This window comes from Nocardiopsis sp. NPDC055879 (genome assembly GCF_053615935.1).
The window spans coordinates 1-49869 of the sequence record NZ_JBSHCT010000033.1; the positions used below are offsets into that span (position 1 = coordinate 1).

A 49869-nucleotide genomic window follows, 5' to 3' on the forward strand; every position below is an offset into this window, starting at 1 on the left:
CAGCGAATCAACGTGCTTTGGGCGATGTTGCGGGACGGGCGCCCCTACGCCCGTCCCATCCCGTCGGTGGCTTGACTCAGACATTGAGATGCCCCCGCAACCGATGGGTTACGGGGGCGGGGCAGATCACAGCGCTACCGCCAGATCCTGTAGAAATCCTCCTCGACCCTCGAGGGCGTCGCGGCCGGACGCCCTACTTCTTCACCTCCGCCTCGTCCTCCGAGGCCGATGTGACGATCGTCGGTGACTCGTTCCGCTGCTCGGCGAAGATGCGCCGTGCGGTCTCGACGCGGATGCGCTCCTTCTGCGGCTCTGGCAGGTTGACAATGAATGGTTCAAGGGCTGTGAGGGTCAGCTGCACCTGACGTGCCGAGCGCTCCTCCTTGCGGTGCTGCCCCGACTCCCTGATGAGGACGTAGCCGACGGCGGCGGCGCCGACCGGTGCGCTGAGCTTCTGCAGGACAACCTCCCACCACTCCGAGTCCCCACCAACGCCGAACAGCGGGGCACCGGCCACAAGGAGGAACGCGGTGGCGGCGATCGACAGCGCGATGACCGCACCGATGCGCCACCGGTTGGCGGCCTCACTCTGCGCGTTCGCGTACGCGCCGTAGTCGGTGGCCGTTGCGTTGACGCCCACCGCCGACAGAACGTTCCGCGACTGTTCCTCGTGCCCGCGCATCGATGCGAGGTGTTCCTGCAGCTTTGTCTCGTTCGCTGCAAGGAGGTCAGACCACTTCTCGGTGCGTTCGTCCTGTGCAGATGAGAACTTCTCCTGGTGGGAGGAGAGCGCTGAGTCGAGCCGTGTCTTCTGCTGCTCGATGATCGAGGCCGCGTCTCTCGCGGCTTCTTGCAGACGCGTGAGCTCGTCCTGCAGCTCGGCGGTCTTCTCTTCGACGAGTGCCGTGAACTGCGTCCGCTGCTCCGTCAGAGCGGCCTTGTGCTCGTTGAGCGCTGCTGCGATCGTCTCCGACTGCTCGCTCGACTGCGTCTCGACTTCCGACAGGCGCTCGTCGAGCCGTTCATTCAGGGCCTTGAACGCCGCCTCGACCTCCTCGGCCCGCAAGCCCAGTCCGCTGAGCCGTGTTGTCCCGGTCGCCGGCCAGGTACGCATGTACTGCGCGAGCTGGACGAAGGGGCTCGGAGCAGCCCGGTTCGGCTGCAGGGAAAAGATTTTCGCGGGAGAGTCGGGGAGCGCGGCGTTGATGGTCGCGACGGTTTTCTTGACCTGCGTGAGATGCTCCGTCGCCAGTGCGGCGTGCGGCTGGTCCGCGTGACCACTGATCTCCGTGAGGAGCGCGCGAAGGTGGATCAGGTCGTCGGTGAGGTCGTCGGCAGGGACCTTGGACACTGCCTCCAGAGCGTCCGCCACAGAGCTCCACAGCTCATGGTCCCGATAGTTGTCTTCCCACGCCATCGGCGGCTCCTCCTGGTCATAGAGCCGTCCTACGGCGCTCGCTGCGACGCTTCCGCAGCGTATCGAGGGGGTTCAGGCTGAGCATATCGGCGACCTCGGACATCGAGCCTTTTTCATCCTGCTTCGCGGAGCTGAAGTACGAGTAGGGGCGCGAGGAACAACGGAACAGGATCGTGCGCTAAGCGTGGATTTTCGTTCCGATGTTCCTCAACCCCTTGCGCACCCTGCCCGTGGAGGACCTGGTGACCGCCGCCCAGGCCGATCCGGAGCTGGACCGGGTCGGGCGCCTGGCCGTGCTCGGATTGCTGGAACAGATGCGCCGGCTGTGGGAGCGCACTGAAGCGGCCGCGTTCGCTGCGGCCCGCGATCCTGAGGCTCCCGGAGGACAGGCGTCCTGGGCTCAGGTCGGCGCGGTACTCGGGATCACCCGTCAGGCCGCCCACGAACGCGGCCACCGCAGGGCCACAGGAGGGCCGTCAAGGCTGCTCTGACGCCAGATCCTGTAGTAATCCTCCTCGACCCCCGGGAGCATCATGAGGAGCTTGATCAAGCGGTTGGTGGGCGCGGAATCGGTGATGTCGACCATGACCATCTTTCGCTACGGAGGGTAGAGCAGCGTCACGCTACAGCCAGTCCTTCACCGGTGAGCAGGGAAAGCCACAACTGGCCAGTGGCGCGCGAGGACCCTGAACCCCATCTCTTGGACTTCGACCACCTGAGCGGCCGTGTAGGAGACGATCCGGCCACTCAGGTGCGGGTCGGTGGCGGCAGTGGCCACATGCCGTACCCGGATGACCAGTAAGTGCCCTTCGGTAACCTGTATGCCCTACACGACGAGCCTTCTGCGCAGAGGTCGTCCACCACGAGTCGTGCTCAGTCGAAGGCATCTATGGAAACTCTCCGGTTGGTCATTTCTGCGATGGCTCTCATCGCGCCTTTCGTGGCGGTCTGGATCTCGCACCGCAAGCTCAAGCCCGAGCTCGTCAAATTGTCGACTGAGTTGGACCACCTCACGCTTCAAGTGGATGAGGCCCGTGCTCTCGAAAAGAAACGGGTGCGGGAGCACGCCGACCAAGTCGAGATTTGCGCGCTCTACTTCAACCCCTTGGTTGACGACAGCACGGAGCAGTTCGAGCAGGTGGTTCTCAGCTACTTGCCCAAGCATCCCGATCCTCTGAACGCCCTGTTGGCTTGCGTGACCAACAAGGGCGCGTACCCCATTCGTGAGCTAGCGGTCACAGCGGCATGCTTCCGCCCGACCAGAGCATCCATGAACAATGAGGACCCCGACTTTGGAGTGCGTCTGGTGCCGGAGGACCTCGTGCCGCTTCGCCCTGGCGGTCGTGCAGTGTTCGCCTTCCCTGAAGAGGGGGCGCGTTCTGAGGTGGACAAGCTCGCAGTGCGCTTCACCGACGATGAGGACCGAAGGTGGAAGAAGGATGTCCACGCCGTCATCACTCCGGCAAATGAGTGATGCGACCGTGGGCCCCGTCCTCGTACTACTTTGCCCCTCGCCGTAGCTTCCGGAGAACCGGGCCTACAGCATCAGAACAAGGGCTCAGGGTGATCCTGAGTCTTCTCGTCCGCGAAGGCTTCGGTGGGGGCGCCAGCTATCAGCTGCTGGCGCCATCCTTTCGGTGGCGGCCACGGGACTCCCCACTGAGCCAAGGTCTCTCGGGTCCACCCACCGGCAGGTGTGCGGGCGGCGTCGATTTCTTCTGGGGTAGGCATGAGCCGCATGCTATTGGGCCTACATCTTCCGAAGCTACGGCGAGAGGCAAAGTTCTCGGAAGTCAGACCCTTTCCCGAGACGCGCCGCCTCGTGATGCGGGCATGAAAAAACCGGCCCGAGCAACCATGGTTGCTCGGGCCGGTTTCAGCTTCTCGACCTCGAATGAGGGCCGATCGGAGGGTGCCGCTCAGATCACTCGATCACTGGCTGCTCGTTGTGGCTCTCGGCGAGGGCCATCGTAGCGGCGGCCACGGCCAGGGTCGCGTGAACCTGCGCCGCGGCCAGGCGGGCGGAACTGATCTGGGGGTCGTCGTAGTCCGCTGCCTGTTCGATGAACCGTTCAGCCAAACGGCGGTTCAGGTCGTACTCGTTTGTGTGGCTCATGGGGCTCCTGTACGGGGTGATCAGCGCTGTGACCAGCGTAGAGATCAAGGTCCTCCCTGCCCGGAGAAAGCTCAAACCTCGGAGGAAAATCGGCTCTGCCAGATGCCCACAGGCGCACGAACAGGGCCTCTCCTGGGCCCTAGCATGGGCCGCTGATACCGGCCGGCACACTCAACCTGAGGGCATCGTTGCAGTTCAGGGGCGTTTCTTAGGCTGCCCGGGGCCAGATCTGTTCTAGCCGGGGCTCCCAGAAGTGGCGGTTTTTGCGCATCCGGTGCAGGGCAGTGATGGCTCCCAGCGCGGTGGACCAGGGCTCGTCCTGCTCGCCGTGCTCGGCCTCATCCAGGTCGAGGAACAGACGGTCGGCGTCCACGTCGGCCAGTCGCCCCGCGGCGCTGTCGTCGGTGGTGTCGACCTCGATCTCCTCGTACAGGTCCACGCGGCCGGCTTCTATGAGGGCCAGGATGTCGGAGTGGGTCACGCGCGCTCTCCCTGCTGCATGGTGCGGCCGACCGTGTGCATCTGCTCGGCCAGCTCTTGGAACCGGAGCACCTGAGGGTCGCCGGGGGCCAAAACGGCCGACGCCTGTAGCGAGGATCGCAGCCGGGCGGCCTCCTTCTGCACGTCTTCGCTGCGGGGCAGCAGGGTGCGGGCCAGCTCGGCCAGGCGCTCGGGGGTGTCCCAATCCGACCGGGCCCGACTGGCCAGTTCGTCGACCTTCTGCTCCAGGCGCTCGCGGACCTCGACCTCCTCCTCGATGGCGCCCGGGTGAATCTTGCCCAGCCGGCTGATCCGGGCCGCGCGCTCGTCTGGGGCCAGGTCGGGGTCGGCCAGCAGCCCGGCGCGCTCTCGTGCCCGGTCGGCCTTGCGGGTCAGCGTCCCGATCTGTCGACGCAGCTCCATGATCAGGTCCAGGCCGTACTGGGTTTCGTGGTCCAGGGCCAGGGTGGGGTCGATGCGCAAGGTGTGGGCGATCCGGTCCAGGGCGGTGCGCACCTGGGGGTCGGTGGCGCTCTCCAAGGCGCGGTGCAGGGTCTCGTGGGCACTGCGCACGGCCGGGTGGGTGCGCACAGCCTGGGTCGGGGTCATCGTGGTGGCGGTCAAGATCTCTCCTGCTTCTCGTGGGTAAGGAAGCGGCCGCCCCGGTGTGGGGCGGCCGCGAGGGGTGAACGTGTTCAGCGGACGGGGGAGGGGGCAGCCTGGGCGTAGTCCAGGACCGCGGCCAGGTCCGGGGCGGGCAGGCGAACGAGGTTGAGCATCTCGGCCATGTACACCCACACCGGCTCCATGCCGGGGCAGGCCTGCCAGTCCTGGTCGGCGAGGCGGCCGCGCACGTAGTCGACGGTGCGCTCGGCCAGGTGCTGGAGTTGGGCGGGGGTGCACCAGTGCAGGGCCTTCACTTCGTCGGGGGCGGCCGCCGTCTGCCCGGACCAGGTGCGGGCGCGGTAGACCATCCACTCGTGCCCGCCGCGGGGGAGTGCGGGGATGTCGGCTCCGCACCGGTTGGGCAGCCACCGGTGCAGCACCGGCTCCAGTTCGCCGGGGGCCACGGTGAGGCCGTACTCCTCTTGGGTCTCGCACACGGCCGCGTCCAGGTGGGTGGCGCCGGGATGGACGTCGTCGACGTGGCCGGCGGGCCCCAGCGCAATCCCAGCCGGGGCGGTGGCGCGGGTGTGCGCGAGCAGCCGACCCGCGTCGTCGTAGATCAGCACCGCGGTGCTCTTGCCGTCACAGATCCAGGTCATCGCATGTCTCCTTCGGTGTGCAGGGGTGGTCAGGAGTGCAGGGCGGGCGGGGTGGCGGCCAGGGACCGGATCGCGTCCAGGTCCTCACCGGGCAGGTCGACGTGTCCCAGTTCGCTCAGCCACTGGCACCAGACCGGTTCCAGGCCGGGCCGGGTGGAGAACTCGGCCGCGGTGAGCATCCCCGCGGCGTGATCAGCGGTGCGTTCGGCCAGGTGCTGGATCTCTCCCAGGTCCCACCAGCCCACGGCGGCGACCTCGCGCACCGAGGCGTCGATCTGTCCGGTGACGGTGGCCTCGAACAGGCGCCAGGTGTGGCCGGTGGATCCGGCGCGGCGGCACCGGCCGGGGTGGAAACCGCCGGCCCCCAGCTCGGTCAGGCCGGTGACCGTCAGGCCGATCTCCTCGGCCACCTCGGCGTAGGCCGCGGCCTTGTAGCTGGCGTGCTCATCGAGGGCGTGGCCGGCCACCGGAGCGATCCCGGCCGGCAACGTGTTGCGCTCGATCATGAGCAGCTCGCGACGGTCGGGCGAGAAGATGAGGACGCCGACGCTCGTCTTGCAGCAGGTCTTACTGGACACTGGTGGTGCTCCTTGTGGAGTAGGCGCGGCCCGCCCCGGTGTTCCTTGGGCAAGGAGGGGCGGGCCGTTGCTTTTCGTCACCCGGACCCGGGTGACGGTGGACCGGACGGTCCCCCCGCACGCCCCGCAACCAGTGGTTGCGGGGCGGTCAGAGCCAACGTCCGGGCTAGTTGTTGCGCAAGATCACGTAGACGCCGTCGCGCTTGTGGGGCAGGCCGCGCCCGACCCGGGCCAGTTGGGCCAGGCCGAACAGCGCCGCCACGCTGAGCCCGCTCAGCAGCAGGGCCGAACCTGCGGTGGGGGCGGTGATGATCAACGCGACCGGCAGCAACCAGCCCATGTGCCAGGCCTGGTCCAGGTGGGGGGCGCCGCCCCGGTCGTAGTAGGAGCCCTTACCCAGCACGGCGGCCAGGCCCTGGAGGGTGTGGCGGCGGTCTGCCCAGTAGTGGGTGGCGGCGTTGATCCCCAACCCCAGGGCGGCTTGGACGGCGGAGAATCCTTCGCCCACGGTGGCGGCGACCAGGGCCAGGGCGATCATCTGGCACAGGGTCAGGGTGGCCACATGGGCGGCGCACGCCGCTCGGCCCGACCACCCGTGCCCTCCTTTGCCGGTGGCCTGGTGGTCGGTCTGGGCCCAGTGGTCACCGATCCAATGGCCGGCGAGCAGGGCGACGAAAACGGTTCCAGTCACGGTGCTTTCCTCACGTTGGGTGATGCTGTTCCCGAGGTGGGGCGGGTTGTGTCGTTGTCTCGCTGGGGTGGCCGGCCCCGGGTTCAGGGGGTCGGAACAGGGTTTGTCTCGCGCGAAAATCGGTTGATTCTTCGCATGAAGGAACGAAGCGGGTGAGACATCCGTGGTGGTGTCTCACCCGCTTGTTCGGTGACTCAGCGTGGTTTCAGACGGCCAGTTGCCAGCCGCCGCGGTTGGCCAACGCCTCGATGGCCGACGCTTCGGCCAGGTCGTCCATGGCCCGGCCCACGGTGGCCCGGGAGCACTGCTCGGCTTCCATCACCTGCTTTTCGATCTCGCCGCGGCGAAGCTTGCCGTGCTCGATCAGCAGCTCCAGGACCCGCTTGGCCGCACCCGACCACCGCGCCAACAACGTCTCGTTGGGGTCGCGGCCCGCGGCCGCCAGGATCCCCAGACCGAGGTCGGTGTCGGTGAGCAGCGCCGGGTCGATGGAGGTGGGCATGTTCTCCAGGGACGGGTTGACGATGTTGGACAACGCCACCTGGGGGGCGGTGGCCTCCCGGGCGGTCGGGGTGTGCCCGGCCTCGTAGGCGGCCAGGCGCGCTTCGGCGTCGATGACCTGTTGGGCGGCGATCTCGTGCCGGCGGCTGTACAACCCGCCGCTCCCGGCGTCCAGGGCGCCGGCCGCCAGCGGGTCCAGCTCGGTGGGCGCCCCTTCGAGCGCGGCGTCCATCAACTCGGCGGTGGTGTCGTTGGGTGCCCACGCGGCCCGGAAGGCCACGTCGCGCCCTTCAGCGGTCAAGCCGACGCCGGTGATCTTGGGCAGCGCGGAGGGGTCCAAGGTGATGTCGGCGATCATGGACGCCTGGTTGCGGCTGACCCGCAACGCCACCGTGTTGCCGGCGGTGACGTTGGCCCGGACCGCGTCGGAGCCACCGAAGGAGTCCAGGCCATAGATCTGGGAGGCCAACACCATGGCGACCCCGGCCGCACGGCCCTCGCGGGCGATCCGGCCCACCCGGTAGGCGTTGTCGGAGGTGATGACGGCGTGGCACTCGTCCACGATCACCAGCACCCCGGGCCGGGCCGCGGTGGGCGTGAACCCCGACGTTTTCAGACGGGCACTGTTCTCCAGGCCGCGGGCTTCGACCAGTTCCACCAGGCCTGAGAGCAACCGGTCCCAGGTGTCGGGGTCGTTGGGGATGGCCCAGTGCGCCCGGTCGAAAATCCTGGGTGAGGAGCCTCCGTTCTTGGGGTCCAGGTAGATGACGATGGTGTTCTTCGTTTCCCACGCCCCCAGGGCGAGGTTGTCGATCAACCCGGACTTGCCCGAGCCGGTGGAGCCGGCCACGAACCCGCCCCACATGGAGTCGGCGGTGTAGAGCCGGTAGCGGGCCTGGCCGTCGCCGTCGGCGTAGGGGCCCAACCGGATCTGGACCTCCCCGTCGTCGTTGATGTCCAGACGTCCCGCTTCCAAGGGCACCTTCTTGTTCAGCAGGCCCACGGTCACGAGCTTGATGTCCAGGACCGAGGAGTCGGGTTTGGGTTCGTCCTCGGTGGGCTCCACGTGCTCCACCAGGATGTCGGCCTCATCCACCCCCAGGCCGGTGGCCACGTACCCCAGAGCGGCGCGGACCGAGTTGATGGTCTGCCGGCCCGGCACCAGGTGCAGGCGGCCGCGCAACCCGTAGGGCTGCTCGTCCAGGTCGGTGAGCTTGGTGCCCGGCAGCGGTCCCTGCCCGGAGGCCACCTGTGTGCGCCACTTACGCGCCATGGGGTGCTCCCCCGGCGGCGGGGGCGGCGGGGCGTGTTCCTCGACCCGCGCCAGGACGCGGGGCACCCGGTGGTGAGCCCAGAACCTCGACCCCAGCGCCAACAGCGCGAGCAGACCCACCAGGCCGGACCACCACCAGGCGGCCAGGGTGGCCGGCTGGATGAGGATCAGGGCGACCAGCCACAGTCCGGCCGCCCAGGAGCACACCCGGGCGTGGGCGGGGTCGATCTCGGCCCACTCCGATGCCAACTTCGTGGCGCGGTGTTTGCGGGCCTTGGTGGTGCCCAGGATGCGCAGCGCCGCCCAGGAGCCGGCGCCGGTGGCCAGCGCGAGCAGGATCGCGTGCGTGCCCGAGACCTCGGCGGCGCGGGCGGCGACCACCCCGGCCGCCAGTACGGTCGCCCCGACCTTGAAGGGATAGAACTGGGCCGCCATGTGGCGGCGGATGGAGTGTTCGCCGGGGCGGAACACCGCCTTCCATCCGGCCGCGATGATGGCGCCCACCCCCTCACTCTTGAGGGTGCGCGGCTCCTCCCGCGCGGGCTGTCCCAGGGCGGCCAACACCTCGGGCGGCAGGGAAGCACTCCCCGGCGCGGGGGTGGTCGAGGCGGTCTTCTTGGTCTTGCGGGCCACGACGGCCCTCCTTCCGATCGGTCACGGTGCGTGCTTGCGCCCCGGGGTGGGGCGGGATGTCTCGGTGTCTCACCCCCACCGCCCAGCCCCGGATCGGGGCCCATGGCGGGGGTTTGTCTCACCAGAAAATCGGGTGATTCTTCGTGTTCGGGGACAAGCGTGATGAGACAACGGCTGGTTTTGTCTCACCGTCGTCTCATCACGTTCAGTCACCGAAAACGGAGAAGAAGGGGGCCGCCCCGCAGGTGCGAGACGGCCCGGAGATGGAGCGTGGGGGCTACCGGCCGCCCATCTGGTAGGCCTTGTCGGCGGCCTGACCACGGGTGGCCTCATAGGCCTCCTGCACGGCGCGGTTGACCTCTTCGAGCTTGGCGCGGGCCTTGATGGCCTGGCTGATGTAGGCGGTGCCCAAATCGCGCAGCACCGCCAGCTCGGTGGTGACCTCCTCGCCCATGTCGGCGGCCCGCATCTGGGATTCGACGATCTCCAGCATCTGGTTGCCCTGCTGGACCAGGGACCCGATGCCGGTGATGGTCTGGGCGTGTGCGTCCAGCCCGGAGGCGTCGGAGTAGCGCAGCGTGGAGTTGGTGTTGGACGCGATCTGGTTACCCATGTTCGCCATGAGGTGTTCCTTCCAAGGGTTGGGTGAAGCTGGGGCCGGCCTCGGTGGCCGACCCCAGGTGGTGTGTGCTGGTCAGTGGTGTGTGGCTTCGCGGGTGGCCCGCTCGTGGGCGACCAGCGCGGCGATGGCCCCGTCGACCTCTTCGGAGGTCATGCGGGCGATGGCGTCGGTGTCGGGTGCGTAGCCGGCGGTGGCGAGCATGGTCATCAGCACCATGCGCCGGTGCGGCAGCGGCGCCTTGACCGCTTCCTCGTCGGGGTTGACCACCGCCACCTCCGACCCCGCGGGGCGAGTGGTGGTCTCTTCCTCGGTCACCGTGGTGGTGGTCGTGGTGGTACGCCGGGAGGACCGGCCCGACCGGGCACCCCCCGAACCCCCTGATGCCGGGGGCGGGGTGGTGCCCTCGTCCTCGTCGACGATCTCGGCGTCGATGACTTCGTCCGCGTCGTCGGGCATCGGGTCCTCACGCCGCCACCCCCACCGGGCGGTGAACTTCTCCCGGTCGGCACGTCGCTCGCGGGCCGCAGCACGCCGTTCGGGCCTGCTGGCGTGCCGGCCGGCCCTCCAGGCGTCCAACTCCTCGCAGGCGTCCAGGTAGCAGTGGCGCAGCACCATCTTCAGCCCGCCCCGCATGTCGGGGTCGGCCGCCAGACGGCGCCGCTCCTTGGCCGCCTTCTCCCGCAGCTTCGCCATCCGGTAGGCGTGCGAAGGCGGAGTCCGGCCGGTGGCCATGTGGCTGACGTCCAACGCAACGTTCTTGACGAACACGGCCGCCACGGCGGCCAGGATCAGCATCTCCACAGGTATCTCACCAGCCCAGCAGCGGGCCGAACATGGACGTTCCGGCGTCGGCCATCGAGGTCACCACGGACCCACCGACCGAGCCCATGGAGCCGCCGGCAGCCAGCAGGACCACCGGCAGGCAGATCGCGCACCACTGGCCGTACTCGTCGAGCTTCTTGTCGCGCCACACGTCGATGGCGACCATGACCAGGAAGAAGACGGCGATCGCAGAAAGTGCGGCCGCGGCCGAGATCGCTTCGGGGAACAGGCCCAACAGGAAGCCCAGGACCCACAGGATCAGCTGGGACGCCCACCCTCCGAGGAAGGAGAAGGCGAACAACGCGCCGCCGAAGACGGCGAAGAATCCGCTGATCAGCCAGTGCGCCTTCTTGCGCAGGAACCAGAACAGGGCCAGGCACAGGATCGCGCCGATGGTGAACATGGGTACTCCTTTCAGGGTTGTCGGTGCAGGTCAGAGCATGAAAGCGGCGGTTACCACGGGCAGGGCGAGCACGAGCCAGGCGGTGGCGTGCCGGGCCGGGGACCGCAGGATCCACACGGCCAGGTGCAGCGCACCGATCAGAGCGATCGTCGGAGCGGCATAGCCGCGTGCGGCGGCCCGCCACACACCCTGTTCGGGCAGGTGGGAGCCGTCCATGACGAACTCCCACTCCTCGCGCAGGCTCGGCTGGCGCTCGCGCCACACGTCCGGCGGCCGGTAGGTCACCCCGAGCCAGCGGATGGCGCGTTCGGCCTCAGCGGCGCTACGCGATTCCACCTCCACCAACTCGGCGCTCGCGGCCGCGGCCGCCTGAGCGCCCTGGTCCTGCTCGGGGGCAGGTGCCGGCGTTTGCGGGGCGGAGGGGGCCTCCGGCTCCGAGGCCGGCGGCTCGGGCGCCTTCGGCTTGGTCTTGGGCGGGGTCTGGGGGTCCAGGACCGCACAGGCCAACGCCTCCGGCAACCCGGCCGGGGCCGGCGTCGGTTCGGGATCACTCGTGGGCACCGCGGTCAGGCGCGGCGCATCTTCAGGTCGCCGCCCACGCCCAGGGGCGCGACGGCTCTCGTTCGGCAGGGCCATCGGCCCCTCCTGTTCTTGTGTGGATGTGCAGGTCAGGCGTCGAACAGCGCGGGCTGCTCGACTTCGTTGTCGTCGGTGTTGGGGTGGGCCTCGGCCAGGTGCTCCTCGACCTGGTCGGCCGCGAGCGGGCGGGTGCGCACGATGTCGCCGGCCCACCCGCACGAACATGCGGGCCGGTGCAGGGTCCACTCCGGGACCGGCACCGGGTGGACCTGGGTGCGGTGGCCCATCAGGAGGCCACCGCCAGGCGCTCGGCCTCGGGGGCCTCCCAGGCCGCGCACCCGCCCGGGGGCGGGCACAGCCCGCCGTTGGAAGTGGGCAGGTAGACGTCCCACACCCGGCCGCACTCGCGGCAGGTGTGCCGTGCCAGATGCGCCCTGTTCAGGGCACGCTCCTGAGCCGGGGTCAAAGGGCGGACCGGGCGGGCCAGCGAGCGGCGGTACAGGTACGCGGTGCGCACCCCGTTACGGCTGCCGGCCCGGGTGGACCGCCACATGAGCTGGCCGGCCACCTCCAGCCCCGCGATCGACAGGCCCTCGTCGCGGAGCTGGGCTTTGGTGCGCAGGTCCGCGTCGAAGGTGTGCGACCAGCCCCACGGGAACGTGGGGACACCGAAACGGGTGCCGGTCGGGTCGAGGAACGGGTGCATGGAGGTGGCCAAGGTGTTCTCCTTCCTGGTCAACAGGGGCGGTTTCCGTCACGCCTGCATGCGTGACGGAAAGGTTCGGCCCCGCCGTCAGGCGGGGCGCGGGCTCTGGGGTCGGGCAGGTTGATCAAGGCCTCCGTTCGGGTGAGGGGCGGGCAGGGACGTGGGGTCGTTCGCAGCCGGCTCGCAGGCGCTGTTCGCCGTGCGTCACCGGTAGCGGCACAACCCCCGGAGTGGTGAGCAGACCCGCCCCGCCCCGCAGGACGGGAAGGACGGGGAAGGCCTGCTCACCCGCCGGGGCGGGTGGCCGGCCCCCGCACTGCGGGGGCCGGGGAACGGGTTACTCGGAGTCGGGGTAGACGGGGTGACCGGCATCCCGCAGGGCGTTGCGGTGATCGCGCACCGTGGTGCGACTGATGCCCAACAGGCGGGAGAGCTCGGCGTTGGACACCCCGGCGCCCGCGTAGCCGATCTCCTCCAGCACCCGCTGGCGGGTGCCTCGACCGGCCGCCACACGCGCGGCGTGGTGCGGGGCGCGTTGGCCCTGGTCAACGCCAATGTCGCCACCCTGGCGGCCAATTCCGCCACCCCCAACGGTCGGGGAAGGGTGTTCGACCAGGTCAGGGGCAATCCCGCCAGGGGCGCGACCAATTCCGCCACCCTGGGCACGCAGCTCGCTCAGCCCGGCACCGAACCCCGCCACCGGCGGGACACCGAACCCGGACGGGTCATCGGGCACCTGTTGGGCCTCACCGGCGGGCAGCTCCCGGACGCTGTAGAGCGGCGAGGCCAGGTGGATGCGGTTGCGCAGTTCCGCGCGGCGCACCTCGATGTCGGCGGAGGCCTCGTCCACCGTCATCTGCTGCTCGGCCTGACGGCGGATCTGGGCCAGGGCCCGCTGCTGGTCGGCGTGGGCGCGGGCGGCGTCAAGCGCCAACTCCTTGTCGGTCTTGGCACTGACGTAGGCGGCCTCGCGCTCCAGCGCCGCCAACTCCGCCCGCTGTTCCTCGGTCAACTCGGCCGACAGCTTGCTCTCGCGGGCCTCCTTCTCCATCTCCTGGCGGCGGGTCTCCTCCTGGGCCTGGCGCTCGGCTTCGGCGGCGGTGCGGGCCGCAGCGGCCTCAGCGTCCAGGCGGGCCCGGGTCTGCTCGCAGCGCAGTGCGGTCAGCCAGTGCCAGCCGGCCTTGGCGGCCAGCGGCAGCACCGCCAACAGCGCCATGGGCCAAGAGGTGAGTACCCCGTGCACGACCAGGACCACGGAGGCCCCGCCGGCCAGCGCCCACCCGGTGCGGGTCAGCACCGGGTTCACGCGGCCGGTGCGGGTCGCCTGCTGCCACTCGATGGCCAACAACCACAGCCACACGGCCTCCACACCGATCCCGGCGCCCAGACCGACCACGTGCGGGGCGGCCTGGCCCTCTTCGGCGCCGTGGCGGGCCAGGTCCCACACCGACCACACGGTGAAGACCGCACTGGCGGCGGTGACCACCGAAGCGATGACGCGGGTGAAGTCGACCCCGGTCTCGGTGACGGCGGCCGCGGGCGGCGCCTGCTCGGGGGCCTGATCTCCGACGACCACCGGCTCCGGAGCGGAGACCGGCGGGGTGTCGGCCTCGATCGGCGGTTCGGGAGCGGGGTTGGCGGTCTTCTTCCACAAGAGCTTCATCAGCCCTCCTTCGGGGCGCGGCGGGTAAGAGGTCGGGGCAGGTCGTGTTCGGCGAAGATGACGTCGGTGCCACCGGTCAGGCGGATCAGGAGCGCGGGCACCGCGAAGGTGGCGGCCACGGCGACGACGAGGATCAGGGCGCTCATCGGGTCGCCCCGCAGTGGCACACGTAGGAAGCGCGCAGCACGTCCCAGTCCATGGCGGTGCCGCAGTGGTAATAGGTGACACACAGGCGCAGGAACCGGCTCACGCGGCGGCCCCCCGTTCGGCGTAGTCAGCGGCGGGCCACAGGCCGGCACCGTCCACGGGCACCAGGGCCAGGACGTGACTGCGCAGCTCCTCCTCGGGTGCGGGGAACCGGTCGGCCAGGACGTCGTCGATGGTGTGTACCAGCGGCCGGACGGTGGGGGTCTGGCCCAGCGGGGTGAGGCGGACCTCCTCGGCCAGGAGCTCGCGGACCTCGACCGCGACGGCCGGGTCGTCCCACCCGCCCTCCAAGGCGTCGGCCACCTCCACCGAGGGGTGCTCGTAGGGGTCGACGGTGGCCAGCTCGCTGGCGTCGGCGTCCCAGAACCGGGGGGAGTGCTGCCGGATCGCGAGCAGCTCCTCGATGTCATCGAGCGCATCGCGGTGGGTAAAGTCGTTGTCGTACATCGGTTGTCTCCTTCGCAGGTGGACAGGTGTGCAAGAGCCCGCCCGGGGTGCATCCCGGGCGGGCTCGCTTCGTTTCGTACGGGCTGGTCAGAACGGCCCGATGTCGGCGCCCAGCTCCTCGGTCAGGGCCAGGCCGCCGTCGGTCTCGTCGTCGATGCTGATGTGGTCCAGATCGTCCTCGTCCAAGACGCTCTCCTCACAGGTGGTGGCCCCTGGCGGTCCCCCAGGGGCGGGAGCTACTTCTTCTTGTCCTTCTTGGTGTCGGGGAGCTTGGTGCCCTTGACAACTTTGCCGTCCTTGATGGTGGCGCCCTTGCCGAACGCGGTGTTGGTGAAGCTGTTGTTGCCGCCCATGTTCACGATGCCGGGCTGGCTGGTGTTCTCCTCGCGGCGACCCATGTCACGCTCCTCGCAGATGTGTGGTGTGGACCCTGGTGGTCCCCCAGACCCCACCAGCGGGTGCTGGTGGGGACGGGCACCCCAGGGGGTCAGAACGACGCCGCGGCGTCGTATTCGGCCAGGCGGTCCCGCTGGTCCTGCTGGTAGCGGGCTCGGAGGTCCTCCAACAGATCCCGGACCTCGGTCTCGGTGAGCCCGTACCGCCACCGCAACCGGTCCTCGGCCCTGGAGGTGTTCAGCGCCTCTCCGTCCAGCTGCCAGCGGTCTCCCCAGTCCCCGACCGAGATGTCGTTCTCGGGGTGGAACGCCTGCCAGGGCAGAGCGGCCAGCACCTGGGCGCGGCCCTCCATGCCGGAGGTCAGGGCCCGGGTGACCGCGCGGGTCTGTCGGGTGCGGGCCACCGCGACCGGGGAGTCGTCCTCGGTCAGGTCGTTGATCTGGCACTCCAGCTCCCAGATCCGACGGTTCAGGTCCTGTTCGCGGTCCTGGGCGGCGGCGAGCCGGTCCCTGAGGCACTCGGCGTCCCCGGCCGCGTCCCAGCTACGGGAGGTGGCCGACTCGGTCTCGCTACGGAGACGGGCGGCTTCGTCCTGGGCGTCTCCGGCACGGCGGTCGGCGACACGGACCTCGGCCTCCAGGCGGGCGACCTGCTCACGCAACTGGTCGGTTTCGGTGCGGCAGCGGCGGTGGATCATGCGGCGGTGCTCCTGTTCGCGGTGGTGATCGGGACGACGGGGACGGGGTGGCCGGTGTGTGCGGCCTCGATGTCGGCGTGGATGAGGTCGGCGACCTCCTCGACCCGGGCCCGGACACCGCCGGGACGGGTGGTGTCGGCCAGGTCGATGCGGGCGAGTTGCTCGACCAGCGGCTTCATCGCATGCCCTTCGGGGCCAGGTCCTTCGGGGTCAGGGCCGGAACGAACGGCGTGGTCTCGACGGCGACCAAGCGATCCCGTTCGGCGGTCAGCGCGGCGATCTGAGCGTCCAGCAGCGCGAGGCGGTCCACGCCGCCGACCATCACGGTGTCGGAGCGCACCTCGGTGACGAGGTAGCCGGCGACCCGGAGCGCGGCGGTGACGTCGTCGGTGCCCTCTCCGGCGAGGGTGACCATCAGCCCGGCCGGGGTGGTCGCGGTCGCCCAGATGCCCTTGTCCAGGGCCTTGATCACCTTGATGACGGTGTCCTTGTTCGGAGGCGTCATGATGTGCGTCCTTTCGCAGGTGGAACAGGGTGTGAGCTTTACGGCGTAGATATTCAGGCGGCGGTGACGTAGGTGGCGTGCAACCGGCGGGCTCGGGGGTGGCGGCTGGACCGCAGCACGTTCGCGAGTCCCGTGTAGATGGCGGTGGTGGTGGTCCAGCGGGCCACCATGCGGTCGATGACCTCGCGGGGGGCGTTGGTGATGGCCGCGATGGCGGCCCATGCCTGGGTGCGGAGCTGTTCGTCCTCGGTCGGGGCCTCGGTGGTGTCGCTGAGGTGGTCCGGGGACACGCGGTTGGGGGACTCGGGGGAGGTGTCCTCCGCGTAGACGGTGACGTCCTCGACGTACTCGGCGCGGGGGTTGACCGGGGCGGGGGCCTCGGCCGGGGTGCCGGTGTCGGCCCAGATCTGGGCGATGTCGGCGGCGCGTCCGGCGGTGTACATCAGCTCGTAGGCGGACCGGCCGGTGATCGTCTGGATGGCGTGAGCGATGGCCCAGTCGTCCTGGGTGTGGCCGCCCTGGGTGGCAACACGAGCCACGTCGGCGCGGGTGGCGCCGGTGGCGGCAACAACCTGGCTGAGCAGGGACATAGCGCTCCTCCTTCGACATCTCCCCGGGTGACTTAGCGCCTCCCGGTAGACCTACTATCTCTCTCCAGTGATACTATGTCAAGCAGGTTGCTATAAAGGGTGTCGACGAAGGGAAGATTCGACCGACATGACCAGCCGATATCGAGAGATCGCCGAAGAGATTCGCGAGCGGATCTCCTCCGGCACCTACGCCCGCGGGAAACGCCTCCCGCCCCAGAAGTCGCTCGCTGACGAGTTCGACGTGAGTCAACCGGTGGTGCAACGAGCCGTAATGGCGCTGCGCACTGAGGGACTTGTCCGCATCGAGAGGGGGACCGGCACTGTGGTGCACGAGATCAAGCCGATCGTGAGAAACGCGACGGCCAGGTACACGAAGACCGCACGTGAACAGGGGCAATCTCGGGGTGCTTTCGCCACCGAGGTGCGTTCCCTGGGACACGTCCCGCACAGCAAGCTGGTGAAGTTGGGGCCTGCGACTCCTCCGCCGGAGATCGCGGAGATCTTCCAGTTCGGCCGGGACGACATCGCGGCCATTCGCCACCGCCATATGACTGCGGACGAGACACCTGTTCAGATCGCGACGTCCTACGTGCCGTGGGCGATCGCGCAGGATACGCCGATCACACAGGAGGACACCGGGCCTGGAGGAACGTACTCGCGCCTGGAAGACCTCGGCCATCGGGTAACTCGCTTCACGGAGCGCATCCGCACTCGACCACCGTCGGAGGAGGAGGCCGCGTTCCTGCGCCTGGGAGAAGACCAGCAGGTCTACTCCGTGCTGCACATCGCCTATACCGAGGACGAGACTCCGGTAGAGGTCACACAGCACGTCATGCCGACGTTCCAGTGGGTGCTGGAGTACGAGTGGGCGGCGGATTGATCGCATGACTTCACCGTGGCGAAAACGCCCCTGACCTGCGAGAGGCATCTGGGGGGCAGGGGGATGCCCCCCAGATGCCACCTAGACGAAGCCGTACGGAGTCGGGAGCGTGAAGGCATGAACGGGATGGCGCCGTGGGCGCGAAGGATCAAGAAGGAACGGGAGCTCCGAGGGTGGACGCAGCGCGACTGTGTCGAACGCCTGAGGTACGAGACCACTCGCGAGCTGCCCTCGCTGGCCACCATGCTCGATCAGTGGAAGCGATGGGAGGGCGGCCGTGTACTCCCTTCCGGCGAGTACCAAAAGATGATCGCCGCGTTGTTCGGCAGCGTCTCGGGGGCCTTCTTCGCCGCCCCTCGTAGCCCACAGGAGGTTTTGGAGGCCGCCGTTCCTGGGGCGGACACACCGGAGCTGCTGGCGCGCCTGCGGAAATCAGCCGTGGACCAGGCCACCTTGGACTCCTTGAGGCTCACGGTAGACCGACTCTGCTCGGACTACCCCGTGGTCAGCGCCCACCAGCTCCTGACCGAGGGGCGGGCCTGGCTGGCGCGTCTGGCGGACCTGCTGGAACTGCGGGTCAGCCTGACGCAGCATCGCGAGATCCTGTCCTTGGCCGGGATGCTCGCACTCCTAGTCGGCTGTCTGGAGCAGGACATCAGCCACAGCCCAGCGGCGGAGAGCACGCGCCGGTCCGCCCTGACTCTGGGCACAGAGGCCGGCGACACGAACATCGTCGGCTGGGCACACGAGATGAGCTGTTGGTTCGCCCTCACCCGAGGGGACTACCGCACGGTCCTAACCGCAGCGGAGGCAGGCATCAATGCGGCTGGTGATCAGTCGGTGAGCGTGCAGCTCTACGCCCAGCAGGCCAAGGCCTGGGCGCGTATCGGCAATCAGGGACGGGTGGAGCTTTCCCTCGAACGCGGCCGCGAGCTGCTGGAAACGCTGCCTCCGCCCGTGGACCCCAGCCACCATTTCGTTGTGGACCCGGCGAAGTACGACTTCTACGCCATGGACGTGCTCAGGAAGTCCGGCAGCGACCGGCTCGCTGACGGCCTGGCTGACGAAGTTCTCGCCACCGCCACGGACTGGTCGGGGCGCCTGGTGGCTCCCATGCGAGCGGCGGAGGCCTACGTGACCAAGGGCGTGGTCGCAGCTCGCTCCGGCGACCTCAACAGTGCCCTCGACTACGGTCGGCAGGCCTTGGAAGGAACTCGGCAGTCCGTCCCGTCGCTGGTGATGGTCGGCCAAGAACTGGGACAGGTCCTCACTGACCAGTACAAGGGTGAGCAGGACGCCCAGGACTACGTGGAAGAACTGCGGTCTCTCGCAGCACATGCCGCGTAGAAGCAGAACGAAAGCCCGGCCGCTCGCGGCCGGGCTTTTTCACAGGCTCTGGTGTGGCTCAAGCGCCCGTTGAGCGCTACCCAGGCGATAGCGTCTGTCGTGACGCGGTCGTCTGTGTCGAGTGCCGGACCGCACGCATCATCAAAGTTTCATCTGAGCCGTCTGAGCGGAGTGCCGGGCCGAACACAGCAGGAGGTCCCTGCGGTGTTTCCCGGTACCCCAGGTCAGCCGTCTCACCCCAGACATGACGAAGGCCCGGGTGGCAGCCCGGGCCTCGTCCAAGATCGAGTGACCTGCAACTCACTCTGCTACGACCCCCGCATGCGCGGGGAACTAGACACCGTCATCGTACCCAGGAAGGGACGACAGTTTGCACCCGACATGGGTGACAAGGTCCTCCCCTCCGGTCCTGACGGCGTAGCTCAGTGGGTCACGCAGGTCTAGAAAGCAGACCCGATGACCACCGAGGGCACCGTCCCCTACCCCGTCGTCCTTCGCGCCCCGGACATGGACTGGATCAAGTTCGATGCCGAGCTGGCTCGCGACGGCTCTGTCGAACCCGTAGTTAAGGCGCTCTACGCCGCTCTCGCGTCCTTCGCCGACCAGGTCAGCCGAGGCACCGACGAGACCGTTCACGAGGACGAGATCCCCACCCGCAAGCGTCTGGCCGCGTGCATCGGCAAGTCCGTCGACACCGTTGACCGCTGCATCAAGAAGCTTGAGGAGTACGGCCTATTGGAGGTCGAACGGCGCAAGGACCCAAACAACCCCCGCAGCAACATTCCCAGCATCTACCGCCTCCTGGACCGGGAACGCTGGGATGAGCGCGCTGGGGAACGGGCCGCGAAACGACGCGCTGAGCGCGAGCGCCACCGCCAGGAGGCCGAACAGGCCAAGCGGGAGAAGGCCGAACGCGAACAGGTTGAAAAGGACCACGCAGAACCGGATGCCGCACCCCGAAACGACGCGAACTCTCCTTGTGGCCAGGACTGCGAGGGGTGGCCGCATGGGTGCGGCCAGGGTGGCCGCATGGGTGCGGCCAGGGTGGCCGCATGGGTGCGGCCAGGGTGGCCGCATGGGTGCGGCGGTACCTCTTCTAGTCAAGAGAAGTCTTCTTCTTCCTCAGGAAGCAGCAACAGCACACCCATCACCAGTGGTGTCGAAGAAGAAGATGAAGCGCCTACGGCCCAAAAACCACAACGCCGTGCCGGCGTCGGGGTCGCCCTGGTGCAGGAGATGACCAACGCCACCGTTGAAGAGGCCCAAGCCGTCATCACCCGACTGCGGGAAGAGTCCAAGAGGCTCAAGGGCAAGGACATCGGCTCAATTCGCCGCTACCTCGCCAGCTTTGACCCCGAAGACCTTGACCCTCACTTGAAGGCGGTGCGCGCTCAGCGTGCGTCACAGGCCCGTACAGAGGCCAACCAGACCGCTGAGGCCGACACCCGCTGCCATGCACACCACGAACCGATGCCGTGCATCGTGTGCCACACGTCCTCCAAGCCGGTCCTGGCCGGATTGCTCAAGAAGTACGGGCCGGCCCGCCGTCCCGACATCGCTCAGCGCCTGGACGAACTCGTCGGCGCCAACTGACCTGCTCGACCCCGTGCACGAAACGGGGCGGGGCGCCCTGCTTGCAGGCCCGGCGCCCCGCCCCTTACCCACCCCTGCGTAGAGATGGAGCTTTCATCATGACCGATGAAACCTACGAGACCCGCATCCCCCCGCACGACATCCAGGCCGAGCAGAGCGTGCTCGGGGGCATGCTGATCTCCCCCGACGAGGCCGTGAACATGATGGCGATGCTGAACGCCGAACACTTCTACCGGCCAGCTCACCAGATCATCTACTCAGCGATCTGCGAGTTGACCAACCAGGGTGAGCCGGTCGATGCCATCACGGTCAACGCCGAACTGGTCCGTCAGGGCGAAGCGACTCGGGTGGGCGGAGCCCCCTACCTGCACACCCTGACCGAGACCATCCCCACCGCCGCCAACGCCGGCTACTACGCCAAGATCGTGTTCGACCGGGCCCTGCTGCGCCGCTTGGTCGAGGTCGGCACCCGGGCCGCTCAGCTCGGATACGCCGGTGAAGGTGAGGCCCTGGACCTGGTCGATCAGATCCAGGGCCAGATGATGAGCCTGACGCAGGGATCGACCACCGAGACCGGCACCCGGGCCAACACGCTGATGGAGCTGGTCGTGGACAGTGCTGAGACACGGTCCAAGCGCGGCCCTGGAACCCTGGTCGGTCTGCCCAGCGGATTCGCGGACCTGGATGCGCTCACCAGCGGGTTCATGCCCGGACAGCTGATCATCGTGGGGGCTCGCCCATCCGTGGGCAAATCGACCCTGGCCCTGGATATTTCTCGAGCCTGCGCGATCGGCGCCGATCACCCGAGCGTGTTCTTCAGCCTGGAGATGGGCGAAGAGGAGCTGGGGCAGCGACTGATCTCAGCTGAGGGGAAACTTCCGCTGCACCTGATCAAGGACTCCAGCCTGATGAAGGACCCGGACTGGATCACGATGGGCAAGGCCGCCAGCAAGATCTCCGAGGCCCCGCTGATCGTGCACGACAAGATCATGATGCTTTCCGCGATCCGCGCTGAGATCCGGCGCCTGCATCGCACCGAGGGCATCCGCCTGGCGGTGGTCGACTACCTCCAGTTGGTGGACACCGATGGCAAGAAGGAGAACCGGACCCAGGAGGTCGGGGAGATCTCCCGAGCGCTGAAGCTCCTGGCCAAGGAGTTGGGCATCGTGATCATCGCGCTGTCTCAGATGAACAGGGGTTCCGAGCAGCGCACCGACAAGCGCCCCATGCTCTCGGAGCTGCGGGAGAGCGGCAGCCTGGAGCAGGACGCGGACATGGTGATCCTGATCTACCGGGAGGACATGCACGACAAGGAGTCGCCGCGGGCCGGTGAGGCGGATCTGATGGTGGTCAAGCACCGCAACGGGCCCACGACCGATGTGAGTGTGGCTTTCCAGGGCCATTACTCCCGGTTCGTGGACATGGCCTCAGGGATCGCTCCTCCCCAGAACTGACCCGAGGACAACGGCCCCATACCACGCTGGTGTGGGGCCGTTCCTGTGCGCGGGAGGGCTTGCCGTGTCTACGGCATGACGTACCTACGGCAACCACTTGTCGCCGGCTGGTTTCAACAGAGCCCGTCAACCAGACAGGCAACAGACCCTGCTCGCCCCCCGAAAACCCCGCACCTACCTAGCATTTCGCCACCCCTGGTTGAAGGACCCCCAAGAGATCTATGTCGTAAAGCTGTCGCTACAGGATGCTGGTCTGTCCCGGCACCTGGTCCCGCCCGGCCCTGGCCCGTCCCAGGCACCGGCGGCACGTGATTGGACCGGGAGCCGGGTACAGCCGCAGCGGGTCCACAGCCGCGTGGCACTGCACGGCGGGTACTTCGACCCCGGCCCACATGTGGGTGGTGAGCCCGTGAACGACCCGCCCCTGGCCGATCCTGGCGCCCTGGGCGCCGGCCAGCTCGTGCCGGCGGCGACGCAACGTGGCGGCCAGGTGCTCGATGTCGGCCTCGGGTTCGTGGGGGTGGTCGGGGTGCTCGCTCATGTGACCAGGATGCCCATCACCGGCCGGGCAGGTACGGCCCGATGGTCTCCAGGATCCTCAAAGTCTCGCGGGCTTCGGCCAGCTCCTCCACGGCGCCCTCGGTACGGGCCGACAGGTCCCGGCCGGTGATCCCGTCGACCTGCTCCTGGTCGAGGTCGGCCTCCAGGGCGGTGACGCGGCGGGTCAGGTGCCGCCACAGGTGCCGGCCGTGCGAGCGCGGGGACAGGCCCAGCTCCGCGACCTGCTGGACCAGAGCGGTGGGGCTGTGCGCGGTCAGCCAGTGCACACACCAGCCCTCCCACCCTGGTTCCTCGGGAGAGGGGATCCCCGCCCACCGCCCGCCCCCTGAGGATCGCTGATCTGCCATCTGACCAGGTTAGGTGGGGTGAATACCCATCACCGGCCACTCCTCGTCGGGGTCGTGGACCGGCGCCAGCCCGCAGGCGGCGAAGAATGCGACCCGGCCTTGCACGCCCTGGTCCTCGTCGGGGACGGCGAACACCCACCCCACACCCGACTGGGCGGCGGCCGCCACGAACGACTTCACCAGTGCCCGGCCGATCCCGTGCCGTTGGTGGTCGGTGTCTACGACCACGGCCTGGAGGTAGCCGTGCGGGGCCGGGACCGGAGCGCCGGGTCCGGGGTATCGGGCATCGAACGTGCCGCCGGCCCATCCCGCCGGTCGGTCGGATCGGTCGACGGCGACCAGGAGCACGTCCGTGTTGGGGGCGTAGGCCACTCCGGCCCGGTGGGCGAGCACGGCCAAGGCGTGCTGTTCTCCGCCTTTGGGGGAGCGCACACCTACGGGTGGAGGACCGGAGGTCATCGCTGTCTCGTGGCCGTGGCGTAGATCCATCGCCACTCGCGGCGTCCGATCCCGGGAAGCCACTCGCCGTGCCCGTCCGGGCAGGTGACGGTGCCGGCGTATCCGTCCCAGGCCAAGCGCAGGTCGTTGGTGGCTCCGCACACCGGGCAGGCCACAGGCCGTGTACCGCCTGGGTCGGGCAGGGACAGGCCGTCCACGGTCATCGACACCTGCGGTTCACCATCGCTGGGACGGTCCGTGCCTTCGGCCACAATCGCCTGGTCGGCGGTGATCATCATCAGCGCCTCCACCCACATGTTGGTCTGCGTCTCAGCATCGGCTCCCAGCAGAGGCTCCAAGAGCATGCGCTGGTAGGCGGTGGCGGCCTCAGGAACCGTGGTGGGCCACTCCTTGGCGATGTTGATGCCGGGGTGGTCGTGCTGGGCGCGGCCGCGGGACTGGTCCCAGATCAACCACACCAGCACGGTACGGGCCAGATCCTCACTCACGGACAGGGGTAGATCCCTGTGGAGTTCGCGGTGGGCCAGGGCGCGGGTGCGGTGGAGGGCCTGGCGGGTCAGGATCTGGGCCAGCCCCCAGGCGGTCGCCTCATCAAGGACCGGAGCGGGCGCCCTCACAGCGTTTCCCCCTGCCCGGTCAGGTCCCATTCGGCGACGGGGCGCCAGGTGTAGGCCGGGACCGCGGGGTCCTGGGACACCCACACCAGTGCCAGGGAGCGCACGTGCACCGGGATGAGTGCTCGGGTGCGGCCGATGCGGTCGGCCAAGGCCCGGCCGGTGCCGGCGGTGTGGCAGTAGGCGGTGGCCAGGTGGTAGGAGCGGGGGCTGTGCACGCGGGTTGGTAGGTCGGGTCCTTCGATACCGGCGTCCCGAGCACCGGTGCGCAGCAGCGCGGCCATTCCCTCCAGGGAGGATTCCCAGGACCAGCCGGGAGGCCGACGCCACGGGTCGGGCCGGCCCTCATCGAGGAGCACCCCGTGCTCGGTCACCATCGGGACCATCAACGCCTTCACCGGCGGTGCGGCCAGACGGTCCACCCACTGGCCGATCGCGTCGGCCAGACGGGCCGCTTCGTCCTCGGTGGCCTGGCCCAGGCGGCCGACGGTGATGTGCCGCCACCGGGCCGGCACCGGAGTGATCAGATCCCGGTGCCCAGGGAGGATCCGCCCCTGCCGGTCGAGTTCGTCGGCCAGGGGGCCGCCCTCACAGCAGTGGTCGCCGCAGGTGTCCGGGAGGGCGTACAGATGCAGGCGCTCTTCCCTGGCGGGCCAGGGGGCCACCGCGCCGCCGATGAACGGCGCCATCGGCCGCAGGAGAGCGGCGACATGGGCGATCTCGGCACGGGCCGCGGCGACCTGTTCGGGTCCGGTCTCATCGGGTCCCAGCACCCCCTCCAGGTCGTGGCGCAGCCTCTCGCGTTCATCCAGCAGCCGGGTGTGGGCCTGCTGTAGCTCGTGGGTGGACATGTCCTCGTAGTGAAGCGCCTGCTCGGTCTGGGTGGCCATACGGGCCAGTGTGCCCGCCGGACGACACGAGCGGGTGTCCAGGACCGGCCAGAGCTGTTGTGGTCGGTGTCTGCAGTGGCACCAGTCGGGGGACCTGCGGGCGGGGTCTGCGTAGACGTTGACCAGGCTCGGAGGATCCGCACACCCCCGCCGGCCATAGCCGGCGGGGGTGGTGGCGAAGGGTGTGGCTACCCCGGTGGCGGGGGTTCGGGCCGGGCGGGGTTCCGGCGCAAGCAACGGATGGTTGCGCGCATCGGTTGTGCGCCGGGTTCCCGTCCGGGATGGCGGGGTGCGGGGGCGGCGAGCCCCCGCGTACACCAGGCCTGAACAGTAGTGATACGCCTCGCACTGGTGCGAGGCGTGCGACGTTCCTGGTGGGTTCGGGGCGGGTCAGCGTCCCATGCCGGGCCCTGATGGCCGCCGTCCCCGCCTCGGGGCCGGCGGCGTCGGAGGGGGCTGCGTCGGGGTCCTGGGCGGGCGGGTGGTGCGTGCGGGAACCGGTGTGGGCACCCCGACCTTGGTCATCGGGCGACGGTCCCCATGCCAGGCGACTCGGACTCCATGCGCGGCTACCCGGGATTGGAGATCCTGGCGCTGCTCAGGGGACAGGGCGCGCACCTCAGCGCGGGTCAGGCCGTGTTCGATGGCCAGCGGCTCCACCGCCGCCAACAGGCGGGCCTCCTTCGCCTGCTGTTGCTCGTGGCGGTGGCGCTCGGTCTGGGCCCGGCGGGCGATTTCGGTCCCCTGGCCGCGTGCCGTCCTGGCTTTGGTGGAGACCTCGTCGAACCGGTCTCTGGCGGCGTCGGCCACCGTCCGGGCCTGGCTGGGTGTGGTGCCCTCCATCAGCAACCGCACCCGGGAGAGCTGCGCACGTTCCTCAGCAAGTCGGAGTTCCTCCCGCAGGACCGGTAGACCGGCCTCCAACTCGTTCGCGCGGCGAATCAGAGCGTCGGCCTTGGCGGCCAGGCGCTCGTGCTCGGGCACCTGACGATCCTCGTGCTCGCCCTGGCCGTGCTCCTGGTCGTCGTTTTTGACGGCGGCCGCCGGTTCGGGGCGCATCTGCTCCAGTTCATCGAGCAGCAGCCGGTCGTCGTCCTTGGTCAGGGTGGCGACGTAGGCGGACACGACGCGCTCCAGGGCCTCGGTTTCGGTGGCGGCCTGACCCAGCCGGGCCCGGGTGGTGTAGGGCTCGATCTCGGCCCCGGGCAGGTACAGGTCGGTGCGCACCTTCGCACGGCTCATAGCGGGGTAGAGGGCGTGGGCATCGGCTCCCAGCCCGTAGACGTGGCACCGGTCGGTGGTCACGCCCTGGGCGGAGGCGATCGTGGTCGCATACCCCAACGCCAGGTCGCCGCGCCGGAGCTGCTTGGGGCTGATCCACGCCCGTTCGTTCTTGCCGTGTCCCCAGACCACCAGGGCACCGAGTTCGGCGTCCACGGCCGCGACGATGCCGCGGTAGCCGTTGAGCACGTCGGGCTCGTCGCTGTGCCTGCTCCGGTAGTCGTTGCGGCGCACCCGGACCTGTTCGCCCACGGCCAGGGCCAGATCACCGGAGCGGGTGGCGAAGACCAGTTCCTTCCCGAGGTGGCCGGCGGCGCGGGCGGCCTGGGCGGCGCGCAGGTTGAGCGCGTCCACGTCCGCCCTCGTTGCGGCGACCATGAACAGGCGCTCGACAGCGTCCAGGGGGTTGGTGTAGCGGGCCCGGTCCGCGGTCCAGGCGGCCGCCATCTGGGCGTGGGCGGCGTCGGCGTCGACGGGGGCGTGCACCATGCCGCGCTGGGCCCACAGGGCCAGGGCGGACTTGTGGGCGCCCTGGCTCCAGGCCTGGAGCGCTTGGCGGTCGACGGTGTCCTTCTGGCGACGGTTCTCGCGCAGCTCCGCACCGCCCATCCGGTGATGCAGCCGGGCGAACACGCTCCCGGCGGCCACGGGGCGGAGCTGGAGCGGGTCCCCGATCGAGACGATCTTCGTGCCCCGCTTGGCGGCCTCTTCGACCAAGACGGACATGTCGCGGTCCCCGACCATGGCGCCTTCGTCCACGACCAGCACGTCCACGCCCTTCAACCCGGGGCCGCTGGTGATGCGTTGGCGCCAGGACGCGATCGTTTGTGAGGTGATCCCGGCTTCGGCTCGAAGGCCAGCGGCCGCCACCGCGGCGACGGCGGCTCCTTCGACCCGCAGCCCGGCGGCCTCCCACGCGCACCGGGCCGCCGACATGATCGTGGTTTTGCCGGCCCCGGCGACCCCGAGCACGGTGTCGACGTGGTGGCCGGCCTCGATGAGGCGCACCACGGCCATGAGTTGTTCGCGGGAGAGGGAGAACCCCTTGACCTGCTGCCACACCTTGAGCGCGCGGGCGGCTTCGGCCCGGTCTACGACCGCCATCTGAGCGTTCTTGCCCGCTTCGGCGGTGCCCAGGATGGTCGCCTCAGCGGCGGGCAGGTCGGCGGCGGTGTACCGAGCCGAGTGGGACATGTGGGTGGCGCCCACGTCCGGCAACCGCAGTGCCATGGGGTGTTCGAGCACGTGGGCGGTGAGCGCCTCCAGCTCCTCCCCGTCCGCGATGCCGCCCTCGCAGGCGGCCGCCACGGCCGCCATCACCCGTGCCCGCGAGGCGACCTTGTGGTTGGCGGTCACCCCGGTCTCGGGGTCCCACACCGTGGCCGCCACCACATCGGGGTCGGGCCCCAGGTCAGGGCGCGGGCCTCGCGCGGCCGCGGGGCCTTCGGCGCCGGGTTCGCGGCCCTGAAGCGCGGCCCGCCACAGAACCTCGGGCGGGTACTTCATCTTCCGCATCCGCTGGTGCCAGGACTCGCGCTCCTCCGTTCGGGTGGAGGCGACCTTCTTCTCGGCCAGGCGGCGCGCGGCCGCCCGCGACGCGGCGCCCGGGGCTCCCTCCCCGGCTACCTCTTTGGCCTGGTTGCGGCGTCGGGAGAACCCGTTCTTGACCACGTCGGGGATACCGACCAGCTCCCACTGGCGTGACTCGGGGTCTTGGGCGTAGCGGAACCCGAACTCGGCGCTGAGCTTGCGGCGCTCGATGGCGCGCTGCATCTCCCCCAGCGTGGACACGTGCCGCATCAGGTCCCGGCCGCCGGCGGCGATCGTCCTCCACTTGCCGTCGACCGTGGAGCGGCCCATCACCGAGAGCATCACGTGCGTGTGGGTGTGCGGATCCCCCGGCTCCCCGGCCGTCATGGCGCGGGCGGTGCGGTGCTTGGTCGCCGTGGCGATGATCCCGGTGGCCTCCACCCGCTTGGCCTGTTGGCCGTCGCCGTGGTGGCCCACCATCACGTACCCCACCCACCGCTCCAGGTGCGCCACGGTCTCAGCCACCGCTTCGTCGTGGATCTCCTCCATCCGGCGGGCCGCCTCCGGTGGGGCGGCGGCCTGGGCGGCGTCGGTGCGCCGGTCGCGGGTGAAGACCACGTCGTAGGCGCGGGTACCGATGTCCACCCGCTCGTCGGCGTGGTCCTGGGCGTGGCCCAGCTCGACCGCGTCGTAGACCGCAGTCAGGTCCGCCCCGGCCGCCGTGGCGATGCGGGTCAGGTCCGCCACCGGCGCCCGGTGATGCTCGCCTTCGGAGGTCATGCAGCGCAGCAGCCGGTTGTACCGCTCCCACGACCACCGGGAACGCTGGGTGGTGGGGTGGGGCCGGGTCGCGTCTTCGGCCCAGGACAGGCGCCACAGCAGCTCTTCGACGCTCACCCCGTACTCGGCGGCCGCCTTGTCCACGGCATCGACCAAGGGGCGGGCCGGCAACAACGCCTCGGGGGAGGTTGCAGTCTTGAACTTGATCAGCTTCTGGCCGGTGCGGGGGTCGCGTCCGGCTACGACCTGGCGCATCTCTTCGACGTCGGCGTCCGTGGCCAGCACGGTGCCCGGGGCGCGGTCGAACTCGGCCCACCCCGACCCCAGCCGGACGATCGGGTCCTGGCCCTGGTCGACTGCGAGCCGGTATTCCACGGCCACGTCGGCGGCCGCCACCCGCTCCTCCCCACACGACCCGGCGAGACGGTAGTCGGCCTGTTCGGCGGTGTGGATCGGCGTCACGTAGACCCCCACCCGACCACCTCCACGCAGTGTCGTTTTTCGCCCGGTACGGGCGGTTTGTATCGCGACAGCGATACCTGACGCACTCACCTGCTTTCTGGGACCCTAGCGCGCACCCGATCACCCACCCCCGCGCAACCCCCTGTTTTCGGCCACGAACACGTCCGTGCGAGCACGGAAATGTCAGTGCCCACGAGCATGAGAACGTCAGCGAAGTGGTCCCGCGCAACGGAGTTCCACACACCGTGGCACTACTAGTGATCCAGGTTTCGTCCGGGACGAAAAGACCGGCGGGCCGGTACGGTGCCGCCATGGACGAACACCACCGCCACGGCGACGATGACGGCGAGGGCCAGGAGCTGTCCGAGGCCGACCCGCAGGGGCGGCCCTACGTCGGCAAGACCCGCGTTACCAAGACCACCCGCCAGCGCCTTGTCTCCCGCGCGTGTGCCTGGTGCGGCGACCCGGTCCCCTACTCGGGGCGGGGGCGCCCGCCGAAGTACTGCTCCAAGGCGCACCGGAACCGGCAGTGGGAGGTGGACACGGCCGCCAGGCGCCAAGAGCGCGACCGCGAGGCCGGCACCGCTCGGCCGGAGGGAGAGCCGGTCCGGGAAGTGGTGCGCGAGACCGTGACGCGCACCGCGATCCGCTCGGCCCGGATCGAGGTACCGGGGCGAGTGCGCACCGTGGAAGTCCCAGTGGAAGTGGAGCGGCCGGTGCGTCTGGAGTCGGCTGTGGAGGTGTGCGCGGTGCTGAGCGCTGTGGAGTCGGCCGTGCGTCAGGGGCGGTTCCCCGAGGAGGGCCTGGACCACGTGCTGCGTAGGGCTGCTGGGTTGATCGAGGCGATCCAGGACGTGGGAATCACGGACGGCTGAGCACCCGGGACTTACGTCCCGGACGAAACCATGATCACCAGTGGTGCCACGGTGTGATCGTCCTGGATCACTGGTAGTGCCTCGGTTTGATCGTCGTCTTGGGTGGGTGCGTTCCTTCATGGTGATTTATGGGCCTCGGTGGGTCGCTGATCTGGCATCTCACTGCGATGAGTGATGCGGTGTGAGCAGACTGGATGCTGTCGAAGGAGAGGGCGTGCAGTGGTGACACGGCGAGGTGGGCTGGGCCCGCAGGGAGGACAGTGGGTGCGGGCAGCCGCCGCGCACCATGTCCATGACGCGGAGCTGGTCGATGAGGAACGGCTGGCGGTCCCCGCTGGCACACCGGCTCTACTGAGTCGAGCGGAGGCCGATGACGTGATCGAGGTACTGGACATGGTCGCTGCGGCGGCCCCGGCCGGACCGGGGCGCACCCGTGTCGAGGAACTCGGACTCCTTCTGCGCCAGCGTCTCCGAGAAGCCGGCGTCTGACCGGCCGATTTACCCCCGCGCGTCGGTACCCGGTGGCAGGCTCGACCCATGAGCGAGACCGTCCCCTCCCCCTCCACGACGACCGTGCGCCTGGTTGGCGGCCCCGACGACTGGCGAGAACAGACCCTGAGCCACCTGACCGAGACGGATCTAGCGGGCCCCCGCGATTCGCTCGGGGCCTACTTGGTCAGCTCCCTGGTGCCGGCTGACCATCCCGACCCCGGTGCCAGGGCGGTGTACGAACCCGACGTAGAGCCCGGATCCCCGCGGGTGTGGTTCTTCCGTGGCTGGTCCCCGTTTAGCCCCACCGGTGCGGAGCTGCGCACCGCCGATCACCGCCAGGGCGTCGACGTCATCCTGGACGGTGACCAGATCCCGACCGAGTGGGTCACCGACGCCGGTGACCGCTACCGGGTCGACCGGATCCTCGGACACTGGGAGGCGACCGGGGAGAACGATCTCGCGCCCGACTGGTGGCACATCCGGTCAGCCAGCCGGGACTGGGAGCTACTCGCGCACCCGGGCCACTGGGAAGCCGGCCTTCTCCCGCGCCAGGACGAAGACATGGAATGAAACTCGGGGCCCTCCTACAGGGAGCGCTGCTGGCGTTCACCTCTGTCGTGGCGGTGGCATGGGAGGCGGTTGGTGCCCGCGGCGTCATCGACGCGGGCCAGCTGTTCTCCGTTGCTCTGATCCCGCTGTTCTTCATGCCGCTGCTCTATACCGAGTTGGAGAGGAAGGGCGAAGAGGCGACGGCGTGAGCGTCTGTGCGTGGATCCGGGACACGAAGACGTGCTGATCCGAGGAACCACGGGCCTCGCACTCACCTGAGCACGAGGCCTTTGCGCTGTTCAAGACGCAGTTGAGGCCGTTAAACCAATCCACCAATACACCGGTGTATCGGCGTTTTAATCCACCGATACACCGGTGTAATTAACCGCCCGTTCTGACTCTCTTCTCGACGGCCCTGTCCCTCTCCCCTTCGCCCCTCCGAAGGGGTGAAGGGGCCGCGAACCACGCGACGAACGCGCGTGCTGTCCATCGGCCTTCCACACCACGGAAAAGGTGGAAGGAGGTATCTCGAGTGAAGGCCTGCTTCTCCCGAAGCTACGGCGAGCCGCAAAGTAGCGGGATTCCTTGAGGTCACGGATCAGGTGAACCTGCCAGTAACCCGATGCCTGTCCACGATCGTGTGCGCTGTCGACCCCGACCGCCACGATCTGGGAGCGCCCCCTCATGCGCCAGGACTGGACCCCCGAACAACTCGTCGACCACTGGACCCTGGAGGAAGGCGACCGGACTCTGATCGGCAACAAGTCCGGCCCGACCCGGCTCGGGTTCGCGTTGGTGTTGAAGTCCTTCCAGCTCCAGGGCCGTTTCCCCACCTACGCCGAAGAGATCCCGCCCGCCGCGGTGCCCTTCGTCGCCGACCAGGTGAACGTCGATGCGGCCCTGTTCGGCATGTACGCCTGGACCGGCCGGACGATCGAGTACCACCGCCACCAGATCCGGAAGGAGTACGGCACCCACGCCGCCACCGAGGGCGAAGAGGACCAGCTCGCCCAGTGGCTGGCCGACCAGGTCTGCCCGGTGGAAGTCGACCGCACCGAACTCGCCCAGGCCGTGGTCAACCGGTGCCACACCCTCAAGATCGAACCCCCGCGCCCGGGACAGATCGAGCGGATCGTGGCCTCGGCCGGGCGCCGCTTCGAGGAAGCCTTCACCGCCCAGGTCACCGCCCATCTGGGCCCGGGGGTGTGCGAGCGTCTCCAGAGCCGGGTGCTGGGCACCGAGGGAGTCCTGCTGGCCGTGAAGTCCGACCCCGGCCCGCTGGGGCTGGAGACCCTGCTCACCGAGGTCGACAAACTGAAGACCGTGCAGGCCCTGGGGCTGCCGGACGAGCCCTTCGCCGGGGTCTCGGACAAGATCGTGGCCGCCTGGCGCTCCCGGGCGGCCCGGATGTACCCCTCCGACTTCGCCGAGTGCGCCGAACCGGTGCGCTACACCCTGCTGGCCGCCTTGTGCTGGTCCCGCCAGGCTGAGCTGATCGACTCCCTGGTGGAGCTGTTGATCCGGCTTATCCACCGGATCAACGCCCGCGCGGAGACGCGGGTGGAGAAGGAGCTGATCGGTCAGCTGACCGCGGTGCCGGGCAAGAAGTCGATCCTGCGCCGTATGGTGGACGCTTCCCTGGCCGAGCCCGGCGGGACGGTGGCCGAGGTGGTCTTCCCCGCGGTCCCGGGCGGGGAGAAGACGCTGCGCCGCCTGGCCAAGGAGTTGATGGCGACCGAGAAGGCGATGGCCGAGCGGGTGCGTTACCAGCTGCGCGGCTCCTACACCCACCACTACCGGCGGATGCTCTCTCCGCTGCTGGCCGCTCTGTCTTTTGCCTGCAACAACACCGCCTACCGGCCGGTGATGGAGGCCATCGAGCTGCTGGGCCGCTACACCGAGACCGACCGGAGCGAGAAGTTCTACGGGCCCGCCGAGCACGTGCCGATCGAGGGTGTGGTGCCCAAGGCCTGGCACGAGGCGGTCACCGACGCCGCCTCCGGGCGGGTGGAGCGCATCCCCTACGAGCTGTGCGTGCTCATCGCGCTGCGCGAGGCGCTGCGCCGGCGCGAGATCTACGTCCAGGGCGCCAGCCGCTGGCGCGACCCCGACACCGACCTGCCCGGCGACTTCGCCGAGAACCGCGACGTGCACTACGCCGCCCTGAACAAGCCGGTGGAGCCGAACGCGTTCGTGGAGGGGGTGCGCACCCGGATGCGCCAGGCGTTGGACCGGCTCGATGTCGCGATGGCCAAGGACACCACCGGCGGGGTGCGGGTGGTGACCCGCAAGGGCCAGCCCTGGATCAGCGTCCCGAAACTGGAGGCGCTGCCCGAGCCTCAGAACCTGCGCGCGCTCAAGGGCGAGGTGCTCAAGCGGTGGGGCACCCTGGACCTGCTCGACATCCTCAAGGACTCCGCGCTGCTCACCGGGTTCTGCGAGGAGTTCGCGTCGGTGGCCACCCGCGAGGCGATCCCCAAGGCGGCGCTGCACCGGCGTCTGCTGCTGTGCCTGTTCGCGCTCGGGACGAACATGGGCATCAAGCAGATGATCGCCACCGGTGAGCACGGCGAGGACGAGGGGGCGCTGCGCCGCACCCGCGCCTCCCACATCACCCGCGACAACCTGCGCCGGGCCATCGCGAAGGTGGTGAATGAGACCTTCGCCGCCCGGGACGCCCAGTGGTGGGGCACCGCCACCACCACCGCGTCGGACTCCAAGCGGTTCGGGTCCTGGGAGTCGAACCTGATGACGGAGTTCCACGCTCGGTATGGCGGGCACGGGGTGATGATCTACTGGCACGTCGACAAGGGCCGGGCGTGCATCTACTCCCAGCTCAAGTCGTGTTCGTCCTCGGAGGTCGCGGCGATGATCGAGGGAGTGCTGCGGCACTGCACCGACGCCGAGGTCGAGGCGAACTACACCGACACCCACGGCGCTTCGATCGTGGGGTTCGCGTTCACCGAGCTGCTCGGGTTCAAGCTGCTGCCGCGGTTGAAGAACATCGGCGCGGTGCGCCTGTACAGCCCCGACAGCGGCCCCGCGACGTGGCCACACCTGGAGCGGGTGGTCAAGAACCGGCCCATCGACTGGGCGCTGATCGAGCGCAACTACGACCAGATGGTCGCCTACGCCACCGCCCTGCGCCTGGGCACGGCCGACACCGAGCAGGTGCTGCGCCGCTTCACCAAGGGCGGCGGCCCCAAGAACCCCGTCTACCAGGCCCTGGAGGAACTCGGCCGGGCGGTGCGCACCATCTTCGCCTGCGACTACCTGGCCGACGAAGCCCTGCGCCGGGAGATCCACGGCGGCCTGGAGGTGGTGGAGAACTGGAACGGCGCCAACGACACCTTCTTCTACGGCAAGGAGGGCGTGCTCACCGGAGCCGACCGCGAGCACGCCGAGATCTCCATGCTCGCCCTGCACCTACTCCAGTCCTGCCTGGTCCACGTCAACACCCTGCTCCTGCAACGGGTGCTGGAAGACCCCGTCTGGGCGGGGCGGCTGACCCCCGAGGACCGGCGCGGGCTGAACCCACTGTTCTGGACACACGTCAACCCGTATGGCCGGTTCGTGCTCGACATGGACACACGCCTGGACCTGGCCGTCTAAGGAGGACCCCTACGTGAAGCTCGCACGTTGGAAGACCGCACCCCGCAAACCGGTCCGATTGCACGTGACCACCGACGGCATCAAGACAGCGTGTGGCGCGCTCATCCCCGAGACCGCCACCCTGACCCGCGACACCGACGAGTGGTACCTGCACACCACCTGCTACAACTGCGCTTACCGGCTCTGGCCCCAGCACGGACCCGAGGACTACCTCTGCCCGCACAACAGCAAGGACTTCCCGCCCCGTAAGCGGTGCCCGCACCGCAGTGACCCGCAGGGGTGCGTTGTGTGCACCCCCTCTGCCGCACAGTGTTGGCCCTGCCCCAACGGGTGCACCGATCCGGCCGACCACGACCCGGGGCACCGCTACACCAAGTGCACGGTCTTCCCGGCCCGCCGGGAGCCGGGGCCCGACGGCCGGTGCGCGCAGATGGGCTCTGTTGCAAAAATCGTGAAGCTTGAGCATGCTTGGCGGAGATTGGACGGACGGAACGATGACGGATTTCAAGTGGCGCCATTTCCAGGGTGATGTGATCCTGTGGGCGGTGCGCTGGTATTGTCGCTATCCGATCAGCTATCGCGACCTTGAGGAAATGCTGGCGGAACGCGGCATTTCGGTCGACCATACGACGATCTATCGCTGGGTCCAGTGCTACGCCCCGGAGATGGAGAAGCGGCTGCGCTGGTTCTGGCGGCGTGGCTTTGATCCGAGCTGGCGCCTGGATGAAACCTACGTCAAGGTGCGGGGCAAGTGGACCTACCTGTACCGGGCAGTCGACAAGCGGGGCGACACGATCGATTTCTACCTGTCGCCGACCCGCAGCGCCAAGGCAGCGAAGCGGTTCCTGGGCAAGGCCCTGCGAGGCCTGAAGCACTGGGAAAAGCCTGCCACGCTCAATACCGACAAAGCGCCGAGCTATGGTGCAGCGATCACCGAATTGAAGCGCGAAGGAAAGCTGGACCGGGAGACGGCCCACCGGCAGGTGAAGTATCTCAATAACGTGATCGAGGCCGATCACGGAAAGCTCAAGATACTGATCAAGCCGGTGCGCGGTTTCAAATCGATCCCCACGGCCTATGCCACGATCAAGGGATTCGAAGTCATGCGAGCCCTGCGCAAAGGACAGGCTCGCCCCTGGTGCCTGCAGCCCGGCATCAGGGGCGAGGTGCGCCTTGTGGAGAGAGCTTTTGGCATTGGGCCCTCGGCGCTGACGGAGGCCATGGGCATGCTCAACCACCATTTCGCAGCAGCCGCCTGATCGGCGCAGAGCGACAGCCTACCTCTGACTGCCGCCAATCTTTGCAACAGAGCCCACCATGCCCGTGCACGCGACAGCTGCTCGCGCAGGCTGGGTGCCAAGCTCTCGGGTAACATCAAGGCCCGATCCTTGGAGCCCTTGCCCTCCCGCACGATGATCGTGCCGTGATCGAAATCCAGATCCTTGACCCGCAGTTGCAAACCCTCACTGATCCGCATGCCCGTTCCATACAGAAGCTGGGCGAACAAACGATGCTCGCCTTCCAGAAAACCGAGGATGCGAACCACTTCATCCGGGGTCAGCACCACCGGCAAGCGCCGCGACGGCCGAGGTCTTCCGATCTCCTGAAGCCAGGGCAGATCCGTGCACAGCACCTTGCCGTAGAAGAACAGCAAGGCCGCCAATGCCTGACGATGCGTGGAGACCGAAACCTTGCGCTCGTTCGCCAGCCAGGACAGAAATGCCTCGACTTCGCTGCTGCCCAAGGTTGCCGGGTGACGCACACCGTGGAAACGGATGAAGGCACGAACCCAGTGGACATAAGCCTGTTCGGTTCGTAAGCTATAATGCAAGTAGCGTATGCGCTCACGCAACTGGTCCAGAACCTTGACCGAACGCAGCGGTGGTAACGGCGCAGTGGCGGTTTTCATGGCTTGTTATGACTGTTTTTTTGTACAGTCTATGCCTCGGGCATCCAAGCAGCAAGCGCGTTACGCCGTGGGTCGATGTTTGATGTTATGGAGCAGCAACGATGTTACGCAGCAGGGTGACGGTGTTCGGCATTCTGAATCTCACCGAGGACTCCTTCTTCGATGAGAGCCGGCGGCTAGACCCCGCCGGCGCTGTCACCGCGGCGATCGAAATGCTGCGAGTCGGATCAGACGTCGTGGATGTCGGACCGGCCGCCAGCCATCCGGACGCGAGGCCTGTATCGCCGGCCGATGAGATCAGACGTATTGCGCCGCTCTTAGACGCCCTGTCCGATCAGATGCACCGTGTTTCAATCGACAGCTTCCAACCGGAAACCCAGCGCTATGCGCTCAAGCGCGGCGTGGGCTACCTGAACGATATCCAAGGATTTCCTGACCCTGCGCTCTATCCCGATATTGCTGAGGCGGACTGCAGGCTGGTGGTTATGCACTCAGCGCAGCGGGATGGCATCGCCACCCGCACCGGTCACCTTCGACCCGAAGACGCGCTCGACGAGATTGTGCGGTTCTTCGAGGCGCGGGTTTCCGCCTTGCGACGGAGCGGGGTCGCTGCCGACCGGCTCATCCTCGATCCGGGGATGGGATTTTTCTTGAGCCCCGCACCGGAAACATCGCTGCACGTGCTGTCGAACCTTCAAAAGCTGAAGTCGGCGTTGGGGCTTCCGCTATTGGTCTCGGTGTCGCGGAAATCCTTCTTGGGCGCCACCGTTGGCCTTCCTGTAAAGGATCTGGGTCCAGCGAGCCTTGCGGCGGAACTTCACGCGATCGGCAATGGCGCTGACTACGTCCGCACCCACGCGCCTGGAGATCTGCGAAGCGCAATCACCTTCTCGGAAACCCTCGCGAAATTTCGCAGTCGCGACGCCAGAGACCGAGGGTTAGATCATGCCTAGCATTCACCTTCCGGCCGCCCGCTAGCGGACCCTGGTCAGGTTCCGCGAAGGTGGGCGCAGACATGCTGGGCTCGTCAGGATCAAACTGCACTATGAGGCGGCGGTTCATACCGCGCCAGGGGAGCGAATGGACAGCGAGGAGCCTCCGAACGTTCGGGTCGCCTGCTCGGGTGATATCGACGAGGTTGTGCGGCTGATGCACGACGCTGCGGCGTGGATGTCCGCCAAGGGAACGCCCGCCTGGGACGTCGCGCGGATCGACCGGACATTCGCGGAGACCTTCGTCCTGAGATCCGAGCTCCTAGTCGCGAGTTGCAGCGACGGCATCGTCGGCTGTTGCACCTTGTCGGCCGAGGATCCCGAGTTCTGGCCCGACGCCCTCAAGGGGGAGGCCGCATATCTGCACAAGCTCGCGGTGCGACGGACACATGCGGGCCGGGGTGTCAGCTCCGCGCTGATCGAGGCTTGCCGCCATGCCGCGCGAACGCAGGGGTGCGCCAAGCTGCGGCTCGACTGCCACCCGAACCTGCGTGGCCTATACGAGCGGCTCGGATTCACCCACGTCGACACTTTCAATCCCGGCTGGGATCCAACCTTCATCGCAGAACGCCTAGAACTCGAAATCTAACGTCCGTTCGGGCATCGAGGTCCATGTCGGGGTGGGACGGGCCCGTGGCTTCAAGATCACTTGCAGTCCGACCGCGATGTCTTGGTTGCGCGAGAGGTTGTCGATATGGCTCTGTTGCAAAAATCGTGAAGCTTGAGCATGCTTGGCGGAGATTGGACGGACGGAACGATGACGGATTTCAAGTGGCGCCATTTCCAGGGTGATGTGATCCTGTGGGCGGTGCGCTGGTATTGTCGCTATCCGATCAGCTATCGCGACCTTGAGGAAATGCTGGCGGAACGCGGCATTTCGGTCGACCATACGACGATCTATCGCTGGGTCCAGTGCTACGCCCCGGAGATGGAGAAGCGGCTGCGCTGGTTCTGGCGGCGTGGCTTTGATCCGAGCTGGCGCCTGGATGAAACCTACGTCAAGGTGCGGGGCAAGTGGACCTACCTGTACCGGGCAGTCGACAAGCGGGGCGACACGATCGATTTCTACCTGTCGCCGACCCGCAGCGCCAAGGCAGCGAAGCGGTTCCTGGGCAAGGCCCTGCGAGGCCTGAAGCACTGGGAAAAGCCTGCCACGCTCAATACCGACAAAGCGCCGAGCTATGGTGCAGCGATCACCGAATTGAAGCGCGAAGGAAAGCTGGACCGGGAGACGGCCCACCGGCAGGTGAAGTATCTCAATAACGTGATCGAGGCCGATCACGGAAAGCTCAAGATACTGATCAAGCCGGTGCGCGGTTTCAAATCGATCCCCACGGCCTATGCCACGATCAAGGGATTCGAAGTCATGCGAGCCCTGCGCAAAGGACAGGCTCGCCCCTGGTGCCTGCAGCCCGGCATCAGGGGCGAGGTGCGCCTTGTGGAGAGAGCTTTTGGCATTGGGCCCTCGGCGCTGACGGAGGCCATGGGCATGCTCAACCACCATTTCGCAGCAGCCGCCTGATCGGCGCAGAGCGACAGCCTACCTCTGACTGCCGCCAATCTTTGCAACAGAGCCCGCAGATGTGCGAGTCCACCGAGGACGCCATGCACCGGGCCAACCCGAAGCTGCGCTTCGACCTGGCCGACAGCGCGTACATGTACTGCTACCACTGCGACCATGCGATCGACTTCTCCTTGGGGACGGAGGGTTGGTGAACACGACGGCACCCGAGAAGTGGAGGCGACCATGGGCCCGCAGGATCCGAGGAACTTTGGCGGTAGCCCTCTCCGTGACTCTCGTGACTGAGCGCGCACCCCTGCGAGTGTCCATCTAACGATCGTTTGTTGGACAGGCGGCCCGAACGGCCACGGAGGACGCCGAACAGAGCCTGGGAGTGTCGGAAAAACGTGTTGAGAAATCCGACTGTCCAACAACACGGACGAGACCATTTTTCATACACTCCAGGGATGGACACCACCCTTGCGCTTCCCGACGACCCCCTCGCCCCGGCTCCGGTGTCCGGCGGCGGTGCGCTGGTCGGCTATGCCCGCGTCTCCACCCGGGACCAGAAGCTCGACCGCCAGCTCCGCGCCCTGGAGGCCGCCGGGTGCGCCAAGGTGTTCGCTGACAAGAACTCCGGGAAGAACGCCCAGCGCCCCGAGCTGAAAGCCTGCCTGGCCTACCTACGCCCCGGCGACACGCTCGTCGTGCCCTCCCTGGACCGGCTCGCCCGCTCCCTGGCCGACCTCATCACCCTGGTGGGCGACCTGCGCCGCGCCGGGGTCGGCTTCCGGTCCCTGCACGAGGCCCTGGACACCACCACCCCCGGTGGCAGGCTCGTGTTCCACGTCTTCGCCGCCCTGGCCGAGTTCATCCGCGAACTCATCGTGGAGGGGACCAAGGAGGGTCTGGAGGCCGCTCGCGCCGCCGGCACCCGCCTGGGCCGACCCCCGGCGATGACCTCGGAGCAGGTCCGTCACGCCCGCGACCTGCTCACCCGTCCTGAGAACTCGGTGGCCTCCATCGCCCGCCTGCTCGGGGTCAGCAGGTCGACGCTGTACAAGCACGTGCCGGAGCTGTCCAAGGGTCGGGCCGCGATCCAAGCCAAGTAGCCACCGACGGGTGTTCTGTCCTGTCGCCGGGCTGTTGGGGGCGCACTGGCTGCGTGCCCCGTGCCGGCCCACCCGGTTCGCCCTGCCGTGGCCTTGGCCGCCCAGGCCAAGGCCACGGCAGGGTCAGCGGGGTTCGAGGGACGCCGAGAGCAACTCCTGCACAGCGGGCAGGACCTCCTCGACCCGCGCCCCACGACTGGCCATCCGGTCGGCCCCGGCGCGCACGATGCCGCTGAGCAGGTGTGTGGTCATCGGGATGTCCGCCAGCGGACGGAAGGAGCCCTCGGTGACGCCGTCGGTCAGGACCTTCTCCACCGCGGCGGCCACCTGGGAGAAGGGGCCGTCGGGGTGTTCGAGGACCTCCTGGGGCACACTGTCGGGGGGCGAGTGCAGCATCAGCCGGAGCGCGGGGGTCGCGAACGAGTGCATCAGTGCGGCCACGATGTCGGCCAGGCGCTGCGGGGCGGGCCCTGGCCCCGCGGCGATCCGATCGATGCGCTCCAGGACGTCACGGCTGGCGCGCTGGGCGGCCTGGGCCACCAGGGAGGATTTGTCCTTGGCGTAGTTGTAGATCGTGTTGCGTGCGATCCCGGCCCGGGCAGCCACGTGCGCGAGGTTGAACCCCTCGTACCCCTGCTCGGCCAACAGGGCGCCCAGCGCCTCGGTCAGGTCGTCCCAGACCTGTTCGTGGTGGGCCTGGAACGTGGCCCCCTTGATACGTGCCATGGGCCCAGTATCACCGGCCCGCAGGAGTGTCGGCCCCGGGCTGTGCGGTGTTCGCGGTGGGACCGGCCCCGCTCATGCGCGACTTCAGCCGCCCGATCGCGCCGACGGTTGCCAGGACCAGGGCGCGCAGGCGTTCGGCCACCGGCCCCGAAGGCACGAACAGCTGCTGCATGATCCGGGCGCGGCGCTGGTGGCGGGTGATGAAGGGGCGCATGCCCTTCTCCCAGTCGGCCAGGGCGGCGTGCAGGTCGTCGGGGTGGGCCGCCAGGGCCTTGCCCAGGTCCGCGCCGCCGCGCATGGCCGCAGTGGAGCCCATCCCCGAGTACAGGTTCAGGCACCAGGCGGCGTCCCCGACCAGGACCACCCGTCCCGAGCGCCAAGTGGGCATCTTGACCTGGTTGACCGAGTCGAACAGGAAGTCGGGGGCCCGGCCGAGCTGGTCCAGCGCGTGGGTCAGGGCGGGGTGGTCCATGCCCGCGTACACCTCGCGCAGGGTCTCCAGGGCAGGTCGGGTGAACTGCGCGTCGACGTCCTTGGTGCGGTAGGTCAGCAGCACGGTGGGAGGGCGGTCGGCGAACCCGAAGACCCAGGCCGCCCGGCGGGAGCGGGCGTTGATGATGCCGTCCTGGGGCCCGTACCCGGGGACCTGCCGGTCGAGCTCGAAGGCACAGATGATGGCCTGCCACTGGTCCAGGTAGTCCCGGTGCGGGCCGAAGGCCAGCTCGCGCGTGCTGGAGCGCATCCCGTCGGCGCCCACGACCAGGTCGTACTCCTCGACCGTCTGGGCGCCGGTGGCCGCCTCCTCGAGCGTCACCTTCGCCCTGTGCGGGGTCTGGGTGATGGCGACCGGGCGAGTGTCGAACCGCACCTGGACGCCCCCGAGCTCCTGCAGCGTGCGCCACAGGCCCTCCTCGATGTCCCCGCGCAGGACCGCATAGGGGCCGCCGGGCTGGTCGAGGAACCCGGCGCCGGGTGTGGCCCGGCCCGAGGGGCCCACGCTCCAGTCCCTGCCGGCGGTGGGGTTGCGCACGTGCAGGTGCGGAGTCATGCCCAGGTCCTGGGCGGCCTGTTTGCCGTCGGGGAAGATCCCGACGAAGTACCCGCCCGTGCGGCGCTCGGGCGCGCGTTCCACGATCACGGGCTCCCACCCGGCCCTGCGCAGACCGATCGCCGCCGAGATCCCCGCGATGCCCAGTCCCACCACGAGCGCGCGCTTGTCCTGCTGTGTCATCGGGACACCCCTCCAAAAGTTGCGACAATCTGTCGCAACTTCAAGTTACGACGTTTTGTCGCAACTTTGGCGCGAGGGGTGGGTGTCCTGCGTCACGTGTTGGGTCGGGGCTGGGGCCGAGCCCAAGACCGTACTCAGAAGGGTTCCTGGCCGCCCTGGAAGCTACTCAGCGGTTACATTGCGGCTCGCCGTAGCTTCGGGAGAAGCAGGCCTGGTCGCCCTGGACCACTTCTTCACCCACCTCGGCCTCGGCCCGGCCAACGTCGGCCGCGACGAGCCCGAGCCCATCGCTCCGCGGGCGCTCACCCCGCGCGAGCAGAAGCGGTTCCTGCGCGCGGTGGAACAACGCCCCCTGGCCCGCGACCGGGCCATCGGCCGCCTGCTGTTCTACTCCGGGCTGCGGGTGAGCGAACTGGTCGCCCTGGACACCGACGACGTGCCGCTCTCGGCCCGCAAGGGCAAGGTGATCGTGCGCGCGGGCAAGAACGACGACGCGCGCACTGTGCCGCTCACCGACGCCTCGGCGCGCGAGGCGGTGGCCGCCTGGAAACGCGAGCGCGCCTCCTGGCCCAGCGCCGAGTCGGGCGCGCTGTTCCTGAACCGGCGCGGCGGCAGGTTGAGCGACCGGTCGGTGAACCTGCTCCTGGACGAGATCGCCACCGACGCCGACGTGGTCGACGAGGACGGCCACCCGGCGCTCTCCGCGCACGTGCTACGGCATACCTTCGGCACCAACCTGGCCCGCAGCAGCAAGGTCGACCTGGTCACCGTCGGCCAGCTGATGGGCCACAAGCGGTTGGAGACCACCCGCCGCTACACCCTGCCCACCACCGCCGACCTCGAAGCCGCGGTCGGCAACCTCCCCGCCGACGAGTGACCCGGTGAGCCCTTAGCGCGGGTTTTCGTTCCGATGTTCCTCAACCCCCGGCCCGTACCCGGGGACCTGCCGGTCGAGCTCGAAGGCACAGATGATGGCCTGCCACTGGTCCAGGTAGTCCCGGTGCGGGCCGAAGGCCAGCTCGCGCGTGCTGGAGCGCATCCCGTCGGCGCCCACGACCAGGTCGTACTCCTCGACCGTCTGGGCGCCGGTGGCCGCCTCCTCGAGCGTCACCTTCGCCCTGTGCGGGGTCTGGGTGATGGCGACCGGGCGAGTGTCGAACCGCACCTGGACGCCCCCGAGCTCCTGCAGCGTGCGCCACAGGCCCTCCTCGATGTCCCCGCGCAGGACCGCATAGGGGCCGCCGGGCTGGTCGAGGAACCCGGCGCCGGGTGTGGCCCGGCCCGAGGGGCCCACGCTCCAGTCCCTGCCGGCGGTGGGGTTGCGCACGTGCAGGTGCGGAGTCATGCCCAGGTCCTGGGCGGCCTGTTTGCCGTCGGGGAAGATCCCGACGAAGTACCCGCCCGTGCGGCGCTCGGGCGCGCGTTCCACGATCACGGGCTCCCACCCGGCCCTGCGCAGACCGATCGCCGCCGAGATCCCCGCGATGCCCAGTCCCACCACGAGCGCGCGCTTGTCCTGCTGTGTCATCGGGACACCCCTCCAAAAGTTGCGACAATCTGTCGCAACTTCAAGTTACGACGTTTTGTCGCAACTTTGGCGCGAGGGGTGGGTGTCCTGCGTCACGTGTTGGGTCGGGGCTGGGGCCGAGCCCAAGACCGTACTCAGAAGGGTTCCTGGCCGCCCTGGAAGCTACTCAGCGGTTACATTGCGGCTCGCCGTAGCTTCGGGAGAAGCAGGCCGTGAAGACGATCAAGAAGATCTTGGATAGAGCTCAGGAGGCGCTGCGACGTTGGGACCGGTTGGCTCACGTGATCGATGCGGTCGCACGATTCGTTCTGCACCTAGCCCAGGCTCTAGGCCTGATCTGAGAAAGGCCCTGGCGGGGACGTCCCCGCCAGGGCCTTTGCGTGTCTACAGGTACACCTATACACCGCTACACCGGTGTATAGGTGTACCTGGATGCCGGTTCAACGGCGGGGGCGACCAGGCTTACCTGTGCCCTTCACCGGGCGAGACAGCAGCTTCTCCACCACCTGTTCCGCGGACATGCGCTTCTTGAGCTCCTGCAACGCCAACCGGATGGTCGGACTGGTCACGGACCGCTCCCGCCGCGCGACAGCAGCCGCCTCGATCTCCCAGAGCCAGTCCATCAGCTCCTGGTCGAGGTAGGCCTCCACGGACGGGGTGCGTTTGGCCCGAGTGGCATCGCTGCGCCCACGCTCAGGAACACGTGCCTCGCTCCGCGTGGGGGGAGCCTGTTTCTCGGGCGCAGGAGGCGGGGCGGTCTGGGGATCGCGAGTGGGCTCTGTCTCGGCCCCGGACTCGGGGACAGGCTTCGTCTCCGTTTCGGGCTGTTCCGAGCGCGGGTGCTTGGGCGGCGGGGGCTGACGCCGTTTGCGTCGCTGGTTCAAGTCATTCAGCCCATTACTCATGCCCCCACCACCTCCGCGACCGCGGCGATCTCATCGGCGAAGTCCTGGCCCTGCTTGGTGACGGGCGGGGCACTGACCGCCATACGACGGGTACGTCGAGGCATCCACACGTAGTGCGAGATCGGAGGCCCCACAGGCACGTTCGCCTCCTCGGTGATCCTGCGGAGCCGGTCGATGTCTCGAGCCGGGGGCACAGGCGGAACCCGGGAGGGGATCACCATGAGCGGGTAGTCCGCGAGCTGTTGCACCATCCCCTCCAGCGCTTCGTGTTCCTTCTCCCCGAACGGGGCCGGCACCAGGATCCGGTGCGCGGCCGCCATCGCTCCCAAGGTCGAGGGGCTTCCGCCGGGATGAGTGTCCACGACCAGGTCTCGACCCCACTCCTTGGCCCAACGCTCCAGCAGAGCCGCCATCGTGTCCGCGTCGGGCTGGGTCTCCACGAAATCCTCGTGGCAGGGGACCAGGTCGGCCTTGCGTGTGCCCTTGAGTGGGCGGGGGGTGCGGCCGGCCTCGATCGCGTCCAGCAGCGGCGCGGTGACGCGCTCCTCGGTCCGATAGCCCCAGGCCCGGGTGGCGTTACCGCGGTCCCAGTCCAGATCGACCAGGATCGCGCCCATGACGTAGGCCAGCTCGCTGGCCAAGGTGGTCTTACCGACGCCGCCCTTGTAGCTGGCGACCGCATAGATCTTCGGGTCATCACTCATGGTCGCGAGTATCTCTCATACACCGGCTCTCCGGTGGGCGGGCCCACCGGAGAACGATTACACCGGTGTATCGGTTACCCGGTGGGTCGGTGGGCGGGTATGCCTGTTGATCTGGGAAAAGGTGCATGTTTCGGCGCCGATCCCCTATCTGGTTTGCAGATACACCGGTGTATCTGCAAACCAGTACACCGATAAGCCAGTGCATCAGCACATCGGCTTACCTGTGCGGCGTCACGTCTGGGGGAGCCGACCGTCAGGGTGTTCGTCGATCCAGGACAACCCGCCCACGTCCAGACGATGCCGGGCCCGGGTCACCGCCACATAGGCCAAACGGGCCTCGGCGGCGTCGATCTCGCCCCAGTAGAGCTGACCGTCGTCGCCCTCTTCGTCTTCAGGCTCGGTCTCGATGAAGTCGGCTCCGATACGCACATTGGCCCACTCCCGGCCCTTGGCCTTGTGCGCGGTCGATACGACGATCTCGGCCGCACGCTCCTCGGACAGGCGAGAGAGCGCGCCCAAAAGGACATCGGTGCCGTGTTCGTCGACCAACTCGACCAGTGGCAACAGGTCACGACCGGCCGGGTCGTACTCGGCGTAGTCCTGCAGGTCGCCCCAGGACTCGAACAGCATCAGCTCCCGGTGCCAACTGCGCTTGCCTTCCTTCAGGGCCTGGGCCGCGGTGGCGATTTTGGCCAGGGCGTCGCCGCCACCGACCAACGCCACCCTCTTGCCCGTCTCGAGCAGGGCCATGACCTCTGACATCGCACCGAAGTTGGTCCGGCACAGGATCGCGTCGGGGCGCTCCACCTTTTCTAGTTCGCTCACCAGGGCCGGGTTTCCGGTTAGACGGATGGGCGCGTCGACGATGTTCAGCCACCGGTTGGCCTCTCGCGCGAGAGCGGCACCGAAGCGAAATGACTGCGACAGACCCAGCCGGGTGCCGTTGAAGTCGGACATGACGTCGCGGGCACCTCGCCACCCGTAGATCGCCTGTGCCGAGTCACCGACCATGACGAGCTGGGCGTGGCCGCGTTGGTCGTTGAAGACCTTCTCGACCACCGCGTTGGTGTCCTGGGCCTCGTCCAGGAGGAGGAAGTCGGTGGGCAACTTGGGGTCGGTGAGCGCCCACATCTTCAGGTAGTGGTCGTGGCCGAACCGGACGACGCCTTCGTGGGGGTTCTGTAGGTCGGCCCAGGCCTTGCGGGCGTAGGGCAAGACGACGTCGATGAGTTGAGCGTGCAGGTGATCGGCCTCCAGACCACGCAGGCGGGGAACGTGTTGCGGCAGGATCTCCCGGTCAGAGGACTGGCAGTAGCGGGTCACCGTGTGCAGCGCCGTGGAGGACAAGGCCTTGTTGGTGACCTTGCGTTCGCCGATGTACACCACCATGTTGGCCGTGATTCCCAGCTCAGCCCCGACCTTCCAACTCGGCGTCCGGGCTGTGTCCATGCGTCTGGAGTAGCGGTGGCCGATCGCCTTGTAGGCCAGACCGTGCGCGGTGCGGCACTCGACACTGGAGGGGAACGCGCGACGGGCGGCCTGGGCGATGGAGCGGTTGAACGCCATGTACAGGCCGTCGCGCGGTGTGCTGGAGGCCAGCATCGTCAATGTGGTGGTCTTGCCCGTCCCAGCTCCGGCTTGGAGAACGAGGTGGTCTCCGCGGCGGAAGGCGGCTGTGGCGGCTTCTTGCTCAGGGGTGGGGGCAGGCACAGATGCTCCTTGTTCAGGGGGAGGCAGCTTCATAGCGCATCAGGATGATGACACTCAGGTATGCCTCTGAGGTGCTGAATGACCTGATGTGGCCTTTTCGTCGTTGCGCCCTCGCTCGAGAAGAAGCAGCTCCCCCACGACACGCCTCCTGTCGGAATTCAGTTTTTAAATCCTTTATGGAAATGCCCATAGGGAATCCGGAAAGGAATATAGTTACTTCGTTGGAAAGGGGCTTCCAACGTGGTTATAGATGGGTGTCACTGCACTCAAGGAAGGCGTTAATATGCTCATGTGCCCATGGTTATTGGGTTCTCATCGAGCATGATTGGGGTCTTCCTATGCCTGAAAAGCGTCGGCGTAGCATCGCGCTCTTCCTCGCGTCGATCTCCTTGTCATCACTGGTCAAGTGGGCTGCAGGCAAGGTGATCGAGTGGGTTGTCAGCGATAGGTAGCGGCTCCCAGGGCCCAGTTCCCCCAATTGGCGACCAGGTGAGCTCTAGTAACTCATCGGGTCGCCGATTATTTTTCGGGGATGCCCCGGAAGTGACTATGTTCCTCCCCGGGTTTCCAATATGCTCCCGGCGCATGCTGGGATCTACTTCAGAGCTTCATCATGCTGGCACCCACCCCTGGAAGGTCCACGCGGTGCGGGTGTCCTCGGATTCGGGGGCGTAGTGCGCCCGCCAGTCGACTCCCTCCTGCATCGACAGGTGGTCAGGGTAGGAACCGTCCTCGATCATCAGCAGAGCACCGACGTCGTCCAGGTCGAGGTCGTACACCGACTCGCAGTCGATCTCCAGGGTCTCGCCGTCCCAGGCCGGGTGACCGCCGGAGAGTTCAACGGTCACGGTCTTCTTGGGCCGGCCAGGTCGGGCGTTGCGGATCGCGCCGGGCCACCTCTCCCGGGCGGCCTGACGGGAGATGCCCACCGCTGCCCCCAGATCGGTGTAGGTGACGGCCGGGTTCGCTCCCAGATGGCGTGCTCGCTGCGCCATGTTGGCGGCCAGGGCGATGCGCAGGGCCTCGGCCCCGGTGAGCATCATGATGAGGTCGGCGCGGGCCGCGTGCGGGTGAGCGTTCAGTGCCTCTTCGGCGGTGGGGAACGCCACGTCGTCGTCCAGGGCGTGCGCGATGCGGCGCACCAGCAGGTCGATGTCGCCCTCGATGTCGGTGCGGACGTCCTCGTCTTCGATGTCGGACAGGGTCGGGCGGTCGGACACGGGTTCTCCTAGGGTCACCCGACGGAGGTTCCGCCGGTAATGACAAGCCTAGATGTCATTAGGGAGATTGACAGGCGTTCCTGTCATTTTTTCCATCCGGCCCTGACCCCCGATAAGTCAATGTTCTCGGAAGCCAAGGGCTTTGGCGAGACGTGGCGTCTCGCTGGGTGGGCATGAAAAAACCGGCCCGGGCAACGGATGGTTGCCCGGGCCGGTCTCGGTCTCTACCTTACGGCTCGCCGTAGCTTCGGGAGAAGCAGGCCGTTAGGGAAGCCCCTTCTCCTCGTGCCAGACCTTAAGCTGCGCGGCAATCTTCGTGTCCTTATGGAGCTTGTCAGGAGTACCGGTGAAGTCTCGGACATGCTCAAGCAGGACGCGATCCTCCCGCTCGGTGAGCTTGGGGGCCACGAGCTTCACCAACTCGCCCCACTTTTCTTGGTGCAGCGGGAGTCCCAGCTTCGGGGTGATCAAGGTGAAGGCGAAGGACCGGAGCGCGTATGCGGCTTGCGATCCATCGAACCGCTTAATGAGCTCGATGTAGTACGGCTCGGCGTTCCAGGCGACGCCGTAGCCGTTCGTCAGAAAAACGTTCACGAGCGTGGCAACGTAGGGGGCTGTAAGGAGCTTGGGAACCTCGCCGTGGCGGCCAACGACGTCGCGAAGGCGCCGCGCGACCGGCGGCTCCTCGTAGAAATTGTTGCGCGATGCTTGGTGTGCCCGCATGAGGTCGTCCAGCGCCTCCTGGATCTCCACGAGCCGATCGGACTCGGGAAGGTAGGCGGCTCCGCCGTCGACCAACTCCAGAAGCTCCTTGGCCCGGTCGGCCCGGTCCTTGTCCGCGTTAGCTCGGAAGCGTGCGAGCTTGACCCCGAGTTCGCGACGAGTGTCCTCGCTGATGAACGACCAGAGCTCGGGCCAGAGTAGACGGACGTTGTCCAAGACATGGGGGTCTGCGGTGGGCGGGGTGTAAATGCCGAAGAACCCATTAGCCAGGTTGTTGGCCTGGTCTTGCGGGAGGTCGCTGAAGAAGGTGGCTGCGTTCTTCAGTTCGGCCTCGGCGAGCGCCGCAGCCTTGACGTTGTGGAGGAGTCTTCCTATCTCCGCGACGACAGGCCGAGTCTTTAGCTGCATGACCTCTCGGATGCAGGTCTGCAGCCAGTCGGCGAGCTTCAGGCCGGTCAGCTTCTCCACGTTGGGATGCGCGGCACTCGCGTGGTTCCGCATGTAGTTGATGTGGGTCAGCTGCTGGTGAGCGACGTCGCTGAGGAGCTGGATCTTCTTGGCCGCGTCTAGCAGCGCGGCGTCGTTGATCTTGGAGAGGTCATCGCGGGTCTGAAGGGCCGCCCGTCGGGCGGGGTCGGCTTCGGCGAGGTCGAAGAAGTAGGCCACGTCAAAGTCCGCCACCCGGTCCCGCAGCTGGGTGATCGTCTCATCCCAGAGGTAACTCAGGGCGGCGTCGAACAGGCCGGCGGCTCCGGCGAGGATCATCTTGGAGATGTAGGGGGACGTCGCTAGCTGATTGGCGTCGAGCTCGTGAAGGATGTCGGGGGTGTTCTTGATTAGAACGTGGCGGTCGCCGGCGCTGACGATGATGTTGTTGGTCGGCAGGCCCCACTCGTCGAGCACCGAGAACATAAACTCTTCGAACGCCACCAGATCAGTGCGTGCGGCAGTTACCAGATCCTTCCGCTCGATGGGTGCAGGCAGGTTCTGCTGGTCGTCAGAGCTCACGGAATCCCCTTCGTGGGTTGAGGTGACTCTCTGCGGGGTTATTCGCGGCAGTAACTGGAGCGCGCTTCCCCGGCGAGGCCCTTCGATGGTATTCCGGGGGCCGACAAGATACGCCGGGAAGGGGCAACGAGGTCGTCCGTTGCCCCTTCCCGGCGTATCTTGTCGCCCCCCCAAGCGGGCATGAGAAAGCCTTAAGAATGGGTGTGTGGTCCAAGGGGGCCGGGTGAGGCTGATGAGAAGGTGCCGCCCATGGCTTCGCGGGGCATAGCCGCCCGGCTCCCTG

At 68.0% G+C, this 49869-nt stretch carries 55 protein-coding genes and 1 pseudogene; 19 read left to right on the plus strand and 37 right to left on the minus strand.

The genetic code is table 11. The features are described 5' to 3' along the window. Window positions 1–193 precede the first annotated feature (193 nt). On the minus strand, window positions 194–1417 hold the full coding sequence (locus ACWGKS_RS27040) for a hypothetical protein (RefSeq protein WP_452524496.1): 1224 nt from the start codon (window positions 1415–1417) through the stop codon (window positions 194–196). Window positions 1418–1617: 200 nt separating this feature from the next. Between ACWGKS_RS27040 and ACWGKS_RS27045 the strand changes: the two genes are divergently transcribed. After that, window positions 1618–1908: a hypothetical protein gene (locus ACWGKS_RS27045; RefSeq protein ID WP_452524498.1), complete on the plus strand. Its 291-nt coding sequence runs from the start codon at window positions 1618–1620 to the stop codon at window positions 1906–1908. A 428-nt stretch (window positions 1909–2336) separates the two neighbouring features. Next, window positions 2337–2891: a hypothetical protein gene (locus ACWGKS_RS27050; protein ID WP_452524500.1), complete on the plus strand. Its 555-nt coding sequence runs from the start codon at window positions 2337–2339 to the stop codon at window positions 2889–2891. Between the two features lie 450 nt (window positions 2892–3341). On the opposite strand, the gene ACWGKS_RS27055 is transcribed toward ACWGKS_RS27050, so the two are convergent. The 21 genes from ACWGKS_RS27055 to ACWGKS_RS27155 all read right to left on the minus strand — a co-directional run bounded on the left by ACWGKS_RS27055 (window position 3342) and on the right by ACWGKS_RS27155 (window position 16591). Further along, complete coding sequence (locus ACWGKS_RS27055; RefSeq protein ID WP_452524502.1) at window positions 3342–3533, minus strand: hypothetical protein; 192 nt, start codon at window positions 3531–3533, stop codon at window positions 3342–3344. Window positions 3534–3741: 208 nt separating this feature from the next. Continuing rightward, the gene (locus ACWGKS_RS27060; RefSeq protein ID WP_452524504.1) at window positions 3742–4014 is read right to left on the minus strand and encodes a hypothetical protein; all 273 of its coding nucleotides are present in this window, start codon (window positions 4012–4014) and stop codon (window positions 3742–3744) included. Then, on the minus strand, window positions 4011–4637 hold the full coding sequence (locus ACWGKS_RS27065; protein ID WP_452524506.1) for a hypothetical protein: 627 nt from the start codon (window positions 4635–4637) through the stop codon (window positions 4011–4013). The genes ACWGKS_RS27060 and ACWGKS_RS27065 overlap by 4 nt, the downstream gene beginning before the upstream one ends. Before the next feature lie 71 nt (window positions 4638–4708). Next, the gene (locus ACWGKS_RS27070) at window positions 4709–5278 is read right to left on the minus strand and encodes an NUDIX hydrolase (RefSeq protein ID WP_452524508.1); all 570 of its coding nucleotides are present in this window, start codon (window positions 5276–5278) and stop codon (window positions 4709–4711) included. A 29-nt stretch (window positions 5279–5307) separates the two neighbouring features. Then, window positions 5308–5856: an NUDIX domain-containing protein gene (locus ACWGKS_RS27075; RefSeq protein WP_452524510.1), complete on the minus strand. Its 549-nt coding sequence runs from the start codon at window positions 5854–5856 to the stop codon at window positions 5308–5310. A 166-nt stretch (window positions 5857–6022) separates the two neighbouring features. Continuing rightward, window positions 6023–6547 carry a hypothetical protein gene (locus ACWGKS_RS27080; protein ID WP_452524512.1) on the minus strand — a complete coding sequence of 175 codons (525 nt, stop codon included), beginning with the start codon at window positions 6545–6547 and terminating at the stop codon, window positions 6023–6025. Window positions 6548–6752: 205 nt separating this feature from the next. Then, window positions 6753–8954, minus strand: coding sequence for a type IV secretory system conjugative DNA transfer family protein (locus ACWGKS_RS27085; RefSeq protein WP_452524514.1), 2202 nt, complete (start codon window positions 8952–8954; stop codon window positions 6753–6755). 277 nt (window positions 8955–9231) lie between these two features. After that, the gene (locus ACWGKS_RS27090; RefSeq protein ID WP_452524516.1) at window positions 9232–9576 is read right to left on the minus strand and encodes a hypothetical protein; all 345 of its coding nucleotides are present in this window, start codon (window positions 9574–9576) and stop codon (window positions 9232–9234) included. 72 nt (window positions 9577–9648) lie between these two features. Then, complete coding sequence (locus ACWGKS_RS27095) at window positions 9649–10377, minus strand: hypothetical protein (protein WP_452524518.1); 729 nt, start codon at window positions 10375–10377, stop codon at window positions 9649–9651. A gap of 7 nt (window positions 10378–10384) precedes the next feature. Then, window positions 10385–10801: a hypothetical protein gene (locus ACWGKS_RS27100; protein ID WP_452524520.1), complete on the minus strand. Its 417-nt coding sequence runs from the start codon at window positions 10799–10801 to the stop codon at window positions 10385–10387. A 30-nt stretch (window positions 10802–10831) separates the two neighbouring features. Beyond that, window positions 10832–11437 (minus strand): hypothetical protein, encoded by a 606-nt coding sequence (locus ACWGKS_RS27105; RefSeq protein ID WP_452524522.1) that lies wholly within the window; start codon window positions 11435–11437, stop codon window positions 10832–10834. A 32-nt stretch (window positions 11438–11469) separates the two neighbouring features. Then, the gene (locus tag ACWGKS_RS27110; protein WP_452524524.1) at window positions 11470–11667 is read right to left on the minus strand and encodes a hypothetical protein; all 198 of its coding nucleotides are present in this window, start codon (window positions 11665–11667) and stop codon (window positions 11470–11472) included. After that, window positions 11667–12098, minus strand: coding sequence for an RRQRL motif-containing zinc-binding protein (locus ACWGKS_RS27115; RefSeq protein ID WP_452524526.1), 432 nt, complete (start codon window positions 12096–12098; stop codon window positions 11667–11669). Before ACWGKS_RS27115 ends, ACWGKS_RS27110 begins: the two co-directional genes overlap by 1 nt. Before the next feature lie 325 nt (window positions 12099–12423). After that, complete coding sequence (locus ACWGKS_RS27120) at window positions 12424–13749, minus strand: winged helix-turn-helix transcriptional regulator (protein ID WP_452524528.1); 1326 nt, start codon at window positions 13747–13749, stop codon at window positions 12424–12426. Beyond that, a complete protein-coding gene (locus ACWGKS_RS27125) occupies window positions 13749–13895 on the minus strand; it encodes a hypothetical protein (protein WP_452524530.1) in 147 nt (48 codons plus the stop codon). Before ACWGKS_RS27125 ends, ACWGKS_RS27120 begins: the two co-directional genes overlap by 1 nt. Before the next feature lie 100 nt (window positions 13896–13995). After that, window positions 13996–14403 (minus strand): hypothetical protein, encoded by a 408-nt coding sequence (locus tag ACWGKS_RS27130; protein WP_452524532.1) that lies wholly within the window; start codon window positions 14401–14403, stop codon window positions 13996–13998. A gap of 236 nt (window positions 14404–14639) precedes the next feature. Beyond that, entirely contained in the window at window positions 14640–14801 is a 162-nt protein-coding gene (locus tag ACWGKS_RS27135; protein ID WP_452524533.1) for a hypothetical protein, read from the minus strand. Between the two features lie 89 nt (window positions 14802–14890). Further along, entirely contained in the window at window positions 14891–15496 is a 606-nt protein-coding gene (locus tag ACWGKS_RS27140) for a hypothetical protein (protein WP_452524535.1), read from the minus strand. Next, the gene (locus ACWGKS_RS27145) at window positions 15493–15675 is read right to left on the minus strand and encodes a hypothetical protein (protein ID WP_452524537.1); all 183 of its coding nucleotides are present in this window, start codon (window positions 15673–15675) and stop codon (window positions 15493–15495) included. Before ACWGKS_RS27145 ends, ACWGKS_RS27140 begins: the two co-directional genes overlap by 4 nt. Beyond that, on the minus strand, window positions 15672–16001 hold the full coding sequence (locus tag ACWGKS_RS27150) for a hypothetical protein (protein ID WP_452524539.1): 330 nt from the start codon (window positions 15999–16001) through the stop codon (window positions 15672–15674). The genes ACWGKS_RS27145 and ACWGKS_RS27150 overlap by 4 nt, the downstream gene beginning before the upstream one ends. A 53-nt stretch (window positions 16002–16054) precedes the next feature. Further along, window positions 16055–16591, minus strand: coding sequence for a hypothetical protein (locus tag ACWGKS_RS27155; protein ID WP_452524541.1), 537 nt, complete (start codon window positions 16589–16591; stop codon window positions 16055–16057). A gap of 127 nt (window positions 16592–16718) precedes the next feature. Here ACWGKS_RS27155 and ACWGKS_RS27160 point away from each other — a divergent pair, with 127 nt between their 5' ends. The 4 genes from ACWGKS_RS27160 (at window position 16719) to dnaB (ending at window position 21865) form a co-directional block, all read left to right on the plus strand. Continuing rightward, complete coding sequence (locus ACWGKS_RS27160) at window positions 16719–17471, plus strand: GntR family transcriptional regulator (RefSeq protein ID WP_452524543.1); 753 nt, start codon at window positions 16719–16721, stop codon at window positions 17469–17471. A gap of 117 nt (window positions 17472–17588) precedes the next feature. Continuing rightward, entirely contained in the window at window positions 17589–18818 is a 1230-nt protein-coding gene (locus ACWGKS_RS27165) for a helix-turn-helix domain-containing protein (RefSeq protein WP_452524545.1), read from the plus strand. Window positions 18819–19274: 456 nt separating this feature from the next. Beyond that, window positions 19275–20411, plus strand: a complete 1137-nt coding sequence (locus tag ACWGKS_RS27170) for a hypothetical protein (protein WP_452524547.1) — start codon at window positions 19275–19277, stop codon at window positions 20409–20411. Window positions 20412–20509: 98 nt separating this feature from the next. After that, window positions 20510–21865, plus strand: coding sequence for a replicative DNA helicase (gene dnaB / locus ACWGKS_RS27175; protein WP_452524549.1), 1356 nt, complete (start codon window positions 20510–20512; stop codon window positions 21863–21865). Window positions 21866–22103: 238 nt separating this feature from the next. Here the strand turns inward: dnaB and ACWGKS_RS27180 are convergent, their stop codons facing one another. The 6 genes from ACWGKS_RS27180 to mobF all read right to left on the minus strand — a co-directional run bounded on the left by ACWGKS_RS27180 (window position 22104) and on the right by mobF (window position 28801). After that, on the minus strand, window positions 22104–22406 hold the full coding sequence (locus ACWGKS_RS27180; protein ID WP_452524550.1) for a hypothetical protein: 303 nt from the start codon (window positions 22404–22406) through the stop codon (window positions 22104–22106). Between the two features lie 16 nt (window positions 22407–22422). After that, window positions 22423–22773: a hypothetical protein gene (locus tag ACWGKS_RS27185; RefSeq protein WP_452524552.1), complete on the minus strand. Its 351-nt coding sequence runs from the start codon at window positions 22771–22773 to the stop codon at window positions 22423–22425. A gap of 9 nt (window positions 22774–22782) precedes the next feature. Next, entirely contained in the window at window positions 22783–23205 is a 423-nt protein-coding gene (locus ACWGKS_RS27190) for a GNAT family N-acetyltransferase (RefSeq protein ID WP_452524554.1), read from the minus strand. Window positions 23206–23228: 23 nt separating this feature from the next. Beyond that, window positions 23229–23849, minus strand: coding sequence for a hypothetical protein (locus tag ACWGKS_RS27195; RefSeq protein ID WP_452524556.1), 621 nt, complete (start codon window positions 23847–23849; stop codon window positions 23229–23231). After that, window positions 23846–24736: a hypothetical protein gene (locus ACWGKS_RS27200; RefSeq protein WP_452524558.1), complete on the minus strand. Its 891-nt coding sequence runs from the start codon at window positions 24734–24736 to the stop codon at window positions 23846–23848. The genes ACWGKS_RS27195 and ACWGKS_RS27200 overlap by 4 nt, the downstream gene beginning before the upstream one ends. A gap of 390 nt (window positions 24737–25126) precedes the next feature. Further along, window positions 25127–28801, minus strand: coding sequence for a MobF family relaxase (mobF, locus tag ACWGKS_RS27205; RefSeq protein WP_452524560.1), 3675 nt, complete (start codon window positions 28799–28801; stop codon window positions 25127–25129). 299 nt (window positions 28802–29100) lie between these two features. Between mobF and ACWGKS_RS27210 the strand changes: the two genes are divergently transcribed. From ACWGKS_RS27210 to ACWGKS_RS27240, 7 genes are all read left to right on the plus strand, one after another. After that, window positions 29101–29664 carry a hypothetical protein gene (locus ACWGKS_RS27210; protein ID WP_452524562.1) on the plus strand — a complete coding sequence of 188 codons (564 nt, stop codon included), beginning with the start codon at window positions 29101–29103 and terminating at the stop codon, window positions 29662–29664. A 219-nt stretch (window positions 29665–29883) separates the two neighbouring features. Further along, window positions 29884–30153 (plus strand): hypothetical protein, encoded by a 270-nt coding sequence (locus tag ACWGKS_RS27215; RefSeq protein WP_452524564.1) that lies wholly within the window; start codon window positions 29884–29886, stop codon window positions 30151–30153. A 48-nt stretch (window positions 30154–30201) separates the two neighbouring features. Beyond that, the gene (locus ACWGKS_RS27220) at window positions 30202–30726 is read left to right on the plus strand and encodes a hypothetical protein (RefSeq protein WP_452524565.1); all 525 of its coding nucleotides are present in this window, start codon (window positions 30202–30204) and stop codon (window positions 30724–30726) included. Beyond that, complete coding sequence (locus ACWGKS_RS27225; RefSeq protein WP_452524567.1) at window positions 30723–30914, plus strand: hypothetical protein; 192 nt, start codon at window positions 30723–30725, stop codon at window positions 30912–30914. Before ACWGKS_RS27220 ends, ACWGKS_RS27225 begins: the two co-directional genes overlap by 4 nt. A 475-nt stretch (window positions 30915–31389) precedes the next feature. Continuing rightward, window positions 31390–34317 (plus strand): Tn3 family transposase, encoded by a 2928-nt coding sequence (locus tag ACWGKS_RS27230; protein ID WP_452524568.1) that lies wholly within the window; start codon window positions 31390–31392, stop codon window positions 34315–34317. 13 nt (window positions 34318–34330) lie between these two features. Further along, window positions 34331–34846, plus strand: coding sequence for a hypothetical protein (locus ACWGKS_RS27235; protein ID WP_452524570.1), 516 nt, complete (start codon window positions 34331–34333; stop codon window positions 34844–34846). Next, window positions 34812–35576, plus strand: coding sequence for an IS6-like element IS6100 family transposase (locus tag ACWGKS_RS27240; protein ID WP_001389365.1), 765 nt, complete (start codon window positions 34812–34814; stop codon window positions 35574–35576). Before ACWGKS_RS27235 ends, ACWGKS_RS27240 begins: the two co-directional genes overlap by 35 nt. A gap of 53 nt (window positions 35577–35629) precedes the next feature. Here ACWGKS_RS27240 and intI1 read toward each other — a convergent pair. Further along, window positions 35630–36226, minus strand: a pseudogene (gene intI1, locus ACWGKS_RS27245) (class 1 integron integrase IntI1); the annotation flags it as partial. 101 nt (window positions 36227–36327) lie between these two features. On the opposite strand from intI1, the gene sul1 reads away from it, so the two are divergent. The 5 genes from sul1 to ACWGKS_RS27270 all read left to right on the plus strand — a co-directional run bounded on the left by sul1 (window position 36328) and on the right by ACWGKS_RS27270 (window position 39831). After that, window positions 36328–37179: a sulfonamide-resistant dihydropteroate synthase Sul1 gene (gene sul1, locus ACWGKS_RS27250; RefSeq protein ID WP_000946487.1), complete on the plus strand. Its 852-nt coding sequence runs from the start codon at window positions 36328–36330 to the stop codon at window positions 37177–37179. A 127-nt stretch (window positions 37180–37306) separates the two neighbouring features. After that, on the plus strand, window positions 37307–37807 hold the full coding sequence (locus ACWGKS_RS27255; RefSeq protein WP_000376623.1) for a GNAT family N-acetyltransferase: 501 nt from the start codon (window positions 37307–37309) through the stop codon (window positions 37805–37807). 168 nt (window positions 37808–37975) lie between these two features. Then, window positions 37976–38740, plus strand: coding sequence for an IS6-like element IS6100 family transposase (locus ACWGKS_RS27260; protein WP_001389365.1), 765 nt, complete (start codon window positions 37976–37978; stop codon window positions 38738–38740). Between the two features lie 59 nt (window positions 38741–38799). Beyond that, complete coding sequence (locus tag ACWGKS_RS27265; RefSeq protein ID WP_452524578.1) at window positions 38800–38934, plus strand: hypothetical protein; 135 nt, start codon at window positions 38800–38802, stop codon at window positions 38932–38934. 252 nt (window positions 38935–39186) lie between these two features. Next, window positions 39187–39831 carry a recombinase family protein gene (locus ACWGKS_RS27270; RefSeq protein WP_452524580.1) on the plus strand — a complete coding sequence of 215 codons (645 nt, stop codon included), beginning with the start codon at window positions 39187–39189 and terminating at the stop codon, window positions 39829–39831. Window positions 39832–39954: 123 nt separating this feature from the next. Here ACWGKS_RS27270 and ACWGKS_RS27275 read toward each other — a convergent pair whose 3' ends face one another. Together ACWGKS_RS27275 and ACWGKS_RS27280 are read right to left on the minus strand one after the other, a co-directional pair. Beyond that, entirely contained in the window at window positions 39955–40557 is a 603-nt protein-coding gene (locus ACWGKS_RS27275; protein WP_452524582.1) for a TetR/AcrR family transcriptional regulator, read from the minus strand. 10 nt (window positions 40558–40567) lie between these two features. Beyond that, window positions 40568–41788, minus strand: a complete 1221-nt coding sequence (locus tag ACWGKS_RS27280) for an FAD-dependent monooxygenase (RefSeq protein ID WP_452524584.1) — start codon at window positions 41786–41788, stop codon at window positions 40568–40570. 178 nt (window positions 41789–41966) lie between these two features. Between ACWGKS_RS27280 and ACWGKS_RS27285 the strand changes: the two genes are divergently transcribed. Then, window positions 41967–42665 carry a tyrosine-type recombinase/integrase gene (locus ACWGKS_RS27285; RefSeq protein WP_452524586.1) on the plus strand — a complete coding sequence of 233 codons (699 nt, stop codon included), beginning with the start codon at window positions 41967–41969 and terminating at the stop codon, window positions 42663–42665. 12 nt (window positions 42666–42677) lie between these two features. Here the strand turns inward: ACWGKS_RS27285 and ACWGKS_RS27290 are convergent, their stop codons facing one another. The 6 genes from ACWGKS_RS27290 to ACWGKS_RS27315 all read right to left on the minus strand — a co-directional run bounded on the left by ACWGKS_RS27290 (window position 42678) and on the right by ACWGKS_RS27315 (window position 49586). Then, window positions 42678–43316 carry an FAD-dependent monooxygenase gene (locus ACWGKS_RS27290; protein ID WP_452524588.1) on the minus strand — a complete coding sequence of 213 codons (639 nt, stop codon included), beginning with the start codon at window positions 43314–43316 and terminating at the stop codon, window positions 42678–42680. Between the two features lie 440 nt (window positions 43317–43756). Then, window positions 43757–43966, minus strand: coding sequence for a hypothetical protein (locus tag ACWGKS_RS27295; protein ID WP_452524590.1), 210 nt, complete (start codon window positions 43964–43966; stop codon window positions 43757–43759). Between the two features lie 251 nt (window positions 43967–44217). Then, window positions 44218–44925 carry a ParA family protein gene (locus ACWGKS_RS27300; RefSeq protein WP_452524592.1) on the minus strand — a complete coding sequence of 236 codons (708 nt, stop codon included), beginning with the start codon at window positions 44923–44925 and terminating at the stop codon, window positions 44218–44220. Between the two features lie 231 nt (window positions 44926–45156). Then, window positions 45157–46635: a UvrD-helicase domain-containing protein gene (locus ACWGKS_RS27305; protein ID WP_452524594.1), complete on the minus strand. Its 1479-nt coding sequence runs from the start codon at window positions 46633–46635 to the stop codon at window positions 45157–45159. Between the two features lie 611 nt (window positions 46636–47246). Then, the gene (locus tag ACWGKS_RS27310) at window positions 47247–47855 is read right to left on the minus strand and encodes a hypothetical protein (RefSeq protein ID WP_452524596.1); all 609 of its coding nucleotides are present in this window, start codon (window positions 47853–47855) and stop codon (window positions 47247–47249) included. Between the two features lie 264 nt (window positions 47856–48119). Continuing rightward, a complete protein-coding gene (locus ACWGKS_RS27315) occupies window positions 48120–49586 on the minus strand; it encodes a hypothetical protein (protein WP_452524598.1) in 1467 nt (488 codons plus the stop codon). Window positions 49587–49869 lie beyond the last annotated feature (283 nt).

Bases quoted from the DNA above. Each gene is read 5' to 3' on its own strand.
- ACWGKS_RS27270 (WP_452524580.1), top strand. From the start codon at position 39,187: ATGGACACCACCCTTGCGCTTCCCGACGACCCCCTCGCCCCGGCTCCG.
- ACWGKS_RS27230 (WP_452524568.1), top strand. From the start codon at position 31,390: ATGCGCCAGGACTGGACCCCCGAACAACTCGTCGACCACTGGACCCTG.
- ACWGKS_RS27105 (WP_452524522.1), bottom strand. From the start codon at position 11,437: ATGGCCCTGCCGAACGAGAGCCGTCGCGCCCCTGGGCGTGGGCGGCGA.
- ACWGKS_RS27200 (WP_452524558.1), bottom strand. From the start codon at position 24,736: ATGGCCACCCAGACCGAGCAGGCGCTTCACTACGAGGACATGTCCACC.
- ACWGKS_RS27125 (WP_452524530.1), bottom strand. From the start codon at position 13,895: ATGAGCGCCCTGATCCTCGTCGTCGCCGTGGCCGCCACCTTCGCGGTG.
- ACWGKS_RS27140 (WP_452524535.1), bottom strand. From the start codon at position 15,496: ATGATCCACCGCCGCTGCCGCACCGAAACCGACCAGTTGCGTGAGCAG.
- sul1 (WP_000946487.1), top strand. From the start codon at position 36,328: ATGTTACGCAGCAGGGTGACGGTGTTCGGCATTCTGAATCTCACCGAG.
- ACWGKS_RS27150 (WP_452524539.1), bottom strand. From the start codon at position 16,001: ATGACGCCTCCGAACAAGGACACCGTCATCAAGGTGATCAAGGCCCTG.
- ACWGKS_RS27100 (WP_452524520.1), bottom strand. From the start codon at position 10,801: ATGTTCACCATCGGCGCGATCCTGTGCCTGGCCCTGTTCTGGTTCCTG.
- ACWGKS_RS27255 (WP_000376623.1), top strand. From the start codon at position 37,307: ATGGACAGCGAGGAGCCTCCGAACGTTCGGGTCGCCTGCTCGGGTGAT.
- ACWGKS_RS27210 (WP_452524562.1), top strand. From the start codon at position 29,101: ATGGACGAACACCACCGCCACGGCGACGATGACGGCGAGGGCCAGGAG.
- ACWGKS_RS27165 (WP_452524545.1), top strand. From the start codon at position 17,589: ATGAACGGGATGGCGCCGTGGGCGCGAAGGATCAAGAAGGAACGGGAG.
- ACWGKS_RS27110 (WP_452524524.1), bottom strand. From the start codon at position 11,667: ATGGGCCACCGCACCCAGGTCCACCCGGTGCCGGTCCCGGAGTGGACC.
- ACWGKS_RS27260 (WP_001389365.1), top strand. From the start codon at position 37,976: ATGACGGATTTCAAGTGGCGCCATTTCCAGGGTGATGTGATCCTGTGG.
- ACWGKS_RS27145 (WP_452524537.1), bottom strand. From the start codon at position 15,675: ATGAAGCCGCTGGTCGAGCAACTCGCCCGCATCGACCTGGCCGACACC.
- ACWGKS_RS27180 (WP_452524550.1), bottom strand. From the start codon at position 22,406: ATGAGCGAGCACCCCGACCACCCCCACGAACCCGAGGCCGACATCGAG.
- ACWGKS_RS27240 (WP_001389365.1), top strand. From the start codon at position 34,812: ATGACGGATTTCAAGTGGCGCCATTTCCAGGGTGATGTGATCCTGTGG.
- ACWGKS_RS27225 (WP_452524567.1), top strand. From the start codon at position 30,723: ATGAAACTCGGGGCCCTCCTACAGGGAGCGCTGCTGGCGTTCACCTCT.
- ACWGKS_RS27170 (WP_452524547.1), top strand. From the start codon at position 19,275: ATGACCACCGAGGGCACCGTCCCCTACCCCGTCGTCCTTCGCGCCCCG.
- ACWGKS_RS27155 (WP_452524541.1), bottom strand. From the start codon at position 16,591: ATGTCCCTGCTCAGCCAGGTTGTTGCCGCCACCGGCGCCACCCGCGCC.
- ACWGKS_RS27280 (WP_452524584.1), bottom strand. From the start codon at position 41,788: ATGACACAGCAGGACAAGCGCGCGCTCGTGGTGGGACTGGGCATCGCG.
- ACWGKS_RS27300 (WP_452524592.1), bottom strand. From the start codon at position 44,925: ATGAGTGATGACCCGAAGATCTATGCGGTCGCCAGCTACAAGGGCGGC.
- ACWGKS_RS27275 (WP_452524582.1), bottom strand. From the start codon at position 40,557: ATGGCACGTATCAAGGGGGCCACGTTCCAGGCCCACCACGAACAGGTC.
- ACWGKS_RS27220 (WP_452524565.1), top strand. From the start codon at position 30,202: ATGAGCGAGACCGTCCCCTCCCCCTCCACGACGACCGTGCGCCTGGTT.
- ACWGKS_RS27135 (WP_452524533.1), bottom strand. From the start codon at position 14,801: ATGGGTCGCCGCGAGGAGAACACCAGCCAGCCCGGCATCGTGAACATG.
- ACWGKS_RS27070 (WP_452524508.1), bottom strand. From the start codon at position 5,278: ATGACCTGGATCTGTGACGGCAAGAGCACCGCGGTGCTGATCTACGAC.
- ACWGKS_RS27090 (WP_452524516.1), bottom strand. From the start codon at position 9,576: ATGGCGAACATGGGTAACCAGATCGCGTCCAACACCAACTCCACGCTG.
- ACWGKS_RS27160 (WP_452524543.1), top strand. From the start codon at position 16,719: ATGACCAGCCGATATCGAGAGATCGCCGAAGAGATTCGCGAGCGGATC.
- ACWGKS_RS27290 (WP_452524588.1), bottom strand. From the start codon at position 43,316: ATGACACAGCAGGACAAGCGCGCGCTCGTGGTGGGACTGGGCATCGCG.
- ACWGKS_RS27265 (WP_452524578.1), top strand. From the start codon at position 38,800: ATGTGCGAGTCCACCGAGGACGCCATGCACCGGGCCAACCCGAAGCTG.
- ACWGKS_RS27185 (WP_452524552.1), bottom strand. From the start codon at position 22,773: ATGGCAGATCAGCGATCCTCAGGGGGCGGGCGGTGGGCGGGGATCCCC.
- ACWGKS_RS27055 (WP_452524502.1), bottom strand. From the start codon at position 3,533: ATGAGCCACACAAACGAGTACGACCTGAACCGCCGTTTGGCTGAACGG.
- ACWGKS_RS27050 (WP_452524500.1), top strand. From the start codon at position 2,337: ATGGCTCTCATCGCGCCTTTCGTGGCGGTCTGGATCTCGCACCGCAAG.
- dnaB (WP_452524549.1), top strand. From the start codon at position 20,510: ATGACCGATGAAACCTACGAGACCCGCATCCCCCCGCACGACATCCAG.
- ACWGKS_RS27040 (WP_452524496.1), bottom strand. From the start codon at position 1,417: ATGGCGTGGGAAGACAACTATCGGGACCATGAGCTGTGGAGCTCTGTG.
- ACWGKS_RS27130 (WP_452524532.1), bottom strand. From the start codon at position 14,403: ATGTACGACAACGACTTTACCCACCGCGATGCGCTCGATGACATCGAG.
- ACWGKS_RS27120 (WP_452524528.1), bottom strand. From the start codon at position 13,749: ATGAAGCTCTTGTGGAAGAAGACCGCCAACCCCGCTCCCGAACCGCCG.
- ACWGKS_RS27045 (WP_452524498.1), top strand. From the start codon at position 1,618: ATGTTCCTCAACCCCTTGCGCACCCTGCCCGTGGAGGACCTGGTGACC.